Raw genomic sequence first — 57,671 nt, forward strand, 5'->3', positions numbered from 1 at the left:
CTTGCTTCAAGGCGCGCGCCACTTGATCAACACCATAACCTTTGGCAATAGATGATAAATCCACATACACATCACGGGATTTAGTCAGCTCATTACCGTCCAGTTTTACGTAATGGTATCCCACCAGCTCTTTGGCTACTGCGATATCAGCATCTGATGGCACATGGTCGTTGTGCTTACCTGGGCCAAAGCCCCATAAATTAACCAGTGGTCCTACCGTGACATCGTATTTACCACTTGTTAGTTCACTGATTTTCAGCGCCTCACCTACTACATACACCATATCGTCTGACACAGTGACACTGGTACCGGCAGGCTGCTTATTGAATTCTGATAGTTCTGAAGTTGAATCGTAGGTCGACATTAACTTATTAACCCGCAGCAACACATTGTCAACTTCAGATTTTAGCTGCTCAAGCTTTGGCGCATCCGCCGTTGTGGTGTACTTAACAGTATAAGTCGTGCCCATCGTCGGGCCAGAAAAGCTGACTAGTTCAGGAGAAAATGAAACTGCTTTATATAGGATAGTGACCAAAACAATCGCCACTAAAGCCAGCAATAATTTGTTTTTCATAGGTACCCAACAGATTTTTAAGGAAAGAAAAACAAAGACCCACCGAGCAGGTGGGTCTGTGTTTCATTCAGTGCTAGCCACCAAAGTCGTCAAGAAGAATATTCTCTTTCTCAACGCCTAAGTCTTCTAGCATTTTGATGACAGACGCGTTCATCATCGGAGGTCCACACATGTAGAACTCACAATCTTCTGGCGCTGGGTGATCTTTCAAGTAGTTTTCATACAGCACGTTGTGAATGAACCCTGTCTTACCATCCCAGTTATCTTCTGGCTGCGGATCAGACAATGCAAGATGCCACTCGAAGTTGTCATTCTCAGCTTGAAGTTGATCGTACTCTTCTGTGTAGAAAGCTTCGCGCAAACTACGAGCGCCGTACCAGAAAGACATCTTGCGCTTAGAGTGCAAACGTTTTAGCTGGTCGAAAATGTGCGAGCGCATTGGTGCCATACCCGCACCACCACCGATGAACACCATCTCAGCATCGGTATCTTTAGCGAAGAATTCACCAAATGGACCGTATACTTTGATCTTATCGCCTGGCTTCAAGCTAAATACGTAAGAAGACATTTGACCTGGCGGCACATCATCTTTACCCGGTGGCGGAGAAGCGATACGGATATTGAATTTTACAACACCCTTCTCTTCTGGGTAGTTTGCCATTGAGTAAGCACGAATAATCGGCTCATCAACTTTAGAAACGAATTTCCAAAGATTAAAGTGATCCCAGTCGCCACGGTATTCAGGTTGAATATCAAAATCTTTGTAGTGAACAGTGTGTGCTGGCGCTTCAAGCTGAACATAACCACCGGCACGGAAGTTCACATGTTCACCTTCAGGCAGACGCAAAGTTAGTTCTTTAATGAAGGTCGCAACGTTAGGGTTAGATTCAACCGTACATTCCCAAGCCTTAACACCAAATACTTCTTCCGGCACTTCAACATCCATGTCTTGCTTCACAGCAACCTGACATGAAAGACGGTAACCTTCTTTTTCTTCACGACGCGTAAAGTGCGATTGCTCAGTCGATAACATAGAGCCGCCACCAGACATCACTTTACACTTACACTGTGCACAGGTACCGCCGCCACCACACGCAGATGATAGGAAGATACCGCTGTTTGCTAGGGTTTGCAGAAGCTTGCCACCCGCTGGTGCCGTCACTTCCTTTTCCCCATTAATACGGATTGTTACGTCACCACTACTTACTAGGCGGGCGCGAGCGAACAAAATGATCGCTACCAACGCCAACACAATAGCGGTAAACATCACAACACCTAGAATAATTGTATCTAAGTCCATGCTAGTTTAACCTTTTTTCTTGGTTGTCTAACTGTGCAGCGATTAAAGCTGCACACCAGAAAATGACATGAAGCCCAAGCTCATCAAACCAACGGTGATGAACGTAATACCTAGACCGCGAAGGCCAGCAGGTACGTCTGAGTACTTTAGCTTCTCACGGATACCTGCAAGGGCTGCAATCGCAAGCGCCCAACCGATACCAGCACCAACACCGTAAACCAAACTTTCAGAGAAGTTGTAATCACGTTCAACCATGAACAGTGACGCACCCATGATGGCACAGTTTACAGTGATCAGTGGCAAGAACACGCCCAGAGCGTTGTATAGCGCTGGCATGTACTTATCTAAGATCATTTCCAAAATTTGTACGATCGCTGCAATAACACCGATGTAGCTCAACAGACCCAAGAAACTAAGGTCAACATTTGGCAGACCTGCCCAATCCAAAGCACCTTCTTTTAGAAGGTTCTGGTACAGCAGGTTGTTCACAGGAACCGTTACCGCCAATACGATAACTACAGCAATACCTAGACCAATGGCAGTTTCCACTTTCTTAGACAACGCTAGGAAAGTACACATACCAAGGAAGAAGGCCAATGCCATGTTTTCGACGAAAACTGCCTTAATAAAAAGACTAATTAGGTGTTCCATTTATAGGGCCTCCTGCGAACGAGAGTTTTTAGCAATCTTGAACTCTGGTTCTTCAACTTGCTCTTTCTTGTAAGAACGTAGTCCCCAGATAACGAGACCGATTACGAAGAAAGCACTTGGCGGAAGAAGCATCAAACCGTTTGGCTGGTACCAACCACCGTTTTGAACTGTCTCGAATACAGGAACACCAAATAGTTTACCCGCACCTAGAAGCTCACGGAAGAAACCTACAACCATCAACATTGCGCTGTAGCCAAGACCGTTACCGATACCGTCAAGGAAGCTCATTGCTGGGCCATTTTTCATGGCGTAGGCTTCAGCACGACCCATTACGATACAGTTGGTGATGATCAAACCAACGAATACCGATAGCTGCTTACTGATTTCATAAGCAAATGCTTTCAACACTTGGTCTACCACAATTACCAACGAAGCAATGATGATCATCTGAACGATGATACGAATGCTATTTGGAATGTGTGAACGGATCACTGCGATAAACAAGTTTGAAAACGCCGTTACAAGCGTTAGGGCAATCGACATTACCAAACTTACGCTTAAGCTACTTGTTACCGCTAACGCAGAACAGATACCAAGGATCTGTAATGCAATTGGGTTGTTCGCGAGAATCGGTCCAAAGAGGACTTTTTTCACTTCAGACATGCTTACACTCCTTCACTACGCAGCTTGGCAAGGAAAGGACCGAAGCCATCTTCACCCAACCAGTAATGAACCAAGTTCGTTACACCGCGGCTTGTCAAAGTCGCACCAGAAAGACCATCTACTTTATGAGACGCTTGCGGATCGTTGGCATCAACAGACCCTTTAACTAGACCAAGAACGGCCTCGCCTTGCTCATTGTAAACTTCTTTACCTTCCCAAAGCGCCTTCCAAGCTGGGTTGTCAACTTCACCACCTAGCCCAGGAGTCTCAGCTTGCTGGTAGAAACCAAAGCCAACCACTGTCGAGAAATCACCTTCAAGTGCCATAAAGCCGTACATAGTTGACCATAGGCCGTAACCGTGAACCGGCAGGATAATACGTGCTTTAGCATTGTCGTCTTTCACAACGTAAACTGTTGCAAAATTTGCACGACGCTTAATGCTCGCAGGATCTTTATCACCGCTTAACGCGACAGAAAGAGCAGGATCTTTAGACGCAGCCTGTTGGTTGTAAGAGTCAACCGATACGCCCGCTGCCGCAAGCTCCTCATCTGTTGCAAAACGACCTTCGGACACATTCACTAGACGCTTCTCAACGTTTGCGAATACCGCATCCACATTTTCGCCTGGCTGAAGCATCTGCGCAGCAGCTAGAATGTTACGCTTACGGTCAAGGTCTTTGTTCGCTTGCTGAATTGGCTTAAGACCAACTGCTGCACCAGCAACAAAGATGGAACACACCAAACACAGTGCTACGGCAACAATGATGGTTTTTTTGATGCTATCGTTACTGCTAGCCATTGCGAGCGATCCTCCGTTTGATGTTTGCTTGCACTACGAAGTGGTCGATAAACGGCGCAAACAAGTTAGCAAACAAGATTGCCAACATCATACCTTCTGGGTAAGCAGGGTTAACGACACGAATCAACACTACCATTACACCGATTAGTGCACCGTAGAACAACTTACCGCGGTTAGTCATAGACGCTGAAACTGGATCAGTCGCCATGTACATCATACCGAAGGCAAAACCACCAATAACTAGGTGCCAGTACCAAGTTGTTGCAAACATTGGGTTGGTATCAGAACCGATGGCATTAAATAACAATGATGTTGCCACCATGCCTACCATGACACCCGCCACGATACGCCAAGAAGCGATCTTCATGACCAACAGCACACCACCGCCAATCAAGATCGCAAGGGTAGATGTCTCACCCATAGAACCTTGAATAAAGCCGAAGAACGCATCAGACCAAGAAACAGAAAGTGCCTCTATGCCACCTGCAGCCATTTGGCTCAATGCAGTCGCACCCGAGAAACCATCTACCGCTGTCCATACTGCATCACCAGACATCGAAGCAGGGTACGCAAAGAATAGGAACGCACGACCAGCAAGTGCTGGGTTAAGGAAGTTCTTACCCGTACCACCAAATACTTCTTTACCTAGAACCACACCGAAAGTGATACCTAGAGCAACTTGCCACAATGGGATCGTAGCCGGAAGCGTTAGCGCGAATAGGATAGAGGTCACGAAGAAACCTTCGTTGACTTCGTGTTTACGTACTGCAGCGAACAAAACTTCCCAGAAACCACCGACAACAAATGTCGTTAAGTAAACTGGCAAGAAGTACATTGCGCCGTAAATCATGTTATCCCACACACTGTCTACGTTGTACGCAGTCAATGCACCGATAACACCTTGACGCCAAGTATCGGCAGGAACCGCACCCATTGCATCCAAAGCAGTATTCGCTTGGAAACCAATGTTGTACATACCGAAGAACATGGCAGGGAATGTACACATCCAAACAAGGATCATGACACGCTTCATATCTACCGCATCACGAACATGAGAACCGCCTTTCGTGACACTACTAGGACGGTAGAAAATAGTGTCTACCGCTTCGTAAAGCGCGTACCACTTTTCATATTTGCCGCCTGAATGAAATTCAGGCTCCATTTTATCTAGAATATTTCTAAGACCCATGGATTAACCCTCTTTCTCAATCGTTGTGAGACAGTCACGCAGAATTGGGCCGTATTCAAACTTACCAGAACAAGCGTATGTCATTAACGCCAGATCTTCTTCATCAAGTTCAAGACAGCCTAGTTTCTGAGCCTGCTCAGTGTCGCCTACTACCAAAGCGCGCAATAATTGAGTTGGAAGAATATCCAACGGCATCAAACGCTCGAAGTTGCCCAAAGGCAGCATAGTACGATCACTACCGTTAGTCGTAGTTGTCATGTTGAACAAAGACTTACCCGTTAGTTTAGAGATAAACACGTTCAATACGGAGTGTTTCTCAAAACCAGCACGCAAATAGTGCATCATCTGACGCTCACGACCTTCAGCAAGTACAACGACTTGAGAGTGGTAACGACCTAGGAAAGCGTATGGACCAGTCGCTTTACGACCAGACAACACGGAGCCAGAGATAATACGGTTATCACCTTCTAGCAGTTCACCGGAAACCAATTGATTTAGGTCCGCACCAACAACTGTACGTAGCAAACGCGGTTTAGAGACCTGTGGACCACCAAGGGCGATAACACGAGTCATATCCAATTGACCGTTTACGAACAGTTCACCAATGGCAACAACGTCTTGGTAATCAACAGACCAAACCGTTTTCTTGTCGCTAACTGGATCTAGGAAATGAATATGCGTGCCAGCCAAACCTGCAGGGTGCTTACCAGAAAACTCTTCAACCACAACATCAGAAGTTGTCGGGATTTTGCTTTCAGGGGCTTTACACAGGAACACTTTACCTTCTGTCAAACGTGTTAGAACAGTCAAACCGTCAGCAAAGGCTTCCGCTTTATCTGCTAGCACCACAGCAGGATCTGCTGCTAGAGGGTTAGTATCGATGGCTGTAACGAAGATTGAGTGAGGAACTGAATCAACTGCAGGAACTTTAGAGAAAGGACGAGTACGAAACGCAGTCCATAAACCAGACTCAACAAGACTTTCAACCGCCTTGCTTCGCTCTAGAGACTTAAGCTCAGAACCCGAGTACTTTGGAAATTCAACGGCATCATTACCTTCAACTTTAATGACGACCGACTGTAGCATACGTCGTTCACCGCGATTAATCGCAGCGATAGTACCTGAGGCTGGGGCGGTATACTTTACTCCTTCCGTTTTTTTATCCGTAAAGATAACCTGCCCTTTTTTGACCTTATCACCTTCCGCAACCAGCATGGTCGGTTTCATACCATGATAGTCAGGTCCGATGATCGCAACCGATTTCGCGGCTGGAGCATCCTCAATCACCTGATTGGGAGCACCGCTGATCGGCAGATCTAGGCCTTTCGTAATTTTATACATATGTTCTGCCCAACAAAAATTGAACACCAAAGCGTACCTACGCTACTGGACCAAATCCCCTCCGGGAAAGCATTTTGATCCTCGCCACCTAAAAGGTAGTTTTATAACGTAATATCACTTCACCGAAAAAACCGTCGTATTATAAAGATCATTGCCGTCGTTGACTACTCTTGGACAGTTCCTTTACCTATGCGGAATGGTCAAAAACAAAGAAATACTAACTATAAGCGGCGTTTATTTTAGTGATTGCGACTGAACTTTCTGTATTTTTATTACATAAACACACTAATCCGAACTTTACTATTTTTTCCCCGCTTGTTTGCGCTTCAGTGGTTGCGACAACCCAGCTAACGCGACAGAATAGCATTTAGGCATTTACATACTTTTAGGGAAACGCGTTATGTCACATGCAGCACAGATACGTATCAAAAACTTGCGTTTGCGTACCTACATTGGCTTTAACGATGAAGAACAAAAGAATTTACAAGACGTCGTTATTAACGCCTTGATCGAATACCCAGCCGAGCAGGCCTGCCATAGCGATGACGTTACTCATGCGGTGAACTATAAAACCATCTGCAAACAGCTGATCGCACATGTTGAAAACCATCGCTTTTTACTGCTCGAGAGTCTCACCACGCAACTTTTAGACATCTGTCTAATGCCAGAGCAAGTGACCTATGCCGAGGTCGAAGTCGATAAACCTCATGCCTTGCGCTTTGCCGATTCAGTATCCTTTCGCTTAGCCAAACATAAATCATAATTAGCCTGACCAATGACCACACAACACTCACTAAACTTTGCTGCGGGTTTCAAGAACTTTCTCGATAGCCACAATCTTAGCCACAAAGCGAAGCACATCGTCGATTTAGCACTGACACAAAACAAACCGCTGCTTTACATTGCCGCCAGCGCCACAGAGCTAAACGAAATCGAGGATAATATTCGCTTTTTCCTTGGTGATAACACCTCCGTATTACGCTTTTCAGATTGGGAAACGCTACCCTACGACAGCTTTTCACCGCATCAAGACATCATCTCAGACCGCCTGAACACCTTGGCACAAATTCGTGACCTAAGCTCAGGCGTAATCCTAACCACAATCTCCTCTGCTCTGACGCGCATCTGCCCTGAAGAGCACATTGATGCCCAACGCTTTGAACTCAAACTGGGACAACGTTTAGCGCAAAAGCAGTTAATCGATCGCCTAAGCAACGGCGGCTATTTAAATGTTGAAACCGTTACCACTCATGGCGAATTCGCGGTACGCGGCGCCATCATGGACATTTACCCGATGGGGGTCATCAACCCTGTACGAGTGGAATGGTTTGACGATGAAATCGAGTCGATTCGCTGGTTTGATGTAGACACTCAGCGAACCATCGAAAAAGTCAATGAAATCAAGATTCTGCCAGCACGTGAAATCGCCACAACCCAACAAGGCATCACCGGATTTCGCAAACGCTTTCGTGAACGCTTTGATATCGATCCATTAAGTAGCCCCATTTACCAAGATGTCTCAGAAGGCATTATTCCTGGTGGTATTGAATACTACCTACCACTATTCTTTGAGCAAACTGGCACCCTATTTGATTATTTAACTGCGGATACTTTGATCTTGCGAAATGAGCAGATCAATGAATACGTTGGCGCCACACTACTTGATTACAAAACACGTCACGAATCTCTGGCCTACGATATTCAGAGACCGATTCTGAAGCCAAGCGAACTATGCCTGTTAGAAGGCGAATTCTTTTCCAAATTAAATGAATTCTCGGGGGTTGTCTTTCATACCGATAGCGCCCCCGAAGCAGCTCTTCCTGAGCTGACAGCCGAAAATCAAGGTCGAGCCAGTTTTACCAAGCTCTCAGATTTCTTGGCCAGCAACGGTCAAGCAACCTTGTTGGTTGCGGAGTCTGCCGGGCGACGCGAAGCACTTCTCGAATTACTGCAAGACGCTAAAATCAAACCAAAACAATGCCACAACTGGCAAGAGTTTGAACAACAAAGTAGCGGCATTTTCATTACCGAAGGCCTTTTATCTCACGGGTTCAAACTGCCCAAGCACATCGTCATTTCAGAGAGTGATTTACTGGGCGAGCGCGTCACTCAATCGCGCCGTCGTAAAGCGTCAAACATTGATGAAGACGCTATCATCCGCAACCTGACTGAGTTGCGCTTGGGCGCTCCTGTAGTTCATATCGATCACGGGGTTGGACGCTATTTGGGCCTAACCAATCTCTCCATTGATGGACAAGAAACCGAGCTGCTTACCCTTGGTTATGCCAACGAAGCCAAGCTTTACGTGCCTGTGTCTTCATTGCAGTTGATCTCACGTTACACCGGCGCAGACGAAGAACACGCCCCACTACATAAACTCGGAACTGACAAGTGGAGTACAGCGAAGCAAAAAGCCGCAGAAAAAGCCCGAGACACGGCCGCTGAGCTATTGGAAATCTACGCGAAACGTGAATCTAAAATTGGCCATGCTTTTGCCTCGCCCGATGAGTCATACAAACAATTTGCCGCTGGCTTTCCATTTGAAGAAACGCCTGACCAACAGCTCGCCATTGATGCGGTAATTCGCGATATGTCGTCAAAAAAAGCCATGGATCGTCTTGTCTGTGGTGATGTGGGGTTTGGTAAAACCGAAGTGGCCATGCGTGCCGCCTTTTTAGCCGTACAAGATGGCAAACAGGTCGCAGTGTTAGTACCAACCACCCTGCTTGCACAACAACATTACGATAACTTTTGTGACCGCTTTGCCGACTGGCCTGTTCAAGTCGAGTTACTATCTCGCTTCCGCTCTGGAAAACAAACCAACGCAGCGATTGAGCGTATTAAGGAAGGTAAAGCTGACATTATCGTTGGCACCCACAAGCTGATTCAAGGGGACATCGATTTTGCCAACCTTGGACTGGTTATTATCGATGAAGAGCACCGCTTTGGCGTAAAACAAAAAGATCAATTCAAAGCCTTACGAGCCGAAGTAGACATTTTAACCCTGACGGCAACACCGATTCCACGAACCTTAAACATGTCGCTTAGCGGCATTCGTGATTTGTCAATTATCGCCACACCACCTGCGAAACGCTTGTCTGTAAAAACATTTGTAAAACAGAAAGATACGCATCAAATTCGCGAAGCGATTTTGCGTGAACTCTATCGTGGCGGCCAGGTGTACTACCTTCATAACGAAGTAAAATCGATCGAGAAAGCGGCAGAAGACTTGAAAGACTTGATCCCAGAAGCACGCATTATCGTTGGCCATGGACAAATGCGCGAACGCGAGCTTGAGCAAGTGATGGCAGACTTCTATCACAAGCGCGCCAACGTTCTGGTATGTTCAACCATCATCGAAACCGGTATCGATGTACCTAACGCCAACACCATTATCATTGAACGAGCTGATAAGTTTGGTCTGGCCCAGCTACACCAATTACGCGGCCGTGTTGGTCGCTCACACCACCAAGCCTACGCGTACTTGTTAACCCCGAATGATCGCAAAGTGACACCTGATGCAGAAAAGCGCCTTGAAGCCATCAGTATGGCGGACACTCTTGGTGCAGGTTTCACTCTTGCCACCCATGACCTCGAGATTCGAGGCACAGGTGAGTTACTGGGCGAAGGACAGAGCGGGCATATTGAACACGTTGGCTTCTCTTTGTTTATGGACATGCTCAACCGAGCGGTAAAATCTTTGAAAAATGGTGAATCGCCAGACGTAGATATCAGCTCACCGCAGCAAACCGAAATCAATTTACGTATTCCTGCACTGATTCCAGAAGACTATCTGGGAGACGTTCATATGCGCTTGATGCTCTATAAACGTATCGCCAGTGCCAAAGACGAGGATCAACTGAAAGAACTGCAGGTAGAAATGATTGACCGTTTCGGCTTACTGCCGGACGCGACCAAAAATCTATTCCGTCAGACAGGATTGAAATTTAAGGCTGAAGCTCTTGGCATCAATAAAATTGAAGCCAACCAGCATGAAGGCAAGATCCACTTCAAGAGCAACACCCCGATTGATCCAATGAAGTTGATCAGCTTAATTCAAACCAAACCTGAGCAATTCAAACTGTCGGGCTCGGATACGCTCCGTTTTATTGCTAATATGCCAAATGCAGATGAGCGTTTCACACACACACTAAAAACATTGGAACAGTTACATTGAAAACATTTCCACTTTTTATCCTAGGACTTTTGACTAGCGCCTACGTGCAAGCCGCCAGCATTAATCTGGATAACATTGATCTAAATAAAGCACGTGCCTACCAAGCCTATGTAATGACGTTTGAATGGCCTAAAAATGCCAGCTCTGAAAACGTTGAATATCAGGATCTTTTCTCTTTAGAAGGCCTTAACCGCTTTGGTTCAAGCTCAAATTCTGCCGCGCCCAACGGCATACCGAACCCATTTGCTAAATTTCAACGCACACTCAATAGCCGTACACATGTGCTGAGTAATAACTCGTGGACGCTGATATTCCCAGATACAGGGGCATCAATCTCAGAGAGCTTCCAGAGTAGTGAGCAGGAGAATGGTTACGCGACATTCACTGGTCAAGTAACCTTCACATTAAATCGCTATTTAGAAAGCAACCTGAGATATCAGCACTATTTGTTTGGTCAGCCAGCACAAGCACCACAACAAATCGAGCAAACGCAGCCAACGCAGCCAACGCAAATATACGCTTCAGATAATGTGCCGCAGGCTTACCAGGAGACTTATCCCTTGCAGCAAGGCACTTGGGATGGCCCTACTCAGGTTTTGTCATTGCACTTTCACAACAAAACTGCGAGCCAAAAACTTAATTATGTAGACCACCCAATTATCGGCACCCTGATTTACTTTGAGCCGCTAGACTTAGAGCAAGCCATTGATTTAGCCACTCGACGTTGAGTTTTGAGCAAAAAAATCCCGCTTATGCCAGCGGGATTTTTTTTGGAGGGGAAAACTTAGTAACCTCGGTGATGCAGCACCTTAGATAACCAACCAGTAGCCTTATGCTCTATTGCCGACAATACACCCAAGCCAAGACGCTCTGTTAACGCTTTTGGTTCACGGAAAGCCACTTGCAGCACATCGAAATCATGGTAATACTGCTCAAGGTAGGTATCACTGGTCATCATCACATCGGCCAATTTATTCTCAATTGCTTCTGAGCCATACCAAGTCTCACCCGTAGCAATAGCTTCAATGTCCAATATTGGTCGATTTTGAGACACAAAACGCTTAAACAGATCATGAGTGTCTTCTAGATCTTGCTTAAACTTTTCTCGCCCTTCTTCGGTGTTTTCACCCAGCATGGTCAAGGTACGCTTGTATTTTCCAGCCGTGTGCAGCTCCACATCAATGGTGTTACGCTCTAACAATCGATGGATATTCGGAATCTGTGCCACTACACCGATAGAGCCCAGAATAGCAAACGGCGCCGCGACAATCTTATCTGCCACGCAGGCCATCATATAACCACCGCTCGCCGCCACTTTATCAACCGTCACTGTCAGTGGAATACCACGATCGCGAATACGCTGTAATTGCGAAGCAGCTAAGCCATAACCGTGCACCATACCACCAGGGCTTTCTAAGCGAACAACCACTTCATCATCGCGGGTTGCCACACTTAACACTGCCGTAATTTCCTCACGCAGCGACTGCACCGCAGACGCTTTGATGTCACCATCAAAATCTAATACATAGATGCGCTTCTTGGTTTCTCCCTCTTGGGCATTTTTCTGTAACGCTTTCTTATGTTTTTTCTCTTCTTTGTGCTGTTTTTTCAGAATCTTCTTATCGAACAACTGCTTGCTCAGCTCATTTTTCATGGACTGATAGCCATCGTTCAATTTGGTAATCGATAAGTGACCGCCTTTACGTTGCTTACTTTTGCCACTGGCGATCACAGAAAGGATCAACAGTATAATCAGTGCAATACTCAAAAGGCGTATTAAAAAACCTGCGTAATCCGCTATAAATTCCAATGCACTCTCCTAACGGTTCTAAAGTGATGAACATACCTGTGGCCAATGATAATAGAGCCAGTTATGTATATAACAACCTGTAATTGTCCGTTCGTTGACTTTTTATGTCGCTCTTTTGCATTCGTTTGCTTAGTATTTCCTTTTTAATATGTACCAGCGGCAATCATAAAGGAGCGCATTTGAATGAAAGCCTCATTATCACAAGCTTTCGGCAGTAATTTTTTAGGGTCCTCCCCACTCTGGTATAAGCAAACCATAATCGCGTTTCTCATCCTCAATCCGATTGTTTTAATGTCCATGGGGCCATTTGTCACTGGCTGGTTGTTGATTATTGAATTTATCTTCACCCTTGCCATGGCGCTTAAATGCTACCCATTACAGCCAGGTGGCCTGCTCGCCATTGAAGCGGTACTGCTCGGCTTAACAACCAGTGAAGGTGTTTACCACGAAGTGGAAGGCAACATTGAAGTCATCCTACTACTGATGTTTATGGTGGCGGGCATCTACTTTATGAAAGACATGTTGCTGTTCATCTTTAATAAGCTGCTCATTCGCATCCGCTCAAAAGTCGCCATTTCGCTGGTATTTAGCTTTGCTGCAGCCCTACTCTCAGCGTTTCTAGACGCCCTAACAGTGACTGCGGTACTTATTAGTGTCAGCGTGGGGTTCTACTCGGTGTACCACAAGGTCGCCTCTGGTCAGTCAAGCAACAGCGCACACGATCACAGTGGTGACGATTCAATCTTACCGGTTAACCAAGAGGATCTAGCACAGTTCCGCGCTTTCCTGCGTAGTCTACTTATGCACGGCGCCGTCGGCACAGCATTGGGCGGCGTTTGCACCCTCGTTGGCGAACCGCAAAACTTATTGATTGCACACGTAGCGGGCTGGGACTTTGTGGAGTTCTTTGTACGCATTGCACCTGTTTCTATGCCCGTTCTGGTAATGGGGCTGCTGACCGTAGTCGTTCTAGAGAAAACCAAATGGTTTGACTATGGTGCCAAGCTCCCTGAAAACGTACGCAATATTCTCAAAAGCTTTGCCGACGAAGAAGCAGAGAAAAGCAACAGCAAGTTTAAGGCTCAATTGGTCGTACAAGGGATTGTAGCCATTATCCTAGTGTTTTCTCTGGCTTTCCATGTGGCGGAAGTAGGCTTAGTTGGCTTGATGGTCATTGTCCTATTAACATCAATGAACGGCATTACCGAAGAACATCGCATTGGTCACGCATTTGAAGAGGCTTTGCCTTTTACTGCATTACTGGTGGTATTCTTTAGTGTGGTCTCAGTCATCCACACACAACATTTGTTCCAACCGTTTATCGACGCGGTATTGCAGTTACCAGAGGATATGCAGCCAATTATGTTCTTTATTGCCAATGGCTTGCTATCGGCCATTAGTGATAACGTCTTTGTGGCGACGGTGTACATTACTGAAATCAAAGCCGCCTTAGATGCTGGCATCATTAGCCGAGAACATTTTGATCTGTTAGCCATTGCCGTTAATACTGGCACCAACCTACCTAGTGTTGCGACCCCTAATGGTCAAGCAGCCTTTTTGTTCTTGCTGACTTCAGCCATTGCACCGCTGTTACGTTTATCTTACGGAAAAATGGTTTGGATGGCGCTGCCATACACTATCGTTTTATCAGTGGTGGGTGCTATTTCCGTCAGCTACCTAGCGATGTAACCTCTTATACAAATAATAAAAAACGCCAAGCAGTACTGCTTGGCGTTTTTTATTGTGTGCTTTTGGTAAAAAATTATTCCGTGGCTTCCGCCAGCTCCGGATTGTCCAGTTTTCGCCACAGTGACAAGCCCGATTTTTTATCAATCAAATCCAAGCGTTCATTATGACTGTCAAGCTCTGCCTGATTTGCTCTTAACACTTTCAAACGTGGACGATCTGACGAAATCCGGCGCACTGCCAAACGGTCTTCTTCACTCTCATCGCCATCACCACCAAAACCGCCCATAGTGATCTGACCACCTGTCATCAGCAGATAAACATCCGCTAGAATCTCGGAGTCAAGCAAGGCGCCGTGTAATTCACGGTGTGAGTTATCAATACCGTAGCGCTTACACAGAGCGTCTAGACTATTCTTTTGCCCCGGATGTTTGCGTCGCGCATACACTAAGCTATCAAACACAGTACAAATATCTGCCACTTTGGGGAACTGCCCCAACAGCGAGAATTCATGATCAATAAAGCCCACGTCGAAGGGAGCGTTATGGATGATCAGCTCAGCACCTTTGATAAACTCCAAAAACTCCTGCGCTACCGCCGCAAACTTTGGTTTGTCCGCCAGAAACTCATTGCTGATACCGTGGACTTTGAAGGCTTCTTCTTCCACTTCTCGCTCGGGATTGATGTATACGTGAAAATGTCGGTTAGTTAGTTTTCGCCCAACCATTTCCACACAACCGATCTCAATAATCCGATGGCCTTGTTTCGGGTCGATGCCCGTTGTTTCTGTATCTAGAACTACTTGTCTCATGCACGCGCTCTCAATTCATCAATGCCTTGGTTGGCCAACTCATCAGCGATTTCATTACCTTCAATTCCGGCATGGCCTTTTACCCAATGCCACTCTACCTGATGTTTTTGACACATTTCATCAAGTTGCTGCCAAAGGTCTTGGTTCTTAACAGGCTGCTTCGATGCTGTCTTCCACCCTTTACGCTTCCAACCGGCTAACCATTCGGTAATGCCTTTTTGCACATAAGAAGAGTCGGTGTATAACGCCACTTTGCAAGGTTCTTTTAGCGCTTTTAAACCTTCAATCGCACCCATCAATTCCATACGGTTGTTGGTGGTATCGTGCTCACCACCACATAATCGCTTTTCATGAGGACCAAAGGTTAACCAAGCTCCCCAACCGCCAATGCCAGGATTGCCTTTACAAGCACCGTCGGTATAGAGCGTCACTTCTTTCATTAAACTACTTAATCTCTTTGATGGTCGGTTTGGTTAATGGCGGCACACGAACTTTTGTCGCTTTCCAGCGCGGCTTAATCGGTATATAACGCCGAGTCTGCTTAGTGACGGTCATAATATAGACACCACCTAATGGCAGTTTTAGCGCTTTAACACCCCGGCCTAGCCAATCTGTACGCTGACGCCATTTACTGGATTTAAACGGCATATCGTAATCAATAAACTCAATATTTTCGAGGGTTAATCCCGCTACCTTTAGCCAATCCTCTAAACGTCGATGGGAAATAAAGCGTGCCGCCCAAGGAGCTCGAACGCGTTTTGAGAATGAACGTCGAATCCCCCAAAAGCTAAATGGATTAAAGCCGATAATAATCAGCTTCCCACTGGGTAACAAAGTACGAGCAACCTCATGCAGATCGCGGTGAGGATCTTCCGATAAATCCAAGGTGTGGTGCAAAACAATGGCATCTATACCGTCAGATTCCAATGGCAACTCACTCATGGAAGCCACCACAGTGGCGTGACTAGCGCCTAATTCCAACACCGGTGACAAAGCAATGGTTTCGCGAATACGATGATGATGAAACGCTATTTCTCTTAGCGGAGATTGCTGCACCAAATAGTAGCCCACCATATTATCAAGCTCTCGCTCAACATGATCATGCTCTTCATTCAACAAACGTTGACCCAATTCGGTGTCGTACCAATCTTGGAATAATTGTCTTGATTGGTTATCCAACATACAATGCTCTCTTTCATAATCTGACTGGCGATCTAAACAGCTGCCAATCTATTTATCAATATTTAAACATAACGTTGGGCATATGACATTTTTTCCGTTACCGGCATTTAATGACAACTACATCTGGATCACTAAAGACGATGCGCAAAAAACCATCTGGGCAGTAGACCCCGGTGATGCCCAAGTAGTGTTAGATCACTGCCGCAACCATGAAGTGACCCTAGCAGGCATTCTGATCACTCACCACCACAAAGATCACATTGGCGGCGTTGCAGAGTTGAAAGCACAGTTTAGTTGCCCCGTATATGGACCTGAATCGTTAAGCCCTGCATTAGTCACCCATCCTTTAAGACAAGGCGATTGCTTAACCGTTCAACAAACCGAGTTTATGGTGCTTGAGACACCTGGACACACCTTGGACCACCTCTGCTACTTTGCTGAGCCAGCCCAGCAAGATCCGATTTTGCTGTGTGGCGATACCCTATTTCGTGGTGGCTGCGGCCGACTGTTTGAAGGTACCCCAGCACAAATGCTAAACGCCATGGCTCGACTGCGTGAACTTCCGCAAAATACGCAGGTCTATGGCACCCACGAATACACGCTTGCTAATTACCGCTTCGCGTTAGCCATCGACGGCAACAACCAAGCGTTAATTCATGCAAATAACGAAGCACAAGAACTTCGTGATCAAAAACGCCCAACGCTACCCTCCAGTATCGCATTGGAAACCCAAACCAACCCTTTCATGCGTTTTGATTGGCAAGAAGTAGTCGCAGGTGCGGCCGCCCTTCTAAACGAACAACCCGCGCAAGATTTAATCAATGGATTTGCGCAGATCCGCCGTGCAAAGGATGGCTTTTAGTTGACCTCTAAAACCGAATCCTTAGAATGCTGGCAAAGAAAATTAAATATGTGACCAGAATGACTAAAAACTTACTCATCGCCCTACTTGCGAGCAGTATCTTGACGGGCTGTCAGTCTTTGACACAGCAGCCAGCTGATATTGCTGAAATCGACGCTGAGAACGAAGCCATCGGAGCACCCGAAGCCGATGTAAACGACCTTGACTTCATAGATACGGTCAAACCTGTTCGCTCAGATGACGCCAAATTAGTGGCTAAGAAAAACACAGAAAAGGCCGATGCAAATCTGCCACCAGAAGATTTATGGGATCGGATTCGAGCAGGCTACCAGCTTGACCTGAATATAGACCAACCACGCTTGAAATCTCAGTTGCGCTGGTTTAGCACCCACCAAACCTATCTTGATCGAGTATCGAAACGTGGCGAGCGCTACCTTCACTACATTGTTGAAGAGTTAGAAAAGGAAAACATGCCACTTGAGATCGCTTTATTACCGATTGTTGAAAGTGGCTTTGACCCGTTTGGTTATAGCCATGGTCGTGCCTCAGGCCCATGGCAGTTCATTCCATCAACAGGGCAAATGTATGGACTTGAGCAGAATTGGTGGTTAGACGGTCGTCGCGATATTAAGCTGTCGACTAAAGCGGCAATCACCTATCTAAAGCGTCTCAATAATATGTTTGATGGTGACTGGTTACACGCTTTGGCCGCCTATAACTCAGGTGAAGGAACGGTAATGCGTGCAATACGCCGCAATAAAAATGCCGGAAAGCCAACCGACTTTTGGAACTTAGATTTACCCGCAGAAACCCGCGCTTACGTACCGAAACTACTGGCCTTAGCAAAGATCATGAAAGATCCTGCTAAATACGACTACGAAACCTATTTCATTGCCAATCAACCATACTTCGAAGAAGTGAACATTGGCGGGCAAATCGACCTAGCTCAGGCTGCTGAAATGGCCGACGTCAGCATTGATGAGATCTACCTACTAAACCCTGCTTATAATCAATGGGCAACGGCTCCTGACGGGCCTCACAAGTTGTTAGTACCGGTCGACTCTGCGGCAGAGTTCCGTACCAAGCTGGCTCAACTGCCAGCGAAAGAGCGAGTCACTTGGATTCGCTACACAGTTCAAGCAGGCGATAACTTAGGCGGCGTAGCCCGCGACCACAACACTACCGTGGCAGTGCTACAGGACATCAACAAGATCTCAACTAGCTTTATTCGTGTTGGGCAGCAACTAATGATCCCTGTCGCTGGTCAAAACGCAGCCAATTATACCCTGAGTTCGCATCAGCGCTTATTAAAGAAGCAATCTCGCTCACCAAGCACCAACCGCATCAAAATCAATTACACAGTTGAAAGCGGTGACAGCTTATGGAGCATTGCACAAAAGTACAACACGGACTCTAAAACACTAGCGCGCTGGAACAATATGGGCCTTGGTGATCCTCTACTGCCGGGCAAGAAACTGTCGGTTTGGATGAAACCTGATACCAGCAAGAGCACTTCTCGTTCCGTGGTAAAGCGAGTGGTCTACACCATTCGTTCAGGTGATTCGCTAGCGATGGTTGCGGACAAGTTCAACGTTAGCGTGAACGAAATCCGCAAGTGGAATCCAAAAGTTGGCCGTAAGAAATACATCCAACCGGGTGACAAGGTAACGCTACTGGTGAATGTGGTGGGTGGTTAATCCATCGCTCCCAACCAGCAATAAAAAAAGAGGTCAATTTGACCTCTTTTTTTATTGCTTACGAGTTATCTTTCGATCATTCGTAACGGCACAAGTAAGCCGTCGTCTCTGTTACTTTTACGCCGAATTTCTGGTTTGCTTCAACGATAAAGGTTTCGCCTTTAGCAAACGTCTTCCATTCTGTTTCACCAGGTAGAAGAATGGTTAGAGAACCAGATACAACGGTCATGTATTCGCGCTGAGAGGTGCCGAATTCGTAGTCACCAATGCTCATTACACCAACGGTAGAAGTACCTTCTGCGTTTTCTAGCGCAATAGACTTCACAGCATCATCAAAATAGCTATTCACTTGTAGAGACATAAACACACTCACTGTGGTCAAACATGGCTAGCTTGCTAGCCAACTTTAAAATGGCCGATCTCTCAGCCGTCATTCATTTCTTCAATAATCCATTCTTTGAACGCCGCCATAGCAGGTGTTAAAGCGCGTTTCTTTTCAAAAACAAGGTAGAAGGAGCGATTGGTATCCAGTTGCTTATCAAACAGCACCTGCAATTGACCAGAATCGATCTCAGGTGTTACTAGGCTAATGTCTGCCAAGGCAATACCCAGCCCTTGAGCCGCCGCACCTGCAGTCAAAGAACCGCTGGAAAACATTAATCCTCGACGAAACATTTTCGGATCTAAGTCGTTTTGAACCAGCCAATCATGCCATTCATCACTGCGTTTACTAACGTGTAATAAAGGGTAGAAGCTCATATCTTCTGGCGCATTAATCGGTTGGTTCGGCTTAATTAATTTTGGCGAACACACCGGTGCTAAGCGGATGGGACGTAAGTAGTGAGCCTCAACATCTGGCCAATCGCCATTACCGAAATACACCGCCATATCGATTTCACCAAGGGAAAAATCGATCAACCCCATTGATGAACGAATTTCAATCTCGATGTCTGGGTAACGCTCTTGAAAACGTTCCATTCGTGGCATCAGCCAGCGTGTTAAGAAGGATGGCGCCACCGCCAGCTTAAGTGATCCAGCATGTTGAGCACTCTTAAGATCGGCCGTTGCCTGCTCTAATTGCTGAAAGATCAGCTTGATCGGCTTGATGTAATTCTCGCCAGCCTCGGTGAGCACCACCTTACGTTTCGTACGTCGGAACAGCTCAATGCCTAAAAAGCTCTCAAGTCCTTTGATCTGATGGCTGATCGCCGAAGGCGTAACATTGAGCTCTTGGGCAGCTTTATTAAAGCTTCCATGACGCGCTGCGGACTCAAAACACTTCAACGAATTTAAAGGCGGTAATCTGTTAATAGCTCACACTCCAACGCAATACAAACGCCCCACAGGGGCGCAGACATGATAACCAAAGCGATCACTCAGCGTCTTTCTAGGAATCCGACTGAGTTGATTTTTTTGGCAAACGAAACGGCTCAAAGCCTTGTTGCTCATTATCGTGAAAAACCACTTTCTTACGAGCCGCGGGTTTCTGTTGTGCTTTTGGCGCTTTGTTTTTTACCGGTGCTTTTTGTTTAGCTTTCTTCTGCGGCGCACGTTTCTGAGTGATGCCAGTAAAAGTAGGCTCTAACCCCTCTACAGTGGAGGTCGAAAAAGTACGCTTCAAATAATGTTCTACTTCTTTGAAGTTAAACCAGTCTTTCGGTCCAACGAACGAAATCGCATCACCTTGGAAACCAGCTCGCCCTGTACGACCTGTTCGATGCACAAATTCTTCAGCAGGTTTTGGAATATCAAAGTTAAACACATGGGAAACACTTGCAATATCAAGGCCACGAGACGCCAAATCGGTACTGACCAAAACATTAAATTTGCCACGGGCGAAATCGTCCATCACCTTAGATCGAGCACTTTGTGACATGTCACCATTTAAACTGCCAGTTGTCAGCCCCCAACCCGCTAATAGCTCCGCTAAGCGCACGGTATCTTGTTTAGTGGCGGTAAAGACAATAGCTTGCTTGATGGTTAGTGTGTCTAAAAAGTGCTGTAGTAAGGCTTGCTTGTGATCCAAGTGATCACACAAGTATACGTGCTGTTTGATGTCTTGGTGCTCATCTTGACTATGGCCAATCGCCACGCGCACTGGCTCATACAACAGCTCTTGCGCCAATTCGTTCACTTCAGTGTCGTCCAGCGTCGCTGAGAAAAACAGCGTTTGGCGGCGACGGTGATTTGCAGCGTTATTGATGGCACGCAAGTCTGCAGCAAAACCAAGATCTAGCATGCGGTCCGCTTCGTCTAAAATAAGCATCTCTAGACCTTCAAGAAACACGTGTCGCTGTTTCAAGTGATCCGCCATACGACCAGGTGTCGCTACCACAAAATGCGGCTCTTTTTGAAAGTTCTTATGCTGGTCGTTAAAATTCTCACCACCCAGCACCAAAATAGCGCTAAAACGAGTCCCTGTAATCAAGGTGCGCAGTGTTGCGTACACTTGCTTTGCCAGCTCTCGAGTCGGCACCAAGATCAGCACACGAGGGTCGCGTTTTGCCAAGGCTTTGCGAGTGTAAAGGCGATGCACCGCCGGCAGTAAATACGCCAAGGTTTTCCCTGAGCCCGTTTTCGATGACGCCAAAAGATCTTTACCAGCCATCGCCTCTGGAATCGCACGTGCCTGAATTTCAGTCGTGTGCTCAAAGCCAAAGTGGCCAAAAGACTTCATTAGTCGGCTGTCTAAATCAAACTCAGAAAATAACAATCGCTTCACCTTAATACATGTAATTTTTCGGAGACACATTATAGCGTAGCGGCTCTCAAATCGGACACCTAAAATACGCTACATTTCGTGAAAAGTACCAATTGTGTAAGCCTTACCAGCACTAATCAGCTGCACCAACATGCCATCTTCAGCCTCGACCACTACCGCTTGCTCGATCAATTGGTAGAAGACATTTCGATGAAAACTTGCCCACATCCCATGGCGCACAGAGGCGTAGGGCAATAGCGCATCAGCTCGTTCAAATAATTTAATATCACTGTCGACTCCTAAGTTAAGTACATCGTTAGTTTTGGTAAAGAAACGCCATACTTGGCGCCCTTGATCATCTAGACTTTGCTCATAACGAACAATTTGAAAAGGGGCGTCTTCTACTTGAATACGTACTTTTTCTCCTGGCGTCACCAAAAAATAGTCATCTCCTTCTCGCCAAAGAATGCGGCTAAATAAAGTGACCATTTTTTCCCGTTTAATCACTTCGCCTTCATGCACCCAATCACCATTGGCTTTGATGACCATATCCATGTCACCACAATGATCGGGATGCCATGTGTCTACCGGAGGGTAGCCATCTGTTTGAGCAATGGGCTCCAAATTGATACGAGACATGAAATATTCCTAATACAGCAAATTAACGTCGCTCAACTCAACTTCAATATTTTTCAAATGAGCATAGAAGATCTTGAATTAGATTCACTGGTACACTTGGCACCATAAACAAATTACATAAAGCTAAGCTTTACATAGAGAATAACGAGCCCCAAATGACTACCGAACTAGCACGCAAATTTAAAGACTCAAATCGCGGGGTTTACTTTATCGGTACAACCCCCCCAAGAAACACCATTAAAGACGATACACAGCTTAACGAAATCGGGCAGAAGCTGCTGGACCGTTTAGGACAGATTGAAGTCGACGGTTTAATCGTATACGACATCCAAGACGAAAGCAGTCGTATTTCAAAGCCACGTCCGTTTCCATACATGCAAACCCACGACCCACTGGATTGGTCAAAGCGCCTACAGACTCTAGCGATCAAGCCAGTGATTACCTACAAGAGCGTGTCCTCGCGTAGTGAAGCAGAATTTAATCAGTGGCTTAATACCGCATGGGAAGACTATGGCATTCGCGACATCGTGCTGGTGGGCTCACCGTCTTCCGAAGGTGATATCGCGTTGCCGTTAAACAAGGCTTATAAAGCATTACAGAACAATAAGCATGATTTTAATCTTGGTGGCGTAACCATCGCAGAACGCCATGCCGTGAAAGGCGACGAACACCTTCGTTTGGTTAATAAAACCCTAGCGGGCTGCGACTTCTTTGTTTCTCAAGCAGTCTACAATCCACAAGCGACGGCTGACATGCTAAGCCAATACGCACGTGCTTGCCGTGAAAATGGCGAAACACCGAAGCGCGTCATCTTAACGTTCACTCCATGTGGCAGCGAGCAGACATTGAGTTTTATGGAATGGTTGGGGATTTCAGTGCCTGATGCCACTAAATTCCGCATTTTGGATTCGGCTAACCCATTGGATGAATCCATTAAGATTTGTCGCTCAGCTCTAGAGCAAATCATTGAAGTGGCCCTGCCGCTAGGCATTCCACTAGGACTAAACATTGAAAGCTTAACTAACCGTAAGGAAGAGATCGACGCCTCGATCAATTTATACAAGCTACTTAAGGCCACTTTGGACCTTAAGCTTGCGGAACAAAACCTTATCTAATCAGTTAGATAATAATGCCAGCTGTGCAATCACCTGCTCAGCTGATATATGCTGCATAGCATCTGGGGCGTGCACACGACTGGCCCATGGCAAGTCATTAACGGGCTTGCCATACTCTTTTTCGGCAAGTTGCTCATAGACACTGACTACCTTATCAAGATCGCAGTATGGCCCTGTGCGCTTCGGATTGGAATGCGCATACAAGCCTACCACAGGTGTTCCAACCAAGGTCGCCATATGCGCTGGCCCGGTGTCAGGACTCAAGACCCATGTTGCCCTTTTCAACACCGTTAGCATTTCCGCCAAACGGGTTTGCCCTACTAGGTTAGTGACGTTGGCGGCTAGTAACTGCTCTGCGATGGCCTTTTCCGAAGCACTCGGACCACCCGTTAACACCACGTGCAACCCTTTATTACGGCACCAATCAACCACCGCTTGATAACCCTCAATGCTCCAGTTACGCTCCACTTTGGAAGCACAAGGATTGATCACGACATAGCGCTCTGGCAAGCCATAAGACTCGTCAGGCAATGTCAGTGATAAAGGCAGAGTTAGATCCGTAACGCCCAATTTTGCGGCAATGGCTAAAAAAGAGTCCAACACGTGAGGTGAACGCGGCTCATCACCAAACTCATTAACAAACCAGTGCTGTTTTTCTCGAGAGTAGGCTTTTTTAAAACCGATGCGACATTTCGCCCGCACCATTTTAGTCAGCAAGCTTGCCCGGAGTGACCATTGCAAATGTAGCAGTACATCAAATTGAATTCCTGCCAGCGCTTTACGCAATGCTAACATGCCACCCAACCCAGACTTTTTATCATAAACCTGTACTTTTACATTTGGCAGAAGTTGCACCAATTGCGCCTCCACTGGCCCTGTGATCCAGGTTATTTGCGCCGTCGGGTATCGCTTCTGCAAGGCAGCCACCACAACCATAGCGTGACAAACATCGCCTATGGCAGATAAGCGCACCACCGCAATGTTTTCGATAGTCTGATCCATTTAGTTCCCTTGGGGCTGTTTAAACATATACGAACTATTATAAAATACTGGCCGATCAAAATGGCCTCTAAATCGCGTCATCTCATTCATTTTTTAGATTATTTTCATGCCAAGCATTCACCCTACTGCAAGCAGCGACATTGTTTTCATCAGCCAAAATAACAAGGGGATAACCAAGGATTGGTTCCAGCCTGAGTACTGGCAATCACGGCACAAAATACTGCACACCGCCACCGGGCGCGGTACCGTGTGGTTTGTCGACACTCCCATCGGAGCTACAGTTTTGCGCCAATACCGACGCGGTGGCCTAATCAGTAAATTTAATAAGTTCTCATTTCTCATCCAACCACTGGAACAAACCCGAGCATTCAAAGAGTTAGCCCTATTAGAAACACTACAAAAGCTCAAATTGCCTGCACCGGTCCCTGTGTGCGGCTTAGTACGTCGTGAAGGCTTATCTTATCAGGCTTGGCTTATGACGCAGGTTATTCCAAATGCCAAGGATTTATTTCAAGTGCTGCAGGAAGGGACGCTAGATTACGACCTCTGGCGAAAAATTGGACAGACCATTCGCCGCTTTCACAATCATAATGTTTACCACAGCGATTTAAACTGCCACAACATCATGCTGGATGAGCAAAATCAAGTGTGGCTGATTGACTTCGATAAGTGTGCCATTAGGGACAATGGGGCGAGCTGGAAACAGAAAAACATAGAGCGCCTCCATCGCTCTTTTGAGAAAGAATCCAAGAAACTAAGCCGTTTTGAATACAATCCTCAGGCATGGCAATGGCTACTAAACGGCTATCAAGACATTTAGTGCACATCAATCTCACTTTCTAATACTGACTAATATTCAGCAATCTCAATCAAGACCAATATAGCTAAACTCGATACCATGCCTAAAGGTTTTCAGTGGTAGATTATCGACATGAAGAGCTTGCACAAAAAAATAGAGCACGTTTGCGAGTACATTGAGCACAACTTGGATAGCCCTCTGAATTTGGAATTACTCAGCGAAGTAGCCTGCTACTCCAAGTTCCATTTTCATAGGGTATTCAAGGCCATTACGGGCTTAAGTGTCCAGCAATACGTGCTTTACCTACGACTCCGACGAGCGTCATTTCGTATCAGTTTTGAGAAAAATGTAAATTTGTCAGATATCGGCTATGAGGCAGGCTTTGATAGCCCCGAGGCTTTCAGTCGTGCCTTTAAAAGAGAAGTTGGGCAGCTCCCGAGCGAATTCAGACAAAATGCTGATTGGGAAAATTGGAATCTACGACTGAAGAAAAAACAAGCAAGATTCCAAAAGAGGCATAACATGAAAATTGAAGTGGTAGAGTTTCCTGAAATACAAATCGCTTATTTATCCCACATCGGGTCACCAGACTCCGTGCTAAAAACGGCTGGTAAGTTTATCGAATGGAGAAAAGAGACGGGGCTATCACCCGTAAAGACAAGCCGAACATTTGGTATTGCCTATAGTGATCCTGAAACGACGCCCCCTGACGAGTTTCGTTGGGATGTTTGTGGGTCAGTTAAAAGCCCAGTCCCGGAAAATAGTTTCGGCGTTAAAAATGGAATACTACCCGCAGGAAAATGCGCTGTCATACGCCATCAAGGCAGTCACGAGGGTCTTAGCATTACAATATGGGATGCCATCAAAAACTGGTTACCCGAAAGCCAAGAGGAACTTAGAGATCATCCAATTTACTTCGAGTATCTGAATTTTATCTTCGAAGTTGATGAGTGTGATTTATTGACCGATATCTACTTACCCTTGAAGTAAATCTAAGCAGATATCATTCAAACCTGAACGCCACTTAGCAAAGACCAAGTGGCGTTCAACCGAAGCGCCTAGTGACTAAGACTACTTATTCAACGATTTTCCAAGCGGTTATAGTCCAGAACACCACTACTCAAGGGCTTCATTGCTTTATTCAAACGCGCTATTTCATCACTGCTAGCCCAAAACTCATCACTGGTACGACGGACACCATAAGTGTCTAGCAAAGCAGCATAATCTTCATCGGACTTGATCGCCTTCACCGCCGCCACAAACTCAGGCACCTGCGCTTCCGTCATTTTCAATAGAACATTCGGATAATCACCAACGATACCACGCACCACCATCAAGTTATCCTCTTGAGGCGCAACTGTTGACTCTTCGTCCAATAGACTAGTGATATTGTAATGGCCTCGATTGTGAATAATGGTAGCAAGCTCAGCATCATGTCCGTCTCGCTCAATCAGCATCATCGCTAGCTCAGGAAATGGTACAACGGTTTCACCCTTTAAGTTCTGTAAGCTTAATAGCGCATTTTGCGTCGCCGCACTTAACTTAGACTGTGCCAGCTCATGGTCACGCTGTAGCACAGGCTGCAAGCGCTCTGCTAACCGTTCAAACAATTCCTGTTTATGATTGGTCGTCTGGTAATCGATAGCCGATGCCACATCCACCTGCATAAGATCACTAAATATGTAGTCTTTAATCGTCTGGTTAGCATTGCGATACCAATATTCACGCATAGCCAAGCGTTCATCACGAGGCAAGAACATAAGGAAATTCGCCTCCCCTTCCATACGTAAAAAGTCCATATATAGGCGAGTCACAAGCTGATGACCGACATTACCAAACACATCAAAACCAGCCACTAATAGATAGTGAATGCGCTCTAACAATGGATAATCAATCACCCATGCTGTTTTGGGTTCTGGTCCGACCAGCCCCTTTTCTACCGTGGCATTATCGAAATGTCGCATTACGGTCAGCGCCGCATTGCTATTATGCCCTTCCCCGTCCCAGATCATATCAAGATTAAACTTCATACCATTCTTGCCCATATCAGCCAGCAAACCCGCTTTTGCTGATAGGTAGTCTTTCTGCTTTTCTGAATACAGCACCCAAGAAGTAAGCGGTAGCGCATTACTGCTCTGTGACGCTGGCAGCGCTAAAGAATCCGCATGATTCTCTAAAAATGAGCTACCAATGTTATGCAAGTCCAAATCAGGGTTAACGAAATACACCCAAAACTGCTCATCAATGACATTCACCGCCACTTGACCACGACATACTGGCCCTTTGATGAACGCCATAATGGTGTTTTGAGCATGGTCTAACAAAAATCGGTAACGACTATTAGCAGGAATCTGAGCAAATGATTGAAATGGATTGCTGGCGATTTCCGGCTCATAACTCGCCAACGATGTGACCGAATACTCATCCCCGTAGAACCATTCTGACCAGCGAGAATAACGCGCTTCATCCAATTTCATGGGAATAAAGGTTTTCTGCACTCGACTTTCTGGATCAAGCCAGAGGCGGTAGTAAACGCGGTCTACCTTAGGATTATCGTAAGGGCGACGGGTACTGATGCGCTCAATCGGTTCTCCTGGAGGCGTACTTGAACGCACCAATTTGTAGTTAAAACGCGCCTCATCATCAAAATAGAGGCTATACAGGTAAATATGCTCGTAGATATAGCGATTTACCAATTGAGCCTTTAGAGAATCACCATTAAAGCGCTGCTCCCACTTGGCAACCTGTGATGTCACTGCATCTGGCACGTGATCCGGCACCTGCATTCGAGCACCGTTGGCCAACCACTTAGTTAGGGTATTGTACTCTTGGTCAGTTAATTGCGGTAATCCGTAAGGCATTCCCCAAGTAGGATGAGATACTTCAAAACGGTCGTATTCTTCAACGGTGGGACACTGTTGCTCACGGTTTAGCGCAAAATCGTATTGCTCAGCAGGTAAGATGTCTGTATCAAACTGACCTTGCTGGCGTCGCAAAGCAATTGCGCGGTATAAGACACTGCCCTGCAAATTGGCGGCCGGACTTTGCGAGCGCTCATTTAAAATCGAGTAGAAACCTTTATCCCGCCACTCGTCAGCTGTGCGAGCATCTTCAAAAAGGCGCGTTGGCGCTAACGCTAGCAAACGATCACCTTCATATACTTTGTCTTTACTGCCTCCGCGTTCAATCCCATCAGGAGCGGTGAGTTTGATTTGGCAAGGAGCATCGTAGCAAGCATGACAATTGATACAGCGGCTTTCTAGAATGGGCTTCACTTGCTCCTGATAAAAATTATCTGGCAAGGTTGTGCCATGATTGACAATCGCTAGTTGGCGATTCTGACTATCGGCATGACCAAAGATGTCATCTAAATCATGGCTGGCGAACACTGCACAGCCGGATAACACTACCAACAGCAAGGCTAGCGTCCATCTAGAAAGCTTTTTCATCAATTTATCCAAAATTAACTTGTTTAACTTATACGCTTATAGTGTATCTGCTGGTTTATAAACGCAGGAAATAAAAAAGGGGGAAAAGTTTGCTTCCCCCCCTTACTTTCACATTTTGGTAACGAAGTTAGTTACTTTCTTCGTCTTCATCGTCGAATTCAACCAGTTCATAAGCGTCGTCGCCCATGTCTTCATTAGCCAACAAGAGTGCATCTTCATAAGCACTGCCGAATTCGATACGTGTGATGTCGTACAGGTCGTATTCGTAAGTCTCATCGAACCAACGAGCATCAGAGCCAATCTCTTCAAGTTCAAAAGTAGTGGCATCAGCACGAAGGACTCGGCCGATCTCACAACCATCCGCATCCACTTCTTCACGATGAATCGTGACCAAACCAAACTCTTCACTGATGTCCATTAGCAAGACCGCGAGATCTTCTAGATCAACTTCAGGATCTTCAATCTCTTCACCACGCAGCTCTAGAACACGTTTTTGAAAATCATTAAACGGTGCTGGGTGCATGAAATCGCTAATGTCTTCCAGAAACAGAATCTGATAACCATTCAAGTGAACACCGTCGTCCACCAATTGCATCAGCACCATTTCTTCGTTTGCCGCGATGATAAATCCATCTGTCCAGTTATCAGGTCCGTCGATTTCTTCGCGAAAGATACGTACGACATTCTTGCGCGTTCGGGCTTTTTCCAATTCGATGAGCATAATGGCTCCTAAAGGACATCATTTAAAAACAAGTGCTAGTGTAAACCTTGGCTACAGTAGGAACAACTCATTGCTGAAAATCGTGCCAATTTTCAATCAGATCAATGAGATCATCTAGACCACACTCAGCTTCCACACCATCATTTGAGGCTTGGAAGAAGCCACTTTGGGTATCAAACATGGCTTTGATTTCTTCTTCCGCTTGGCTCATATCAATGCGACGCTTCACCGCCACACCTTCTGGGCTAATCACCACTTGGAAAATACCGTGCTTGAACTCAGTCACTTCCTCTTCCTTTTCTGCCAAAGACGCAGCTTGCCAAACGCGCTGTACTGTTTCTTTGTCCGTCAAGTATTCGCTGACCCACTCAGCAATCGCAGCAAACTCTACCTCTGCAAAAACGCGGTATGCGCCTTCTTCTTGATCATATGCAATTTCATAATCCATAGAGCACTACCTCACTCTTTCTCATCACTAACTGAAGCTTTATTTTGATCTTGGCGGTAATCCATATTTTGTTTTTGCTGACGCTGGGGTACCGCTGCGGCTAAGCGCGCTTGTCGAGCAGCTTCTTTTTCCGCTTTTACCTGTTCAACTTTGACCCACTCATCGGCCACCATTTCAGGGGTTTCCATCACATAAGGACCAATGGCGCCACTGCGAACATCTGATAAAAACACCTCTGCCGCTTTGTGCATATCAATCTTACCGCCGGCGCGTAATGCACCACGTTTAGAACCAATCACTTTTAACGTCTCTACTGCATCCACAGGGGCTTCTTTCAGCTTGTAACGGGAAACCAGTGCATCGTTGTAGTCAGCAATAAAAAACTTCAATCCCATCAATGCCACATCTTCGTAATCAATGGCTGTATCTCGAACAGCTCCGGTTACCGCCAAACGATAGCTGGCATCGGGATTTTCAATTTTTGGCCACAAAATCCCAGGGGTATCTAATAGCTGAAAACCATCGTTGACACGTAATTTTTGCTGCGCTTTAGTGACAGCAGGTTCGTTGCCTACTTTCGCCACACGTTTACCTAACAAGGCATTCATCAAACTGGACTTACCTACGTTTGGAATACCGGCAATCATGGCGCGAATGGGCTTCTCGGCACTGCCTCGATGCGGCACCAGCTGCTGTACCCAGTTAGATAGCTTGGCTAAGTCGGCCTTATCTTGAGTACTAAATGGGTAAGCCGTGATTTGGTCTGCGTCACGCCAGTGCTCTAACCAGCGATTCATGCGATCTTTATCGGCTAAATCTTTTTTATTCAGCAATCGCAAAACAGGTACATCACCACGTAACGTCGTCAGCATTGGGTTCTGACTTGAGTCTGGAATACGGGCATCCAAAACCTCAATCACGAGGTCGACCTGAGTCATGACATTCTCGATTTCTCGTCGAGCTTTATTCATATGCCCGGGGAACCATTGAACGCTCACGTTTTCACCTCTTTCTTACCATTCAAAATTTGGCGCGCAGTCTAACACAAAGTTTAGTTCACTATGCTAAAAACTCCGTAGCTGTAACAAAAACGTACTGTCAATCAGCCTGTTAACACCAAAACCGACCTAAATCATCGCTCTGTTCTGAAAGCTGACCTGAGTCAACACAGAAAAATCCAACCACCCCTATACTGCAAAACATCCAGGAACTGCAGTGCATCAGGCACTTAGTTCTCTCTGGGTGTTCTCTCGATCGGGCTATTGCCCCTTAGGCCGCAGTGTGCCATCACTGCGGCTTTTCTTTTTTCTAACTCATCAGTTGGTTACCCTGATCTAACTCGATGTAACGCTTCCTCAATGACTTCGGGATACAAACGTAAAACGGCTCTTTGGACTGTTCAAATAACAGTGGCAACTCGATAATAAATGGCTCTAAATGATGCCCCAAAGGCCAGCGTCGCTGAATGGAACGAATGGCTCGCTCTACGCCCACTTCAGTTCCTAACTCCGCTAGCCAATTATCTTGTTCTAACGAGCTAATCATCCGTTGCAAACGCTCTGGGCACTGAGCTTTATCTTGCACTAAAGCCGCTACAGCACGCTCGGCAAACGCCGCGAAGGGCGCGAAGGGCGCGAAGGGCGCTTCATCAAATTGCTCCCATGTCTGAACCAACCAATAATCCATTAAAACATCTTGGATGATACCCGCAAATCGGCGCCGGCCGACTCGCGGTAACCCCTTAAAACGTTCTGATTCAGGGTGGGCATCCACAAAGGTGTCCACAGCCTGATGTAAACGCCAACCACGCCATAACTCGACTTGTTGAGGATCTGGTTGCCAAGGAAAGTCTCCTAGCAGATTCCCCGCATAGGAAGTCTGCGTTAACTTGGCGATGTGCAAATGGGCTATATAGTTCACAAAGGGCTCGCTTTTAAGCGTTTAAAGTGGCGCACTTACAAGTTTTTATCGGTTTCCTTGCAAGCTATAAATAGTGGCGGCCATTAAAATTTGCTAGACTGCGACAAATTTTTCTTAACTGGATATTCTTTTGAACGCATCGACACCTTTGCAGCTTGCTGACACGCTTCCTCCTAAAATGACGCAACTACTTGCGGACATGGGCATTACTTCCTTTACCCCTATTCAGCAACAAGCATTGCCTGATGTCTTAGCGGGTAAAGATCTGATTGCCCAAGCCCAAACCGGCAGTGGTAAAACTCTGGCGTTTGCCATCGGCTTAATCATGCAGCTAAATCCGCGCTACTTTGGTTGCCAAAGCCTGGTACTGTGCCCAACGCGTGAGCTTGCAGATCAAGTAGCAAAAGAAATCCGCAAAGTGGCACGCTACCTAGAAAACATTAAGGTTCTGACTTTGTGTGGTGGCATGCCATTCGGACCGCAAATCGCATCTTTAGAACACGGTGCGCACGTTGTTGTCGGTACTCCGGGGCGCATCATGGAGCACTTACGCAAAGGCCACTTAGATTTAAGTGGTATCAACACCTTGGTACTTGATGAAGCCGATCGTATGCTCGACATGGGCTTTATCGACAGTATCCGCGATATTGTGGCCTTAACTCCGAAACAACGTCAAACGTTACTGTTCTCCGCAACTTACGGCGACAACATTGCCAGCATCAGTGAAGAGTTCCAGCGTCAGCCTCGCTTTGTAAAAATCGAAGTGGAAGAAGCCACTCGTCCAAACATTGATCAATATTTCGTGCGCGCCAACAACAGTGAAAAACCGCAGCGTCTGTTAGACACTTTGGCACATTTTGAACCAAACCAAGCCATTGTATTTTGTAATACCAAAGCCGAGTGTGACGAAGTAGCCGAGTGGTTAACCGACCACAATGTCAGTGCCTTGGCGATCCACGGTGACTTTGAGCAAAAGCAACGAGACCAAGTACTGGTACGTTTCTCGAATAAGAGTTGCTCTGTATTGGTGGCAACGGACGTCGCGGCACGCGGCATTGATGTCAAAGAAATTGATTTGATCATCAACTATGACACCACTCGTGATATTGATGTGCACACGCACCGCATCGGTCGTACAGGTCGTGCTGGCGCAGAAGGTATCGCGGTGAGTTTCATTACCGACCGAGAAGATTACAAACTGTCAGACATTGCAGCACGCTTTGCGATTGAACCTGAGTTTCTGTCATTAGGCACTTGCCCGGGTAACTTCGAGCTAAAACCAGAAGTCGTTACCATCGCCTTTGATGCGGGTAAGAAAAACAAGCTGCGCGCGGGTGATATTCTAGGCGCGTTGACGGCAGGTTTAGGTCTTGAGAAAAGTGCCGTTGGCAAGATCGACATTTTCGATTTTCAAGCTTATGTAGCGATCGAAGAGCGCCACGCTCGACAAGTCGTTAAAGCCCTTTCGACTAAGAAAATCAAAGGCCGCACCATCCGCTCACGCATACTACGTTAATCATGATCTGGCGTCGTTGCTTATACAGTTCTAAAGCCCAGTTGCTCGGTTTTTTATTGGGTGCGGTAACCGTATCGTTGGCGACGCTTATGCCCGCCTCGACATTGGGCACACCACCGGGGTCCGATAAATTACACCATGTACTCGGCTTTGCTTTTTGGACCCTCTTATGCGCCTTTGGCCCCACTCGTCGCTTTATCCTATTGGCGCTGACCATTGTTCTGTGCGGTGGTTTAATTGAGCTTATTCAACCCTACGTTCATCGGCGCGGAGAATGGGACGACTTTTGGGCCGACTGCGCAGGTGTTGGCTTAGCAGCCTTGGTGCACTGTCTTGTTTATTTGATAAAAAAGCGTGGTACGGATACTGCATAACCCCTCTATGCATTCAGAGAGGGAAAACACGATGACTAGCTCGACGACAGCTCACACACAGCTACTGCATTCTTTATTCGAAGCCGCCATTGATGCAACGCAGCCCCATCGCTGTGTTCCCATACATATGCCTTGCCCGGTTGCAGGACGCACCATTGTCGTTGGGGCGGGCAAGGCTTCCGCCGCCATGGCACAGGCTTTTGAACAAAACTATAAAGGCGAGATATCAGGCCTCGTGGTGACTCGCTATGGTTACGCTGTGCCCTGCGAGAAGATTGACATTGTCGAAGCGGCTCATCCTGTACCGGATGAAAATGGCTTAAAAGCCGCACAACAAATTTTACAGCGAGTATCAGATCTCACTGAGCAAGATCAGGTAGTGGTTCTCCTCTCTGGTGGTGGCTCTGCTTTAATGCCCTTGCCCCATGACGAAATCAGTTTGCAGGAGAACCAAGTCATTCATAGCGCCTTGCTTAAAAGTGGTGCAAGCATCATCGAAGTCAATACCGTGCGCCGTCATTTATCACAACTCAAAGGTGGGGGCTTAGCCGCGGCGTGCTATCCCGCTAAAGTGACCACCCTTTTAATTTCCGATGTTCCAGGAAATGATCTTGCAACGATTGCCTCTGGCCCTACCGTAGGCGATCCAACCACTTGTGAAGATGCGTTACGAATCATCGATAAATACGCCATCGAAATTTCCAATGTGATACGTGAAAAGCTCGAACAGGGGCTTTACGAAAGTATCAAGCCAAGAGACTACCGCCTTGAACGATGTGTGACTAAATTAATTGCTACTCCCCAAATGGCACTGGAAGCTGCGGCAAAACGCGCCCAAGAGTTGGGAATCAAATGCTTAATTCTAGGCGATAGTATTGCAGGCGAAGCAAAAGAAGTTGCCAAAGTGATGGCGGGAATTACACGCCAGGTGCGCCATTTCGAACAGCCTATTAAGCCGCCTTGCATACTGTTGTCTGGAGGCGAAACCACTGTCACCTTGAAAGGCAATGGCGTCGGTGGTCGCAATGTGGAGTTTCTCTTATCACTGGCTATAGAGCTAGAGGGGCAACCAGGCATTTCAGCCATCGCCTGTGATACCGATGGTGTCGATGGAAGTGCCGACATAGCTGGCGCCATGATCACCGAATACTCATTATCAGATGCACTCGCTAAAGGCATGCAAGCCAAAGAGTATCTCGCGAATAATGACGCCCATACGTTTTTTAAGAAAATTGGCCAATCCGTCGTCACTGGTCCGACATTAACCAACGTAAATGACTTCCGCGCGATTTTTATTGATTCACCTACCTGATATTTCTGTCTACCATGGCAAAGTAACTTTGACCGATTGACTAAGCTTAAACATTCGGTCAAAGTCCTTGTCAAACAAAGTAACCATTCCATAGAACAAGTATAGAGAGCACATGTCTACAACCAAAGCTTGGCGTTCCGCCATCCTACATTGCATTGCAAATCCAAATGAAGTCGGTAACGACAAGGCATTTGAGTATTTTCAAGATGGCTTACTCGTCGTCAAAGATGGTTTGATTTCTGCACTAGGCGACGCGGCCTCCCTGCTCGCTTCATTGGATGCTGAAATTGAAGTTGAACACCATCCCGACGCACTGATCATACCGGGCTTTATCGACACTCATATTCATTACCCCCAAAGCGATATGATTGCTTCCTATGGGGTACAGCTGTTGGACTGGCTTAATACTTACACCTTCCCCGAAGAAAGTAAGTTCGCCGACAAAGACTACGCCAGTGACGTCGCAGAGCGTTTTTTAACGGAACTGCTACGCAATGGCACCACCACAGCACTGGTTTTTGGCACGGTGCACAAGCAATCTGTTGAGGCCTTTTTCGAAGCTGCTGAGCAACGGGATCTGCGCATGATATGCGGCAAAGTCATGATGGATCGACATGCGCCAGAGTATCTAACGGATACCCCTGAAAGCAGTTACCAAGACTCTAAAGCGCTGATTGAAACATGGCATGAAAAAGGCCGTTTGCATTACGCAGTCACACCACGTTTTGCGCCGACCTCCACCCCTGAGCAACTCAACCAAGCGGGAAAACTGCTGAGCGAATTTGACAATCTATATCTACACACTCACCTTTCAGAAAACGTTAACGAGTGCGAGTGGGTGCAGCAACTGTTTCCAGAAGCCAAAAATTACCTCGATGTGTACGACCAGCACCAACTACTGAGTGAACGTTCTGTATTTGCCCACGGTATTCATTTGTGTGACCAAGAATACCAACGCCTTAGCGATACTGGCTCAGCCATTGCTTTTTGCCCAACGTCTAACCTATTCCTTGGCAGTGGTTTGTTTAATTTACAGAAAGCCGAATTTCATAAGGTCAATGTGGGCATGGGAACCGATGTCGGCGGCGGCACCAGCTTTTCCATGTTCAGCACCTTAAATGAGGCTTACAAAGTCATCCAGATGCAAGGTCAAAACTTGGATCCGATCAAGGCGTTTTATTTAGCCACCTTGGGCGGCGCAAAAGCACTTCGACTAGAAGACAAAATAGGCAACTTAGCGGTGGGCTCGGAAGCCGACTTTGTGATTTTAGATAAAACGGCTACTCCGCTGTTAAAAACACGATTGGAGCGCTCAAGCACCATTCAGGACACCTTATTCGCATTGATGATTTTGGCGGACGACCGTGCCATCAAGTCCACTTTTGCCATGGGGCAATGTGTTCATCAGCGCGATTAAATAGCGCTCAACTTGGTGCTGAAGCGCATTCAGCACCAAGCCTTTCTATTACAACACTAATCTGGAATAAACCTTGCTTGATAAAAGCATGTTTTTATCCAGAGTTGTATCACCTTTATGAAACACACCCCCAGTACGGAAGACTTTTTGTTGGCGGCAAAACAGTCTGAAATCAATGCGTTAAAGCAACTGATGATCAACAGCAGTTTAGTCGTCAACGTATCAGAACTGATTCATGCACTACAAAAAGAACGCGGATTATCAAACTCTTATCTCGTCTCAGAAGGCAAACGTTTAAAACAAGAACGAGAGGCGGAGCTCCCTGCTACCGACCAAGCCATAAGCGACTTTGGCCTTGCGTTACAGGAACTGGATCTTAAACGCTGTGGCAGCGCCACTATTCGACTGTACAACAGCCTCGCCTACGTCATGCATTCTTTAGATGATCTGCCCGCAATGCGGCGACAGATCAGTCGCCAAGAAATCTCCGCAACCACTAACACCAAATTTTTTAATCACTTAATTGCAGGGCTGCTGGCGGTAATTTTTGAGGCCGCGGATGTGTCCAATGACCCAGACATCACGAAAGTGTTAGTGGCACTGTTCAATTTTATGCAAGGTAAGGAATACGCAGGACAAGAGCGCGCTTGGGGCGTGATCGGATTTACTAAAGGCAACTTTTCCAACAGTGCTAAGGAGCAAATTCGTGCCTTAAATGAGGCCCAGTTTGGCTGCTTTGATATCTTCAACGATTTCGCCTCCATTCTACCGTCAGCTCAATGGCGCCAATTAGAAAGCGCTGATGCGGCGGTTGAAATGGAACGCATGCGCCAAATGATTGTGCGCTTTCGCCCAGATGACTCATTACCAAGTGCCATTGGAGAGGTCTGGTATCAGGCCGCCACCGCGCGCATTGACGGCATGCAAGAGATCGCTTACTTGATCACTCAGGAACTATCGAAGCTGTGCCAAGATAAAGTCCAGCAAGCCAGTGAAGAGCTGCGCCTACACCAAGAACATCTGGTCACCTTAGGCGAATACGAGGCTCCGCCCATGTCAGCCCTCACGGCGATGGATGCCAAAAGCTCACAGACCACGGTTGCCATTGGCCCGGGCGTCAATATCAATCTTGCTCACTCCCTCTATGAACTCGTGCAACGCCAAGCCGAGCATCTGCGCAAAGTCAGTGACGAGTTAAACAACGCTAAACAAACCTTGAATGAACGCAAACTGATTGAAAAAGCCAAAGGCATTTTGATGACGACCCAAAAAGTCAGCGAGGAAGCCGCTTATAAGCAGCTACGTCAAGCGGCTATGGACGGAAACAAGCGCATCATCGATATTGCGGAGAACATCATTAGTGTTTCCAGCATGCTGAAGGCTCATTAAAATGACAAAAAAGGTGCAAAATAACCCACCTTGCACTATTTTTGCTCAAGTTAATGCTGATCAAACAAGATCAACCTTAAGAAATCCGGTGTTTTCCTAGCATTATAAAGTTGGCATCTTGATTGCTTTGTATTTAAGTAAGTGAAGCTAATGTCGGCTTTGCCGACGATTTGGACAATGGCGTCCACAGATCTCGACTCAGTCGTTCTTCTGTGGGCGCTTTTTTTTGCTTGAGACCTGCTTTGCTTGAATAAGAATAACCGTGGTTAAGCAGTCTCCCCTTACCCCATTTGAGGAGAAACAGAATGTCGTATTTAATGCCTTCTGAATTTGTTAGCAAAATGGTTGATGCAGGTGAAGAAAAAATCTACATGTCGACCAAAGACACCTTGATACGCGCGTTTATGGCCGGTGCCATTTTGGCCCTAGCGGCGGTCTTTGCCATCACCGTCGCCATCAAAAGTGGTTCGCCTATTTTAGGTGCGTGTCTGTTCCCAGTTGGCTTTATCATGCTCTACTTGATGAAGTTCGACCTGCTGACCGGAGTGTTCACTTTGGTGCCACTGGCCTTGATCGATAAACGTCCTGGCTGCGATATGAAACAGCTACTGCGCAACTGGGGCTTGGTGTTCATTGGTAACTTTGCAGGGGCTCTGACGGTCGCTTTTCTGATCTCCTTCATTCTCACCTATGGTTACCACACCGATGGCGGTGTGATCGCTGAAAAAGTCAGCAGCATTGGCGAATCCCGTACGCTTGGCTACGCCGAATACGGTGTTGCTGGCTGGTTCACCATCTTCATCCGCGGCATGCTATGCAACTGGATGGTATCGATGGGTGTGGTTGGCGCTATGATTTCAACATCTGCCACCGGCAAAATGGCGGCCATGTGGATGCCGATTATGCTGTTCTTCTTTATGGGGTTTGAGCACTCCATCGTGAACATGTTCCTGTTCCCATTTTCAATGATCATGGGCGGTGACTTTACCTTCACGCAATACATTATTTGGAATGAAATCCCTACCGCTCTGGGCAACCTCGCGGGTGGTCTCTGTTTTGTGGCACTGCCGCTTTACTACACACACGTAAAGCAAAGTGCAAAACGCAAGGTCGCTCAACCGGCGGACATGAGTACCGAAGTCAAAGCATCCTTCTAATCTGTAAACATTGCGCTCTTACTGGTTTACCTGTGTTCGGTGCTCAGTTCTCTGGGCATCTTTTTTTATCTGAGGTTTTAGCACCATGAGTTCTAATCTAAGTGTTCGCATCGGTCAATGCTCGAGTGCTGGCCGTAAGCCAGTCAATCAGGACTGCCATGGCGCGCACATACCTACAGATAACTCGTTACAGAGTAAAGGCATCGCTATCGCCATTGCTGACGGCATTAGCTCTAGCGATGTGAGCCAATTTGCGAGTGCAGCCGCTGTACAAAGTTTTCTGTCTGATTACTACAGCACGTCAGAAGCTTGGTCTGTGAAAACCTCTGCCCAACGGGTCCTCACAGCACTCAATGCTTGGCTGTACTCGCAAACCCAACACAGTCATTTTGCTGGTGACATGAATCGAGGTTACATCTGCACCTTCAGCGCATTGGTGCTGAAATCCACCACTGGCTACGTGTTTCACAGTGGTGATAGTCGAATCTACAAGCTCTATCCAGACCGCTGGGAGCAGCTCACCAAGGATCACCGTTTTCAAGTCAACGCTCAGAAAAGCTATCTCACTCGCGCCTTAGGTATGGAACAGCAGCTAGAGTTTGACCATCGCAGTTTTTCATTGCGCCAAGGCGATGTCTTTGTATTAGCCACGGATGGGGTTTATGAGTTCATCAACCATCAAGATGTGCATCAGGCTTTTATGGATCATAAAGAAGACCTTAACCAAGCTGCCAAACACCTCGTACAACGGGCATTAGAGCGTGGCAGCCATGACAACCTGAGCATCCAATTGGTAGAAGTTCTACAGCTTGCCACAATGGATGAGCAGGAGGTATTAGGTCAGCTCACATCACTGCCCTTCCCTCCCGAGCTGGAAGCGCGAATGATGTTTGATGGTTATGAGATTGTACGCAAGATTCATATCAGCCCACGAAGCCATATTTTTATTGCGAAAGACAAGACTTCTGGCCAAAAACTAGTATTAAAAATACCCTCCATGGCGCTAAGAAATAACTTAAGTTACTTAGAGCGTTTTCTATTAGAAGAATGGATTGCTAGACGCCTCAACAGCGCTCATGTTTTGAAACCGATCACGTCTCAAAGAAAAGCCAATTACCTCTACACCGCTATGGAATATGTGGATGGCATTACCCTAAGGCAATGGATGGGAGATCATCCGACACCCGCCTTAGAGGACGTCCGTAATATCATCGAGCAAATTGCCCGTGGCCTGCGGGCGTTTCATCGCCATGAAATGCTGCACCAAGATCTGAAACCAGAAAACATAATGATTGACCAAAATGGCACCGTTAAAATCATTGATTTTGGTTCCGTGAGTGTGGCTGGCTTATCCGAAATCGACAACGCTATCGAGCATTTTCATATTTTGGGGACTGCGCAATATACCGCCCCAGAGTATTTTCTTGGACACAGCCCGAATGCTGCGGCCGATGTCTTTTCCCTTGGGGTCATTGCCTATGAAATGCTGACAGGAAAACTACCTTATGGCGTAGAACTGATCAAAACCCGAACGGAAAAACAACAAACAAGGCTGGGCGCCATACCGATCAACCTATTTGAAAAGCATCCCGCCGTGCCAAAATGGGTAGACGAAGCCATTCTAAAAGCCATTAATATTTCTCCATCCAAACGCTACCAAGAAGCGGATGAGTTTGCCTACGACTTACGCCATCCCAATAAGGCCTTTTTAAAAAAGACCAAGCCACCACTGATGGCTAGAAATCCGGTTAAATTTTGGCAAGGCCTGAGTGCACTACTCACCCTGTGTTGCGTTCTGTTGTTGTACCTTCTATCGAGCCAATAAGCCGATGACGATCAATGTCTAGGGGTACAAGCGCACAATACCTGATTTCCCTTCCATGTCGCCCACTATCCAAATTTTCTCGAAGGGATGATTGTCCGGCACGGTAATATGACCAATCAGTCCCTTAATATCTTCTTTGGTCCATTGTGGGTGAGCATTGCGGATAACTAACCAAACACGCTTAGAGTGATAAGTCTTACCGGCTTTATTGATCAGGATTCTATTCAACGCTTTCAGCATCCGCTCATCAACTTCCTGATCAAGGGAATGCAATTCTTGCTTCGTCTGCTCCGTCAAATAGCGCCCCAAAATCGCCATAGCTTCTGCTTCTGAGCCATATAAGTGAGCGATTTCAAGGTCTAAGCGCTCACCCTCAAACAGACAAGACACATCTGGACGCTGGGGCTGATTATGCCAAATATGGCGAATTCTCTTGCCCGTATTGGTTTCATACCATCGCATAAACAGCTTGGCAGCTTCATGCTCTAGCTGAATTTTCTCATGTTCACTTCGCTGACCATCAGCCACACCCGACATGACAACTCCTAATCAAGGTCATTTCGATACCATTGATACTAAATCAAAACGCCCCGCTCTTCACTTTCTTACGATATACAACAATAACTTGGCGCTGATTGGGGGAATTCTTTTATAATCCCGAGCCTTAAATCACGGTAGCAACAGGGTTCATCAGCATGCGTAAAACGGATAAAAAACTAGAAAACCAAATTCGCGTAACCCTTACCGAGCTATGTGACGAGTTGTTGGATTTAGAATTGGGCTTTGCATGGCTTACCCATTTGGTTGATTACGATCGCTTTCCACACAGTCTAAAGATCGTCTGTGTATTCGACTCCACCCAAGCCCAACAGGACTTTGCACAGAGTCCCCACTGCGCACAGCTACAAAGCGCTCTTCAAGCTCGCCTAAAATCTCTGAACATCAGCCTTAAAGACATCAGCAAACACCTTTTTCTAGATAACGAGGAGGCCTGTGAACGCACGCACCAAGGTCGGTGGGCTGATCGTCTACGCCAGCACTAGTGAGCATTTGAGGCGGTCTTAGCCTAAATGATGACGCTCTATTGACGGGCTGAGGCGTTTCACACAAACACCCGCTTTCGCTTAAACATTCTTTACATTAGCCAGTTCGTCTCCCAATTCATCACACTTTTTTTGCACTTAATCTCGGCGTTTCTACTCTAGTATAAAACCTGTTCACAAAATCAAACTGGCTTTATAGGAGATAATACTATGTTGGGTTGGACGCTAATGTTTTTGATTGTAGCGCTTATTGCAGGTGCTTTAGGTTTTACTGGTATCGCTGGTGCAAGTGTGGGAATTGCTAAGGTTCTATTCTTTATCTTCCTGATCCTGATGATACTGTCTGCTGTGATTCATGTTTTGCGCGGAAAAAAACCGCTATAAATTAGCAGAATATCTAAGCCCGCTGAAAAGCTTTTCAGCGGGCTTTTTGCGTGAAAAGTTTCCAATATTTGACACTTTCCGTTTACAAAGCTCACGTATGATAAAGGACTCTTCAAGCTAACCTAGGAAAAGGACATGAAAAATCTCATGAGTTGCAAAGTACTGCTTCCCTCCCTTTTAGGAATGTCTCTAACAGGCCTGACTCAGGCAGCTGAATTCGATGCTACCTTGGGCGCGACTGGCTTATGGCTTCAGAATCATGTGGTGGGAGAAGATGATGCCAAAGAGATATGGCCGTATATCAACCTATCCTACGGCGCAGCGCGCTTCAATACTCATGGCCTAGGCCTTCAGACTGATCTTGACGCAACCAATACTGTAGGCGCTTTTGTAACGCTACGCCGTTCCCCTATCGATGTAGATGACAACAACATTTTGCGCAACTTTCGTGACCGTAAAGACGCTGCAGAACTGGCCTTGAACTGGTCAACCAAATTAGCAACCATGGACATTAGCACCACCCTAGCCACCGATATCAGCGATCGCCACGATGGCTATGAGGCAAAAGTTAAAGCCGCTAAATCTTATAAGACCCAAGCGGGCGTCTTTATTCCAGCGCTAACCCTTGCCTATCTGTCAGAAGACCTCGTTGACTATTACTATGGCGTCAGTGCTGCAGAAGCAAGCAGCTCTAGCTTTGCCGCTTATCAAGGCGATGACACTTTGGTTAGTCGCGCTCAATTAACTCATGTGTTCCCGATAGGCGAGCATTGGCAAACCATCACCAATGTTAGTTACATCAATCTTGGTAGCGGTATTAAGGACAGCTCCATCGTTGAACGTTCCGATGTATGGGGTGGCAGCCTAACGGTGGCCTATAAGTTTTAAGAGAAAACGATGATTGCCTGAAAAGGCGGTGTTGCTGGGGCGCTTTTTGCTCTAGACTGCAAAGACCAACCTAACGGAGGCGCTTATGAAAAAACTCAAGAATGAAGCTCAGCTCGTTAAGAAAGCTCTGCAAGTCGGTGAGTCTTACGCCCAGAAACGCGGTTATGCTGCCTTTTCAGCCGACACCTCAGCCAATCAAAAAGTAGAGTCTCTGTACCGTTTATTAGTGCTTGATAAGCTCGTGGTCGCCCTACCGCCCGATAAAGAAGACCTCCCAGGCATGAAACACAAATTGGCAATTTGGATCGACCGTACCCTGCCGGCAGATCACCCTTTAAAGCTTGCCAGCTAACCACCACAAGCAACCAAAAATGGGCTCAATTAGAGCCCATTTTTATGATGCAATGTAAATAGCACTAAACGTCGAGCTGATCTAATAGCACAGCCGTTTGCTGCAGGGCAGCGATACCTTGCACTGGCGTTGGCAGCAATGGTATTGCATGTTGCAGCGTATGCAGCGCTTGCACCGGATGACTCTCAGGCGATACCTGATTGACCAGCAAGGTATGCACCGGCAGTGCTTTTGCTTGCCATGCCAGCAATAGCGCCTGAGCTTGGCCAACTGAATCAGATTCTGGAGTTAATACCAGCATAAACGCTGTATTGTCTGCATCTTGGAAGCGCTGGTAACAGCGATCAAACAGCGCCCGCTGCTCCGCAGAAGCGGAATCTAGTGTATTGGCTTGGGCATACGGCGATGAGTCGAAAATCACTAGATCGTAATAATCTTCTGCGTCTTCAATTAAGCTACAGAGACGGTCAAATAGAGTCGCTTGATCAGTCGTATTCACTTCTAAAGCATGAACCCCAGCACAGACCGCTGCGCCTTGCTCGCCAATTTCCCAAGCAAACGCGGCACTTAAACTGTTGTCGCCATCCGTTGACACCACCAACACACGTTTACCACGGCGCGAGGCTAACAACGCCAACGCCGCTGCAATAGTCGTCTTGCCCGCACCGCTACAACCGCCGACAAAAAATAAACGTTTATCTGTTATCAAAGACATGCACACCTCGATCGGAATATTTTTGTTTTACGACATCATAAACGGATCGACGGCAATTGGGTTACCTTGTGAGAGCAAGGTGCCGTCATTTCGATACGAATAACGACACCTCTTTGCATCAAGACTGGCTTGAGTTGCTACTTGAGCGAGTACGTTTACGTGGTGTGCGAGTCGAATTGGATGCGCTATCCGCTGATTTACTCGATGCCGGTTTATTATCTGTGCCTTGACGAGGCTGACGCGGTTTTGGCGCACGGTTTTGTGGTGCATTACCCTTTGCGCCGTCACTTTGCGGCTTTCTCGGTGCAGGCTTGCGATTCGAAGGTTTCTTCGTATTGGCTGACGCCTCTGAAGTCACGTTACCCTGCCCAGTTTGATCTGTCTTGGGTGTCTTTGGTTTTTTTGGCTTCTTAGGTTTAATCGGTCGTGTATCCAATTTAGAAGCTTGTAAGCGATTCGTTGGCGGGAACGTCGCATCTACATGACGTTCAATCAGTTCACCAATCACACGCTCAATGGCAAACAGCTCGGTAATGTCTTCTTCAGTAACAAAAGACACGGCGTGGCCGGTTTCACCCGCACGCCCCGTACGACCAATACGATGAACGTAATCTTCCGGTACTTTTGGCAGATCAAAGTTCACTACGTACGGCAGCTGGCTGATATCGATACCGCGGGCAGCGATATCGGTCGCCACTAATACTTGCACGGCACCAGATTTAAAATCTGCCAAGGCTTTGGTGCGCGCATTCTGGCTCTTATCTCCATGGATCGCAGCGGCCGTGATGTCTTTGGCATTTAACATACGTGCAATGCGGTTAGCACCGTGTTTGGTCTTTGAAAATACCAACACCTGACGCCAGCCTTCTTGCTTGATCAAATGAATCAGCAGCTTAGTTTTATCAGACTTATCAACCTCAAATACCTGATGGCTGATGGTCGCCGCCTTAGTATTCGCCGGAGAAACTGATACTTCTTCAGGATCATTAACAAAGCGCTCAGCCAACTCTTTGATAGGATCAGAAAAAGTCGCTGAAAACAGTAGCGTCTGGCGCTTTTTGGGAACCAAGGCAACAATCTTTTTCAGGTCATTAATAAAGCCCATGTCCAACATACGGTCGGCTTCATCCAACACTAAGATTTCCAAGCGATCCAGCTTAAGAGCATTCTGCTGGTGCAAATCCAGTAAACGCCCTGGCGTTGCCACCAACACATCCACACCACCACGCAGCTTTAGCATCTGCGGATTGATCTTCACACCACCGTACACCACCGCACTTTTCAGCGGCAAATGCTTACTGTACAAGGCCACGTTATCCGCCACCTGTTGCGCCAACTCACGAGTCGGAGTTAACACCAACGCACGCACTTGGTTATTTCGCGCCCCTTGACCAGTTAACAAATTTTGCAGCATCGGCAAAGTAAAACCCGCCGTTTTACCCGTCCCCGTCTGCGCCGCCGCCATCAAATCCTGACCAGACAACACCACCGGAATGGCCTGCTGCTGAATCGGGCTAGGAGTCGTGTACCCCTTCTCTTTTAAGGCTTTTAAAATACGTGCGTCTAATCCGAGGGACTCAAAATTCATTAGGTTACTCAATCAATGATAGGAAGGCGCGAAGCTTACCCTTTGTGGGTGGGATTTGCGAAGGGTTTTGTTTTTTAAAACGCACTACGGATTGCAACAATCGCTTTGTTTTTTTTCAGTCTATAAAAAAGCATGTAGCACGCAGCCCCATAATATCTTGGACAAAGTCGATTTTCTTAACCTTTTCTGACGGTTTCATCAATAACAATGATTGGTTTAAGACGCTAAATTAAGGGACATGTAACGAATGCTTTTTATTGGAGAAAAATGAATTCCTCACAGATTAAACAGTGTGCATCAGGGATAGTGGCGTTACTTTCGCTCAGTGCGTGTGCACAAACACCCTCTTATTCAACATATCAATATAATGGTAAAGAGTACTTTCATGTGCCCTATACACTCACCGTCGATAACATGGTTGATGTTGAGTCAATCTCAACGGAGCAATTAATCACTGATGGCGGGCAATTTGAAATCTTGATAAAAAAAGAGGCTTTTCCGATTAGGGCACCAAACCGTCAAGCAAACATTATTGCTCGCATGCCATGGACCGATCAAAAAGAGAAGCTAAACAGCCGTATCGCAGCATACAACGACATTAAATCTGTACTGACTGGCGAAGCAACTGGCACTGACGTTGTGCTGGAGCTTAACCCTTATGTTGATCAAGATGAAAATGGCCCCTATCTAACCCAATGCAATGTTTTTTTTAGAGTACATCAAGGACAATACATCAATCATTTGGGCGAGCCTACCGAATAAAGCCTCAGAGACTCTGGAAACAGATCGCTTGGATATCAAGGGATCTGTCCTTTTAAGCTGTTGCTATTTCATGGTTATCCAGTCATTCCACATCGCTGCTTGTCAGGGTACACTCATCCACTATATCAATGACACAGTGGAAAAGGATTTTACGGCAGTATGGCAGCGCCTCAATCGAACTTTGCTTTTCTAAAAGGCCACAACGATTTTCTTTTCTCTATTGCGCAAGCGGCAGAGAAGAACTATCCCGATGATCCAAATACCACGTTAGTAAAACTACGAATATTCGGTGAATATGTAGCGAATCATCTGGGCAAACTGCTGAATATTGAGCCACAAGAAACCCAGTTCAAATTACTCGAAGCCATCCAGCGTAAAACCAACGTCGATCAAACCATCCTCGATGTGTTCCATAATCTGCGTCGTATCGGTAACGATGCCGTGCACAAGTATCACGACGATCTAAGCGATGCGGAAATGTGCTTGCGCTTAGCGTTTCGCCTAGCGATTTGGTACTACCGCCTGATTAGCCAAGATAAGGATTTCGCTGCACCGCTGTTTCGACTGCCCAGCAAGCGAACGGAACAAGACACGCAAGCGTACGAGCAAGAACTCGCACAGCTAAAGCAGGCACTTGCCGAAGCAGAACAGACAGCTAAGCAAAACGATCAAGCCAGCCAAGCCGAGATCGACGCACAGCAGGCTGAACTAGCACAGTTAAAAGGTCGTTTATCCGTCTTTGAAAGCAAAGAGCAAGAGACTCAAGCACAAAGCGACGCCCGTATTGCCGCCCTTGAAGCACAGCTAAATGCGAAGGAAGCAGAACTCGCGAAGTTAAGCGAAACAGATCGCCAAGTCTTCCATAAAACCGCCCTAACTCAAGCCAATCGCAACAAACTGGATTTAAGCGAAGCAGAGACGCGCTACTTAATTGATGAACAACTACGACTTGCTGGCTGGGAAGCTGACACGCAAAAGCTCACCTACAGTCAAGGTACGCGCCCACAAGTGGGCCGCAACATGGCGATTGCCGAATGGCCGACTGCTATCGACGAAACCGGCAACATCGGCTTCGCGGACTATGTATTATTTATCGGATTACGGCCTGTAGGCGTCGTAGAAGCCAAGCGCTACAACATCGATGTGGAAAGCAAACTCAACGAAGCCTACCGCTACAGCCGCACCTTTGACGCACTGGCTTACCAAGCAGAGCTTGAACAACGAGCAGCCAACGACGTAGACTTGCTGGCGCACGTTAGCGAGCTGAAAATCAATCAGTATCAAGCAAACGGCTTTCAGATTCCGTTTTGTTTCTCGGCCAATGGTCGCAGCTACAGCGCCGCCATGAAAAGCAAAAGTGGCATTTGGTATCGCGATACCCGCATTGACACCAACCAGCCAGACGCACTGCCCCAGTGGTTCACGCCTGAGGAATTACAGAGCAAGCTGGCGCAAGCCATTGGTCAACGTAATCAGTGGTTCTCTAGTCACCCTGACATGAGTGATCTTGGCTTACGCTATTACCAAGAAGATGCTGTACGAGCAGTGGAACAAGCCGTTGTATCCGGTCAACGCAGCGCTCTTTTAGCCATGGCGACCGGCACGGGCAAAACCCGAACTGCCATCGCCATCATGTATCGCATGATCCAATCCCAACGCTTCAAACGCGTCTTATTTTTGGTGGATCGTCGCTCTTTAGGCAATCAAGCGGTGGGCTCGTTTGACGACACACGTATTCAGAGTCAGTCTTTTAACAGCATCTTTAATATTAAAGGGCTGACGGATCGCTTCCCCGAAGACAGTACCAAAATCCATGTGGCCACGGTGCAATCCTTGGTGAAACGCGTTTTGCAAAGCGATGAATTTATCCCCGTTGGTTTATACGATGCCATTATCGTCGATGAAGCCCATCGTGGTTATATTCTCGATAAAGAGCAAACGGAAGGCGAGTTAGAATTCCGTGACCAGCGCGAGTATATGTCCGCCTATCGCCGTGTGATCGATCAGTTTGATGCGTTCAAACTCGCGCTAACCGCCACACCAGCGTTGCATACGACTCAGATTTTTGGCATTCCGATTTATAAGTATTCCTACCGGACTGCGGTGATCGATGGTTACCTAAATGACTACCAGCCACCAATTAAGATCAACACCGAGCTGAATTCACAAGACGTGGTGTTTGCCAAAGGTGAGCAAGTGGAGCGTTTGGAGGTATCCGGGCAATTAGTGCTCGATACCCTAGAAGACGAGCAACATTTCGACGTCGAACAGTTCAATAAAACCATCATCTTGCCCAACTTCACCAACGCCATTTGTGGCGAGTTGACCAACTGGCTCGATCCCACTAGCCAGCAGAAGACCTTGATCTTTTGTGTCAACAACGAACACGCAGACGCGGTGGTCGCTGCCCTACGGGACGCATTTTTAAACTCAGGTAATCCTAAATATGCTCAGCTTGAATACGACGCGATCATGAAGATCACCGGTAATGCAGATAAAGACGCCAACAAGGTACAAAGTCTGATTACCCGCTTTGAGAAAGAGCGCCTGCCCAATATCGTCGTCACCGTGGACCTATTAACCACCGGCATCGACATTCCGAGCATCTGTAACTTGGTCTTTATGCGCAAAGTACGCAGCCGGATTTTGTATGAGCAAATGAAAGGCCGTGCCACACGTCTGTGTCCAGAAGTGGGTAAAACCAGCTTCCGCATTTTTGACGCGGTGGATGTGTTTTCGACGCTGGAAACCGTCGATACCATGAAGGCCGTCGTCGTGCGCCCTAATGTCACCTTGCCCACCTTGGTCGCTGAAATCAGCGATGACAAGACCTACGATGTGATAGAAAGCAACGGTCAATCGTTTGCAGACAACAGCCATGAACAACTGGTGTCGAAATTACAGCGGGTGATCACCCAAGCGACCTACCAAAAAGATCGTAGCCGCGAGGTGGAGCAACACGTCCAACATTTGGACGAGCGTCTAAAAAATATCGCCGGCTGCACCTTTGCGCAGTTTGCTAACACGATCAAAAACCAAGGCCCACGCCAAGCGGCCCAATACTTCGCGCAATTGCCCAACTTTATTGAGCAAATCGACGACCTCAAGCGCACCTTAAACAGCCTACGCGACCGCCCTATTTTTAGCGATATGGAAGACAAGGTGATCGGCGTGGAAACCCTCTACGGGGACTACAACCAACCCGACGACTTTCTCAATGCCTTCGACCAGTTGGTCACCGACAATGTAAACCGATTGGCGGCGCTCGATGCGGTGGTCAATCGCCCGCGGGATCTGACCCGTAAAGGGTTGGTCGAGCTGCAAGAATGGTTCGATGCCAAGCACTTTGACGAATCGGCGCTACAAACCGCATGGAAGCAGAAAACCAACCAAGATATTGCTGCTAAGCTGGTCGGACATATTCGCCGCGCCAGTATGAAAAACCCACAATTGCTGCCCTTTGATGAACGTGTCGATCATGCGCTCGATAAAATCAAAACGGAGCAAGATTGGAATACCGTGCAGATCAAATGGCTTGACCGCCTTGCCAGCTCCATTAAAGACAAAGTCGTGCTCGACGACGATGTTTATAAAATCGGAAACTACCGACGCGATGGCGGCAAACGCAAGCTACAAGAAGCCCTGAATAACGAGCTGGATGAGATTTTGCAAAAATTTAACGAGTACATCTGGGACGACCTCGCCTAGCTCGGTATCATACGCCCCAAATTTCCCTAACGCGGCTTAGCCAATCATTGGCTAAGCCCAATGGATCTAATTCAATCGCTGTATTAATAGAGACGTTTTATGAACAACAATGAGCTGGTCGCCAAACTCTGGAAACTGTGCGACAACCTACGTGATGGTGGTGTGTCCTACCAAAACTACGTCAACGAACTGGCTTCTTTACTGTTTATAAAAATGTGTGAGCAAACCGGCCAAGAAGACGACCTCTTACCTGAAGGCTACCGCTGGAAAGACCTCAAAGGCAAAGTGGGTATTGAACAGCATCGCTTTTATAAATCCCTATTAAACAAGCTCGACGGTGATCATCATGCCATCGTGCAGGCGATCTTCTTGAACGCGACCACCACCATTACCCAGCCCGCCCAGCTCACCGAGTTGATCGACAGCATGGACAAGCTCGACTGGTACGACAACGACGGTACGGGCAAAGCCCGTGATGACTTCGGTGATATGTACGAGGGCTTACTGCAGCGCAACGCCAATGAAACCAAGTCTGGCGCAGGGCAATCTATACCCCACGCCCGTTGATCAGCGCCATTGTTGAACTCATGAAGCCACAACCGCGCGAGATTATCCAAGACCCAGCGGCAGGCACCGCAGGCTTCTTAATCGAAGCGGACAAGTACATCAAAGCCCATACAGATAACTTAGATGGATTGAGTGACGACGATGCAGAATTCCAGCGCAGTCGTGCTTTTGTAGGCTTAGAACTGGTGCCAGAAACCCGCCGCTTGGCCCTTATGAACTGTCTATTGCACGACATTGATGGCGACAGCGAACACGGCGCGATTCGCCTTGGCAACACGCTTGGTGCCGATGGCAGCAGCATTCCAAAGGCCAATGTGGTGCTATCCAACCCACCGTTTGGCAGCGCCGCCAGCACCAATATCACCCGTAAATTTGTCCATCAGACGGGCAATAAACAGCTGTGCTTTATGCAGCATATTATCGAGACTCTAGAGCCCGGTGGTCGCGCCGCGGTGGTGATCCCCGATAACGTATTGTTTGAAGGGGGCAAAGGCACCGATATTCGCCGCGATCTGATGAACAAGTGCAACCTGCATACGATTTTGCGTTTGCCCACTGGTATTTTCTACGCCGCGGGCGTGAAAACCAATGTGCTGTTTTTCCAAAAAGGCACCCCAGACAACCCACATCAAGACACGAATTGCACTCAAGCCACATGGGTCTACGATATGCGTACCAATATGCAAACCTTTGGTAAGCGCCGCATGCTGACCGATGATCATTTTAAGGGCTTTATCGCTGCCTATGGCGAAGACGCCAACGGCCAGTCTCCTCGGGTCGAGGGCGTCTATACACAACTAGGGGAAATCGACGGGCTATCTACCGACGAAGGTGACGACACCGCCCGCTGGCGCGTGTTTAGCCGCGACTACATTCGCGAACAAAAAGGCGACAGCCTAGACATCTCATGGATCAAAGACCTCGAAGCCAGCAGCGCCGAAAACCTACCCGAGCCCGATATATTAGCTGGCGAAGCTATGGTAGAGCTCACCGAAGCCATGAGCGAACTTTACCAACTGATGCAAGCCCTCGGTGCCGACGATGAAGCCGAAGCGCAAAAGCAACTGCTTGAACAAGCCTTTGGTTTAGAGGAAAAAGCGGTAGAAGACACGCCAGAGCATAGCGAACCCAAAGACCAAGCTGAGTTATTGGGAGGCCAAGCGTGAGCGAATTACCAAAGGGGTGGATGAAAACTACGCTGGGGAAGATAGTTGACTATGGCCGCACAGAAAAAGCCAACATAGGCGATATATCAAACGATACGTGGGTGCTTGAACTAGAAGATATAGAGAAAAACTCATCAAAACTTTTAAATAAGATTAGCTTTTCGGAGCGACAACCTAAGAGCTCTAAAAACTTGTTTAAGGCTGGTGATGTCCTATATGGAAAACTCCGCCCATATTTGAATAAAGTTATTATTGCTTCTGAAGATGGAATTTGTACCTCTGAAATCGTTCCACTAAGAGCGGAAAAAGGCTTAGTTGAAGGGCGCTTCTTATTCTATTGGTTGAAAGGCATAGAGTTCAGGAATTATGTGAATGCAGTTAGTTATGGTGTAAATATGCCTAGACTAGGTACAAAAGATGGTAAGCAAGCCCCTTTTGTTCTTGCTCCTCTAGCCGAGCAAAAACGCATCGTTGAAAAGCTGGATCAAGCCTTAGCGCAGGTAGACACCATTAAAGCCCGCCTCGACGGCATCCCTGCCATCCTGAAACGCTTCCGCCAATCCGTCCTCGCCGCCGCCGTGAGTGGGAAATTGACGGAGAAGTGGAGAGAAGAAAATAAGACGGCCAAAGTTAACTTTAATGAAATTAAGTTAATAAAAGAAAACTTAATTAACAACAAAGCAATTAAAAAAGATCTAGTAGCTAAAAAAGGACACTTGTCATATTCAGCACCTAAAGAATGGTTATGTGTAAAGCTAAGTAGTGTCGCTCTGAAAATAACTGATGGTGAGCACAAAACACCAAAACGAGAAGAATCTGGACACTATTTATTATCTGCTAGAAATGTAAGAGACGGTTATATAGCCTTGGATAATGTCGATTACGTCGGCAATGATGAGTTTTTAAAACTAAGAAAACGTTGTGATCCGAACAAAGGTGATATTTTAATTTCTTGCTCAGGTTCTGTTGGAAGAGTCTGCTTAGTGGATGAAGATGATAAATATGTGATGGTAAGAAGTGCTGCTCTTGTAAGAGGTATTGACGAAATTATTTTTAATAAGTATTTGATGTTAGCTTTACAATCGCCACTGCTTCAAAAAAACATTGAAGATAGTTCAAGATCCACTGCTCAATCTAATCTGTTTCTAGGGCCCATAAAAGAGTTAGATATTCCACTGCCATCTATTACAGAACAAACCGAAATCGTTCGCCTTGTGGATCAATACTTTGCCTTTGCCAATACCATCGAAGCCCAAGTGCAAAAAGCCCAACAGCGAGTCGATAAACTGACCCAATCCATCTTAGCCAAGGCATTTCGTGGCGAGTTGGTGCCACAAGATCCAAGCGACGAACCCGCCGACGAACTACTGAAACGCATCGCCACCGCCCGCGCCGAGGCGGAAGCGCTGGCAAAAGCGGCAAAGAAAGCAGGCAAGAAAACTACTGGTCGCGCCGCTAAGACGTTACAATGATGGCTCTCTTTTTTTCTTTAACCCATATTCTCGGCTGGAGTTGTGAAACATGAAAATAGAATCCCTTCGTTTAGAGCATTTTAGACGATTTGATGATTTTACCATTTCATTTGATAAGCAACTTACAGTGTTGGTTGCCAAAAATGGTGCAGGGAAAACCAGTATTTTAGATGGTTTAGCCACCGCGTTGGGGCCATTTTTAACTCGCCTCCCCGGTGTCAATGGCATCAATCCGAAAGAGACGGATTTTCAGATTTATCCTGATGGAAGCAAACCGGCGTATATGCGCATCACGGCGGAGTCGTTTGAGGGGGTTAAGTGGGATCGAACCGAAAAAAGAGACAAGGCAAAAGGCACCGCCAAGCAAATCCCTGAGGCGTTGGGGGTTAAACCCATCAATGAATACGCTGATGGGTTTATTGAACAGTTTAACAATCGTATAGCATTTGAGTTACCTATCTTTGCCTATTACGGTGCTGGTCGCGGTGTATTTGATGTGCCTGCTCGCAAGCGAGGTTTTGGCAAAAACTTTACGCGATTCGATGCGCTGAAAGGCTGCCTTGAGAGCCGAACCAACTTTCGTGGTTTCGTTGAGTATTTTTATTCTTTGGAAGAGATTGAAAATAACAAGCAAAAGGAAGCTCGCTCTTTTGATATCGAGATCGCGGAGCTTCGAGCGATTCGTGAAGCAGTGAATAAAATGATCCCTGCATTTTCTAACCCTAGAGGCGCTTATCCTGCTGGTATTTACGTGGATTGGCAGCAAGATGGGATCAAAAAGCAATTACGTATTGAGCAACTTAGCGATGGCTACCGCACCACATTGGCGATGGTCATGGATATCGCCGCGCGCATGGCGGAAGCCAATCCAGATAATCCAGATATGAACTCACCGTTAGACAGCCATGGTGTAGTGATGATTGACGAAGTGGATTTACATCTGCACCCAGGGTGGCAGCAAACCATTCTCTTGGATCTAATGCGCACCTTTCCTAATGTGCAATTCATTGTCTCCACCCATAGTCCTCAAGTGATCTCATCTGTTAAACCGCAATCACTTCGCGTCATCGACTGGAAAAAAGGCGCACCCGAATTAGTCCCGATTGCTTTTTCTGAAGGGGCTGAGGCACAACAGGTTTTACTGGATGTATTAGGACTTGAGTCGCCTCGGGTCGAAGCTTTGAATATCGTAAAAACGTTGGAGCAATATCAAGCACTGGTAGCCGCGGATAAATGGGACTCGAAAGAAGCACTCGAAATGCGCCAAACCCTAGACGAATGGGGAGCCGAGCATGAGCCTGAACTGGCCCGCTTAGACATGGATATTCGCATAAAAGAGTGGGAGCGTGAGCAATAATGAAAAAGGTATCAAAAGGAATTGAACCGGCTCGTTTAAGGCATTATCGGACTCAGCAACCTGCCAATACTTGGGAGCAGTTTAGAAGCACTCAAGATCGGCGCATCGAAACACAGCAACGTCTGATCGTGGATCAAGGGGGATTGTGTGCTTATTGCGAAATTGATCTTTTGCAGAGTACAGGCCATGACGAGTCCGATTTTCGTGTTGAGCATTTCCACCCCAAGTCAGGCCAGTCAACGCCTCATAATTGGCATTTAGATTGGCAAAACCTCTTAGGCTGTTGTCACGGTGGTAGTCAGCGTAACGTTGTTGATGCGGGCAATCGCTTTACCAGCCCAGATAGCTCTTGCGATGTTCCCAAAGGGGACAAGAATTTAGATGGCGTTATTTTAAACCCCCTTCTCATTCCTGCTTTTCCAAGACTGTTTTCTTGCGATAGAGCCAGCGGCCACTTTAGCGTTGATGCTAATAATTGTCTTTTGGCAAATATTAATGCCCAAACAGCACAAAACACAATTGACGAACTTCATTTAGATGCTGAGCGATTAAAACGACTGCGCAGTGCGGTGTTAAATGACTTAAATGCTCAGCTTCAAACACTAGTTACTCAAGGTATGTCTATTGGCATAGCACGTGAAAGACTTGCCAAAGCAATACTAAGGAAGAACGCGAGTGGCCACTGGCCAAAGTTTTTTACCAGCATTCGTAGCTATTTGGGTGACGCAGCGGAAACGCATCTGAGCGCCATAAACTACAATGGTTGATTGGGCTTATAGGGCGTTTTTCTATTGCTTAATAAAAACTTGCGTAAGTCGCGTTCTGCGCGCATTACAAAGAGTATCAACACTTGATCAGCTTCAAGCTTGTAAAACACTCGACAAGGTGGCACGACGACTTCGCGGTAGGATAAATGCTCTAATTCAGGCGGAATACGACCGGATTCAGGAAAGTCTGCGAGGCGCTCTACTTTAGCAAAGACGCGCTGAACTAGAGCTTTAGCGGCTGACTCATTTTGCAGTGCGATGTACTCTGAGACATCATTTAGGTCTGAAAGCGCTGGATCCGTCCAAACTATTTGAGCCATTTCGCCATCTTTTCCTTGGCCTGTTCATGGGTCGAAGTCTTTCCTTCCGCAAACGCTCGCTCGCCACGGGCAATGCCTTCTAAAATGGCGAGGCGGTTTTGCATAAACTCGTAGTCTTCCACATCGACTAGGTAAGCAGAGGGTTTACCGTGCTCTGTGATCAAAACGGGTTCTTTTGACTCGTGAAGATCTGCAAGAATTTTAGTCGCTTGGCGTTTTAAAGAAGTCACTAACTCGACTTTCATCTGATCTGCTCCAAAGAAATAGTCAAAAGTAGCACTATTGTATCACTTTGACGGCTAATAAATAGACATAACAAGGAGCTCTAATTATCTCGGCGCACTTATTAGCAGAATCCCATGCGTTTAATTGGCGCTGACGCGTCGGTGGTGAGGCACGAACCGAGACATGCGCAAGCCAATTGAATTGCATGGGAGGATGCCTCAAACCAAGGTTGAGAGCCCCAATACTGATCAACCATTTTCCAGTTATGCTAGTCAGAATCGGGGAAAGATTCCCCTCGTACAAGGTATTAGCTTCAAGAATTACTGTTGGTATTCGGAGCTTTAACCCCATCCCCATCCCCATCCTAGCCTTCCCCTTAAAGAAACAAGGGGAAGGAACACTAGATATCTCAGTGTCTAATGATATTGCTTACTCGCGACGTCACCCCAAAGCTCCTCAATACGGCTATCGCGACCACAGTTATAGCGGTAGAACTTATAACGTAGTGGGTTCTTGGTGTAGTAGTTCTGGTGGTAGTCTTCCGCTAGGTAGAATTCTTTGGCGGGTAGGATTTCGGTGACGATATCAGCGCCGAAAGGTTTACTTTGCAGCACTTGTGCTTTAGAGGCTTCAAACACTTCCTTCTGCTGTTCGTTTTGATAGAACAAGCCTGTACGGTAGGGTTCGCCTTTATCACAGAATTGGCCTTTGGCATCGGTTGGGTCGATGGTGCGCCAGTAGTAGTCCGTTAGCTCTTTTAAGCTAACGATTTCATCATCAAAGGTAATCTTGACGGCTTCATAGTGACCGGTTTTCTTGCTGGAAACCTGTTGGTAAGAAGGGTTCGCCACATGTCCACCGGTGTAGCCTGAGACTACATCAATCACGCCATCGAGGTTTTCAAAGTCGGATTCCACACACCAGAAACAGCCACCTGCAGCAATCATGGTTTGCTGCTCGGCGGAGACTTGCGGTGTGACGACTAGGGTACTGATTGCTAGCACGCTGGTTAGGGTTAAAGCTTTCATAATCTGTCCTCCAATATTTTTCTGCGCTTTGGAGGACAGATTGGCCGCCCTCTAAAGCGTTATAGCGACTTTGGTGCCCTGCTCAATGGCACGTTTGGCGTCCAGTTCTTTGGCAACGTCTGCGCCGCCAATCAATGTAAACGGCTTATTTAATCCTTCGACTAGGGTACGCTCTGGCTCTTGTCCAGCACAGATAATCACGTTGTCTACATTGAGGCATCGGCTTTGACCTTCTTGCTCGATCCATAAACCGTCATCATCAATTCGCTGGTACTGACAACCCGATAGCATGGTAACGCCTTGCTGTTTCAAGTGAGTACGATGAATCCAGCCGGTGGTTTTGCCTAAGCCAGCCCCCACTTTGCTGGCCTTACGTTGTAACAAATACACAGTACGCTTGGGCTGGGCACTGGGTTCAGGCTGACACACGGCACCACGATGCTGCCAGGTTTGGTCGATTCCCCATTGTCGGGCAAAGCTGTCTACATCCGTTTGATGCTCATTAGCCAACAGATATTCTGCGGTATCAAAGCCAATTCCCCCTGCGCCAATAATGGCAACGCGCTTACCAACGGCTTTGCCATGCTTGAGCACGTCTAAGTATGTCAGCACTTTCTCGTGCTCTATGCCTTTGATATCAGGTGTTCTAGGACGAATGCCAGTGGCCAATAACACATGATCTACGTCCAGCTCATTGAGCAGGTTTGCATCCACTTTAGTATTTAGACGCAGGCTGACCCGATAATCTTTCAGTTGCTGAGCAAAATATCTGAGGGTTTCGTAGAACTCTTCTTTGCCGGGG

The 57,671-nt window shown here is 46.9% G+C and carries 55 protein-coding genes (2 of these 55 cut by a window edge); 27 read left to right on the forward strand and 28 right to left on the reverse strand.

Going from position 1 to position 57,671, the window contains the following annotated elements; all coding sequences use genetic code 11:
- From ASC49_RS00265 to ASC49_RS00295, 7 genes are all read right to left on the reverse strand, one after another.
- On the reverse strand, positions 1-574 hold the 5' portion of the coding sequence (locus ASC49_RS00265; protein WP_055461209.1) for an FAD:protein FMN transferase. 443 nt of this gene lie to the left of the window's left edge; 574 of the gene's 1,017 nt are visible here — the first part of the coding sequence; it begins with the start codon at positions 572-574; the stop codon falls past the left edge of the window.
- A 73-nt stretch (positions 575-647) separates the two neighbouring features.
- The gene (nqrF, locus tag ASC49_RS00270; RefSeq protein ID WP_055461210.1) at positions 648-1,874 is read right to left on the reverse strand and encodes an NADH:ubiquinone reductase (Na(+)-transporting) subunit F; all 1,227 of its coding nucleotides are present in this window, start codon (positions 1,872-1,874) and stop codon (positions 648-650) included.
- Between the two features lie 42 nt (positions 1,875-1,916).
- The gene (gene nqrE / locus ASC49_RS00275) at positions 1,917-2,525 is read right to left on the reverse strand and encodes an NADH:ubiquinone reductase (Na(+)-transporting) subunit E (protein ID WP_055461211.1); all 609 of its coding nucleotides are present in this window, start codon (positions 2,523-2,525) and stop codon (positions 1,917-1,919) included.
- Entirely contained in the window at positions 2,526-3,188 is a 663-nt protein-coding gene (locus ASC49_RS00280; RefSeq protein ID WP_055461212.1) for an NADH:ubiquinone reductase (Na(+)-transporting) subunit D, read from the reverse strand.
- Positions 3,189-3,190: 2 nt separating this feature from the next.
- Entirely contained in the window at positions 3,191-3,988 is a 798-nt protein-coding gene (locus tag ASC49_RS00285) for a Na(+)-translocating NADH-quinone reductase subunit C (RefSeq protein WP_055461213.1), read from the reverse strand.
- Positions 3,981-5,177, reverse strand: coding sequence for an NADH:ubiquinone reductase (Na(+)-transporting) subunit B (locus ASC49_RS00290; RefSeq protein ID WP_055461214.1), 1,197 nt, complete (start codon positions 5,175-5,177; stop codon positions 3,981-3,983). The genes ASC49_RS00285 and ASC49_RS00290 overlap by 8 nt, the downstream gene beginning before the upstream one ends.
- Positions 5,178-5,180: 3 nt before the next feature.
- The gene (locus ASC49_RS00295; RefSeq protein WP_055461215.1) at positions 5,181-6,518 is read right to left on the reverse strand and encodes a Na(+)-translocating NADH-quinone reductase subunit A; all 1,338 of its coding nucleotides are present in this window, start codon (positions 6,516-6,518) and stop codon (positions 5,181-5,183) included.
- Between the two features lie 400 nt (positions 6,519-6,918).
- On the opposite strand from ASC49_RS00295, the gene folX reads away from it, so the two are divergent.
- The 3 genes from folX to ASC49_RS00310 are packed head-to-tail and all read left to right on the forward strand — an operon-like array spanning position 6,919 to position 11,423.
- Complete coding sequence (gene folX, locus ASC49_RS00300; protein WP_055461216.1) at positions 6,919-7,281, forward strand: dihydroneopterin triphosphate 2'-epimerase; 363 nt, start codon at positions 6,919-6,921, stop codon at positions 7,279-7,281.
- 12 nt (positions 7,282-7,293) lie between these two features.
- On the forward strand, positions 7,294-10,695 hold the full coding sequence (gene mfd / locus ASC49_RS00305) for a transcription-repair coupling factor (RefSeq protein WP_055461217.1): 3,402 nt from the start codon (positions 7,294-7,296) through the stop codon (positions 10,693-10,695).
- Positions 10,692-11,423, forward strand: coding sequence for a hypothetical protein (locus ASC49_RS00310; RefSeq protein ID WP_055461218.1), 732 nt, complete (start codon positions 10,692-10,694; stop codon positions 11,421-11,423). The genes mfd and ASC49_RS00310 overlap by 4 nt, the downstream gene beginning before the upstream one ends.
- Before the next feature lie 56 nt (positions 11,424-11,479).
- Here the strand turns inward: ASC49_RS00310 and sohB are convergent, their stop codons facing one another.
- Complete coding sequence (gene sohB / locus ASC49_RS00315; RefSeq protein ID WP_055461219.1) at positions 11,480-12,505, reverse strand: protease SohB; 1,026 nt, start codon at positions 12,503-12,505, stop codon at positions 11,480-11,482.
- A gap of 183 nt (positions 12,506-12,688) precedes the next feature.
- Between sohB and nhaB the strand changes: the two genes are divergently transcribed.
- Positions 12,689-14,194, forward strand: a complete 1,506-nt coding sequence (gene nhaB / locus ASC49_RS00320) for a sodium/proton antiporter NhaB (RefSeq protein WP_055461220.1) — start codon at positions 12,689-12,691, stop codon at positions 14,192-14,194.
- A gap of 73 nt (positions 14,195-14,267) precedes the next feature.
- On the opposite strand, the gene dnaQ is transcribed toward nhaB, so the two are convergent.
- From dnaQ to ASC49_RS00335, 3 genes are read right to left on the reverse strand one after another with little or no spacing between them, the layout of a single operon-like run.
- Positions 14,268-15,002, reverse strand: a complete 735-nt coding sequence (dnaQ, locus tag ASC49_RS00325; RefSeq protein WP_055461221.1) for a DNA polymerase III subunit epsilon — start codon at positions 15,000-15,002, stop codon at positions 14,268-14,270.
- Complete coding sequence (rnhA, locus tag ASC49_RS00330; protein ID WP_055461222.1) at positions 14,999-15,442, reverse strand: ribonuclease HI; 444 nt, start codon at positions 15,440-15,442, stop codon at positions 14,999-15,001. The genes dnaQ and rnhA overlap by 4 nt, the downstream gene beginning before the upstream one ends.
- 4 nt (positions 15,443-15,446) lie before the next feature.
- Entirely contained in the window at positions 15,447-16,184 is a 738-nt protein-coding gene (locus ASC49_RS00335; protein ID WP_055461223.1) for a methyltransferase domain-containing protein, read from the reverse strand.
- A gap of 82 nt (positions 16,185-16,266) precedes the next feature.
- Here ASC49_RS00335 and gloB point away from each other — a divergent pair, with 82 nt between their 5' ends.
- A complete protein-coding gene (gloB, locus tag ASC49_RS00340) occupies positions 16,267-17,046 on the forward strand; it encodes a hydroxyacylglutathione hydrolase (RefSeq protein WP_055461224.1) in 780 nt (259 codons plus the stop codon).
- Positions 17,047-17,105: 59 nt separating this feature from the next.
- Positions 17,106-18,743 (forward strand): LysM peptidoglycan-binding domain-containing protein, encoded by a 1,638-nt coding sequence (locus ASC49_RS00345; RefSeq protein ID WP_055461225.1) that lies wholly within the window; start codon positions 17,106-17,108, stop codon positions 18,741-18,743.
- A gap of 76 nt (positions 18,744-18,819) precedes the next feature.
- Here ASC49_RS00345 and ppnP read toward each other — a convergent pair whose 3' ends face one another.
- The 4 genes from ppnP to ASC49_RS00365 form a co-directional block, all read right to left on the reverse strand.
- The gene (ppnP, locus tag ASC49_RS00350) at positions 18,820-19,104 is read right to left on the reverse strand and encodes a pyrimidine/purine nucleoside phosphorylase (protein WP_055461226.1); all 285 of its coding nucleotides are present in this window, start codon (positions 19,102-19,104) and stop codon (positions 18,820-18,822) included.
- Between the two features lie 62 nt (positions 19,105-19,166).
- Positions 19,167-20,054, reverse strand: a complete 888-nt coding sequence (gene gcvA, locus ASC49_RS00355) for a transcriptional regulator GcvA (protein ID WP_055461227.1) — start codon at positions 20,052-20,054, stop codon at positions 19,167-19,169.
- 76 nt (positions 20,055-20,130) lie between these two features.
- On the reverse strand, positions 20,131-21,465 hold the full coding sequence (locus ASC49_RS00360; RefSeq protein WP_245624594.1) for a DEAD/DEAH box helicase: 1,335 nt from the start codon (positions 21,463-21,465) through the stop codon (positions 20,131-20,133).
- Positions 21,466-21,534: 69 nt separating this feature from the next.
- On the reverse strand, positions 21,535-22,083 hold the full coding sequence (locus tag ASC49_RS00365) for a DUF1285 domain-containing protein (protein WP_055461229.1): 549 nt from the start codon (positions 22,081-22,083) through the stop codon (positions 21,535-21,537).
- A gap of 155 nt (positions 22,084-22,238) precedes the next feature.
- Between ASC49_RS00365 and ASC49_RS00370 the strand changes: the two genes are divergently transcribed.
- The gene (locus ASC49_RS00370) at positions 22,239-23,198 is read left to right on the forward strand and encodes a methylenetetrahydrofolate reductase (protein WP_055461230.1); all 960 of its coding nucleotides are present in this window, start codon (positions 22,239-22,241) and stop codon (positions 23,196-23,198) included.
- On the opposite strand, the gene ASC49_RS00375 is transcribed toward ASC49_RS00370, so the two are convergent.
- On the reverse strand, positions 23,199-24,200 hold the full coding sequence (locus ASC49_RS00375; protein ID WP_055461231.1) for a glycosyltransferase family 9 protein: 1,002 nt from the start codon (positions 24,198-24,200) through the stop codon (positions 23,199-23,201).
- Between the two features lie 106 nt (positions 24,201-24,306).
- Between ASC49_RS00375 and ASC49_RS00380 the strand changes: the two genes are divergently transcribed.
- Positions 24,307-25,020 (forward strand): 3-deoxy-D-manno-octulosonic acid kinase, encoded by a 714-nt coding sequence (locus ASC49_RS00380; protein WP_055461232.1) that lies wholly within the window; start codon positions 24,307-24,309, stop codon positions 25,018-25,020.
- A gap of 111 nt (positions 25,021-25,131) precedes the next feature.
- A complete protein-coding gene (locus ASC49_RS00385) occupies positions 25,132-25,989 on the forward strand; it encodes an AraC family transcriptional regulator (protein ID WP_055461233.1) in 858 nt (285 codons plus the stop codon).
- 89 nt (positions 25,990-26,078) lie between these two features.
- Here the strand turns inward: ASC49_RS00385 and ASC49_RS00390 are convergent, their stop codons facing one another.
- The 5 genes from ASC49_RS00390 to ASC49_RS00410 all read right to left on the reverse strand — a co-directional run bounded on the left by ASC49_RS00390 (position 26,079) and on the right by ASC49_RS00410 (position 31,537).
- Positions 26,079-28,448 carry a fatty acid cis/trans isomerase gene (locus tag ASC49_RS00390; protein WP_055461234.1) on the reverse strand — a complete coding sequence of 790 codons (2,370 nt, stop codon included), beginning with the start codon at positions 28,446-28,448 and terminating at the stop codon, positions 26,079-26,081.
- Positions 28,449-28,575: 127 nt separating this feature from the next.
- Entirely contained in the window at positions 28,576-29,169 is a 594-nt protein-coding gene (locus ASC49_RS00395; RefSeq protein WP_055461235.1) for a hypothetical protein, read from the reverse strand.
- Between the two features lie 67 nt (positions 29,170-29,236).
- Complete coding sequence (locus ASC49_RS00400; RefSeq protein ID WP_055461236.1) at positions 29,237-29,617, reverse strand: YacL family protein; 381 nt, start codon at positions 29,615-29,617, stop codon at positions 29,237-29,239.
- Between the two features lie 11 nt (positions 29,618-29,628).
- On the reverse strand, positions 29,629-30,615 hold the full coding sequence (ylqF, locus tag ASC49_RS00405) for a ribosome biogenesis GTPase YlqF (RefSeq protein WP_055461237.1): 987 nt from the start codon (positions 30,613-30,615) through the stop codon (positions 29,629-29,631).
- Positions 30,616-30,925: 310 nt separating this feature from the next.
- On the reverse strand, positions 30,926-31,537 hold the full coding sequence (locus ASC49_RS00410) for an ACP phosphodiesterase (RefSeq protein WP_055461238.1): 612 nt from the start codon (positions 31,535-31,537) through the stop codon (positions 30,926-30,928).
- Positions 31,538-31,667: 130 nt separating this feature from the next.
- Between ASC49_RS00410 and dbpA the strand changes: the two genes are divergently transcribed.
- The 7 genes from dbpA (at position 31,668) to ASC49_RS00445 (ending at position 40,527) form a co-directional block, all read left to right on the forward strand.
- A complete protein-coding gene (gene dbpA / locus ASC49_RS00415) occupies positions 31,668-33,053 on the forward strand; it encodes an ATP-dependent RNA helicase DbpA (RefSeq protein WP_281175750.1) in 1,386 nt (461 codons plus the stop codon).
- Between the two features lie 2 nt (positions 33,054-33,055).
- Entirely contained in the window at positions 33,056-33,427 is a 372-nt protein-coding gene (locus tag ASC49_RS00420) for a VanZ family protein (RefSeq protein WP_055461239.1), read from the forward strand.
- Between the two features lie 31 nt (positions 33,428-33,458).
- Positions 33,459-34,739 carry a glycerate kinase type-2 family protein gene (locus ASC49_RS00425; protein ID WP_055461240.1) on the forward strand — a complete coding sequence of 427 codons (1,281 nt, stop codon included), beginning with the start codon at positions 33,459-33,461 and terminating at the stop codon, positions 34,737-34,739.
- Positions 34,740-34,851: 112 nt separating this feature from the next.
- Positions 34,852-36,156, forward strand: coding sequence for a guanine deaminase (guaD, locus tag ASC49_RS00430; RefSeq protein WP_055461241.1), 1,305 nt, complete (start codon positions 34,852-34,854; stop codon positions 36,154-36,156).
- A gap of 117 nt (positions 36,157-36,273) precedes the next feature.
- Positions 36,274-37,545 (forward strand): nitrate regulatory protein, encoded by a 1,272-nt coding sequence (locus ASC49_RS00435; RefSeq protein WP_055461242.1) that lies wholly within the window; start codon positions 36,274-36,276, stop codon positions 37,543-37,545.
- A 305-nt stretch (positions 37,546-37,850) separates the two neighbouring features.
- The gene (locus tag ASC49_RS00440) at positions 37,851-38,702 is read left to right on the forward strand and encodes a formate/nitrite transporter family protein (protein WP_055461243.1); all 852 of its coding nucleotides are present in this window, start codon (positions 37,851-37,853) and stop codon (positions 38,700-38,702) included.
- 85 nt (positions 38,703-38,787) lie between these two features.
- Complete coding sequence (locus tag ASC49_RS00445; protein WP_055461244.1) at positions 38,788-40,527, forward strand: bifunctional protein-serine/threonine kinase/phosphatase; 1,740 nt, start codon at positions 38,788-38,790, stop codon at positions 40,525-40,527.
- Between the two features lie 18 nt (positions 40,528-40,545).
- Here ASC49_RS00445 and ASC49_RS00450 read toward each other — a convergent pair whose 3' ends face one another.
- Positions 40,546-41,064 (reverse strand): hypothetical protein, encoded by a 519-nt coding sequence (locus tag ASC49_RS00450; RefSeq protein ID WP_211261996.1) that lies wholly within the window; start codon positions 41,062-41,064, stop codon positions 40,546-40,548.
- Positions 41,065-41,222: 158 nt separating this feature from the next.
- Between ASC49_RS00450 and ASC49_RS00455 the strand changes: the two genes are divergently transcribed.
- The 4 genes from ASC49_RS00455 (at position 41,223) to ASC49_RS00465 (ending at position 43,194) form a co-directional block, all read left to right on the forward strand.
- Positions 41,223-41,570, forward strand: coding sequence for a hypothetical protein (locus ASC49_RS00455; RefSeq protein WP_055461245.1), 348 nt, complete (start codon positions 41,223-41,225; stop codon positions 41,568-41,570).
- Positions 41,571-41,780: 210 nt separating this feature from the next.
- Positions 41,781-41,954: a DUF1328 domain-containing protein gene (locus tag ASC49_RS19540; RefSeq protein ID WP_072242006.1), complete on the forward strand. Its 174-nt coding sequence runs from the start codon at positions 41,781-41,783 to the stop codon at positions 41,952-41,954.
- A gap of 135 nt (positions 41,955-42,089) precedes the next feature.
- Positions 42,090-42,842, forward strand: coding sequence for a MipA/OmpV family protein (locus ASC49_RS00460; RefSeq protein ID WP_055461246.1), 753 nt, complete (start codon positions 42,090-42,092; stop codon positions 42,840-42,842).
- Positions 42,843-42,927: 85 nt separating this feature from the next.
- A complete protein-coding gene (locus tag ASC49_RS00465; protein ID WP_055461247.1) occupies positions 42,928-43,194 on the forward strand; it encodes a DUF5062 family protein in 267 nt (88 codons plus the stop codon).
- A gap of 64 nt (positions 43,195-43,258) precedes the next feature.
- Here ASC49_RS00465 and ASC49_RS00470 read toward each other — a convergent pair whose 3' ends face one another.
- Both ASC49_RS00470 and ASC49_RS00475 read right to left on the reverse strand, forming a co-directional pair.
- Positions 43,259-43,909, reverse strand: coding sequence for an ArsA family ATPase (locus ASC49_RS00470; protein WP_055461248.1), 651 nt, complete (start codon positions 43,907-43,909; stop codon positions 43,259-43,261).
- Positions 43,910-44,027: 118 nt separating this feature from the next.
- Positions 44,028-45,497, reverse strand: coding sequence for a DEAD/DEAH box helicase (locus ASC49_RS00475; protein WP_055461249.1), 1,470 nt, complete (start codon positions 45,495-45,497; stop codon positions 44,028-44,030).
- A gap of 267 nt (positions 45,498-45,764) precedes the next feature.
- Between ASC49_RS00475 and ASC49_RS00480 the strand changes: the two genes are divergently transcribed.
- The 7 genes from ASC49_RS00480 (at position 45,765) to ASC49_RS00505 (ending at position 55,296) form a co-directional block, all read left to right on the forward strand.
- On the forward strand, positions 45,765-46,259 hold the full coding sequence (locus ASC49_RS00480; protein ID WP_055461250.1) for a hypothetical protein: 495 nt from the start codon (positions 45,765-45,767) through the stop codon (positions 46,257-46,259).
- A gap of 159 nt (positions 46,260-46,418) precedes the next feature.
- Positions 46,419-49,967 carry a type I restriction-modification system endonuclease gene (gene hsdR, locus ASC49_RS00485; RefSeq protein ID WP_055461251.1) on the forward strand — a complete coding sequence of 1,183 codons (3,549 nt, stop codon included), beginning with the start codon at positions 46,419-46,421 and terminating at the stop codon, positions 49,965-49,967.
- A 99-nt stretch (positions 49,968-50,066) separates the two neighbouring features.
- A complete protein-coding gene (locus tag ASC49_RS20150; protein WP_281175751.1) occupies positions 50,067-50,534 on the forward strand; it encodes a type I restriction-modification system subunit M N-terminal domain-containing protein in 468 nt (155 codons plus the stop codon).
- A 20-nt stretch (positions 50,535-50,554) separates the two neighbouring features.
- Positions 50,555-51,700, forward strand: coding sequence for an N-6 DNA methylase (locus tag ASC49_RS00490; RefSeq protein WP_281175752.1), 1,146 nt, complete (start codon positions 50,555-50,557; stop codon positions 51,698-51,700).
- A complete protein-coding gene (locus tag ASC49_RS00495) occupies positions 51,697-53,172 on the forward strand; it encodes a restriction endonuclease subunit S (RefSeq protein WP_072242007.1) in 1,476 nt (491 codons plus the stop codon). The genes ASC49_RS00490 and ASC49_RS00495 overlap by 4 nt, the downstream gene beginning before the upstream one ends.
- 49 nt (positions 53,173-53,221) lie before the next feature.
- Entirely contained in the window at positions 53,222-54,529 is a 1,308-nt protein-coding gene (locus ASC49_RS00500) for an AAA family ATPase (protein WP_055461253.1), read from the forward strand.
- Positions 54,529-55,296 carry a retron system putative HNH endonuclease gene (locus tag ASC49_RS00505; protein ID WP_055461254.1) on the forward strand — a complete coding sequence of 256 codons (768 nt, stop codon included), beginning with the start codon at positions 54,529-54,531 and terminating at the stop codon, positions 55,294-55,296. The genes ASC49_RS00500 and ASC49_RS00505 overlap by 1 nt, the downstream gene beginning before the upstream one ends.
- Here the strand turns inward: ASC49_RS00505 and ASC49_RS00510 are convergent.
- The 4 genes from ASC49_RS00510 to ASC49_RS00530 all read right to left on the reverse strand — a co-directional run.
- Positions 55,284-55,616 (reverse strand): type II toxin-antitoxin system RelE/ParE family toxin, encoded by a 333-nt coding sequence (locus tag ASC49_RS00510; protein ID WP_055461255.1) that lies wholly within the window; start codon positions 55,614-55,616, stop codon positions 55,284-55,286. The genes ASC49_RS00505 and ASC49_RS00510 overlap by 13 nt on opposite strands.
- On the reverse strand, positions 55,604-55,861 hold the full coding sequence (locus tag ASC49_RS00515) for a type II toxin-antitoxin system Phd/YefM family antitoxin (RefSeq protein ID WP_055461256.1): 258 nt from the start codon (positions 55,859-55,861) through the stop codon (positions 55,604-55,606). The genes ASC49_RS00510 and ASC49_RS00515 overlap by 13 nt, the downstream gene beginning before the upstream one ends.
- A gap of 396 nt (positions 55,862-56,257) precedes the next feature.
- Positions 56,258-56,869 carry a peptide-methionine (S)-S-oxide reductase MsrA gene (gene msrA / locus ASC49_RS00525; RefSeq protein ID WP_055461258.1) on the reverse strand — a complete coding sequence of 204 codons (612 nt, stop codon included), beginning with the start codon at positions 56,867-56,869 and terminating at the stop codon, positions 56,258-56,260.
- A 51-nt stretch (positions 56,870-56,920) separates the two neighbouring features.
- Positions 56,921-57,671, reverse strand: the 3' end of a protein-coding gene (locus tag ASC49_RS00530) for an NADPH-dependent 2,4-dienoyl-CoA reductase (RefSeq protein WP_055461259.1). Its footprint extends 1,271 nt past the window's final position; 751 of the gene's 2,022 nt are visible here — the last part of the coding sequence; its start codon lies beyond the right edge, outside the window — the gene reads right to left on this strand; the stop codon is at positions 56,921-56,923.

This window comes from Marinomonas fungiae (assembly GCF_001418205.1).
Classification (GTDB): Bacteria; Pseudomonadota; Gammaproteobacteria; order Pseudomonadales; family Marinomonadaceae; genus Marinomonas; species Marinomonas fungiae.

Coding starts and splice junctions, on each gene's coding strand:
- nqrF (WP_055461210.1), bottom strand. CDS start 1,874: ATGGACTTAGATACAATTATTCTAGGTGTTGTGATGTTTACCGCTATT.
- nqrE (WP_055461211.1), bottom strand. CDS start 2,525: ATGGAACACCTAATTAGTCTTTTTATTAAGGCAGTTTTCGTCGAAAAC.
- ASC49_RS00280 (WP_055461212.1), bottom strand. CDS start 3,188: ATGTCTGAAGTGAAAAAAGTCCTCTTTGGACCGATTCTCGCGAACAAC.
- ASC49_RS00285 (WP_055461213.1), bottom strand. CDS start 3,988: ATGGCTAGCAGTAACGATAGCATCAAAAAAACCATCATTGTTGCCGTA.
- ASC49_RS00290 (WP_055461214.1), bottom strand. CDS start 5,177: ATGGGTCTTAGAAATATTCTAGATAAAATGGAGCCTGAATTTCATTCA.
- ASC49_RS00295 (WP_055461215.1), bottom strand. CDS start 6,518: ATGTATAAAATTACGAAAGGCCTAGATCTGCCGATCAGCGGTGCTCCC.
- folX (WP_055461216.1), top strand. CDS start 6,919: ATGTCACATGCAGCACAGATACGTATCAAAAACTTGCGTTTGCGTACC.
- mfd (WP_055461217.1), top strand. CDS start 7,294: ATGACCACACAACACTCACTAAACTTTGCTGCGGGTTTCAAGAACTTT.
- nhaB (WP_055461220.1), top strand. CDS start 12,689: ATGAAAGCCTCATTATCACAAGCTTTCGGCAGTAATTTTTTAGGGTCC.
- dnaQ (WP_055461221.1), bottom strand. CDS start 15,002: ATGAGACAAGTAGTTCTAGATACAGAAACAACGGGCATCGACCCGAAA.
- rnhA (WP_055461222.1), bottom strand. CDS start 15,442: ATGAAAGAAGTGACGCTCTATACCGACGGTGCTTGTAAAGGCAATCCT.
- ASC49_RS00335 (WP_055461223.1), bottom strand. CDS start 16,184: ATGTTGGATAACCAATCAAGACAATTATTCCAAGATTGGTACGACACC.
- gloB (WP_055461224.1), top strand. CDS start 16,267: ATGACATTTTTTCCGTTACCGGCATTTAATGACAACTACATCTGGATC.
- ASC49_RS00345 (WP_055461225.1), top strand. CDS start 17,106: ATGACTAAAAACTTACTCATCGCCCTACTTGCGAGCAGTATCTTGACG.
- ppnP (WP_055461226.1), bottom strand. CDS start 19,104: ATGTCTCTACAAGTGAATAGCTATTTTGATGATGCTGTGAAGTCTATT.
- ASC49_RS00365 (WP_055461229.1), bottom strand. CDS start 22,083: ATGTCTCGTATCAATTTGGAGCCCATTGCTCAAACAGATGGCTACCCT.
- ASC49_RS00370 (WP_055461230.1), top strand. CDS start 22,239: ATGACTACCGAACTAGCACGCAAATTTAAAGACTCAAATCGCGGGGTT.
- ASC49_RS00375 (WP_055461231.1), bottom strand. CDS start 24,200: ATGGATCAGACTATCGAAAACATTGCGGTGGTGCGCTTATCTGCCATA.
- ASC49_RS00380 (WP_055461232.1), top strand. CDS start 24,307: ATGCCAAGCATTCACCCTACTGCAAGCAGCGACATTGTTTTCATCAGC.
- ASC49_RS00385 (WP_055461233.1), top strand. CDS start 25,132: ATGAAGAGCTTGCACAAAAAAATAGAGCACGTTTGCGAGTACATTGAG.
- ASC49_RS00390 (WP_055461234.1), bottom strand. CDS start 28,448: ATGAAAAAGCTTTCTAGATGGACGCTAGCCTTGCTGTTGGTAGTGTTA.
- ASC49_RS00395 (WP_055461235.1), bottom strand. CDS start 29,169: ATGCTCATCGAATTGGAAAAAGCCCGAACGCGCAAGAATGTCGTACGT.
- ASC49_RS00400 (WP_055461236.1), bottom strand. CDS start 29,617: ATGGATTATGAAATTGCATATGATCAAGAAGAAGGCGCATACCGCGTT.
- ASC49_RS00420 (WP_055461239.1), top strand. CDS start 33,056: ATGATCTGGCGTCGTTGCTTATACAGTTCTAAAGCCCAGTTGCTCGGT.
- ASC49_RS00425 (WP_055461240.1), top strand. CDS start 33,459: ATGACTAGCTCGACGACAGCTCACACACAGCTACTGCATTCTTTATTC.
- guaD (WP_055461241.1), top strand. CDS start 34,852: ATGTCTACAACCAAAGCTTGGCGTTCCGCCATCCTACATTGCATTGCA.
- ASC49_RS00435 (WP_055461242.1), top strand. CDS start 36,274: ATGAAACACACCCCCAGTACGGAAGACTTTTTGTTGGCGGCAAAACAG.
- ASC49_RS00440 (WP_055461243.1), top strand. CDS start 37,851: ATGTCGTATTTAATGCCTTCTGAATTTGTTAGCAAAATGGTTGATGCA.
- ASC49_RS00445 (WP_055461244.1), top strand. CDS start 38,788: ATGAGTTCTAATCTAAGTGTTCGCATCGGTCAATGCTCGAGTGCTGGC.
- ASC49_RS00450 (WP_211261996.1), bottom strand. CDS start 41,064: ATGTCGGGTGTGGCTGATGGTCAGCGAAGTGAACATGAGAAAATTCAG.
- ASC49_RS00455 (WP_055461245.1), top strand. CDS start 41,223: ATGCGTAAAACGGATAAAAAACTAGAAAACCAAATTCGCGTAACCCTT.
- ASC49_RS19540 (WP_072242006.1), top strand. CDS start 41,781: ATGTTGGGTTGGACGCTAATGTTTTTGATTGTAGCGCTTATTGCAGGT.
- ASC49_RS00460 (WP_055461246.1), top strand. CDS start 42,090: ATGAAAAATCTCATGAGTTGCAAAGTACTGCTTCCCTCCCTTTTAGGA.
- ASC49_RS00465 (WP_055461247.1), top strand. CDS start 42,928: ATGAAAAAACTCAAGAATGAAGCTCAGCTCGTTAAGAAAGCTCTGCAA.
- ASC49_RS00470 (WP_055461248.1), bottom strand. CDS start 43,909: ATGTCTTTGATAACAGATAAACGTTTATTTTTTGTCGGCGGTTGTAGC.
- ASC49_RS00475 (WP_055461249.1), bottom strand. CDS start 45,497: ATGAATTTTGAGTCCCTCGGATTAGACGCACGTATTTTAAAAGCCTTA.
- ASC49_RS00480 (WP_055461250.1), top strand. CDS start 45,765: ATGAATTCCTCACAGATTAAACAGTGTGCATCAGGGATAGTGGCGTTA.
- hsdR (WP_055461251.1), top strand. CDS start 46,419: ATGGCAGCGCCTCAATCGAACTTTGCTTTTCTAAAAGGCCACAACGAT.
- ASC49_RS20150 (WP_281175751.1), top strand. CDS start 50,067: ATGAACAACAATGAGCTGGTCGCCAAACTCTGGAAACTGTGCGACAAC.
- ASC49_RS00490 (WP_281175752.1), top strand. CDS start 50,555: ATGAAGCCACAACCGCGCGAGATTATCCAAGACCCAGCGGCAGGCACC.
- ASC49_RS00500 (WP_055461253.1), top strand. CDS start 53,222: ATGAAAATAGAATCCCTTCGTTTAGAGCATTTTAGACGATTTGATGAT.
- ASC49_RS00505 (WP_055461254.1), top strand. CDS start 54,529: ATGAAAAAGGTATCAAAAGGAATTGAACCGGCTCGTTTAAGGCATTAT.
- ASC49_RS00510 (WP_055461255.1), bottom strand. CDS start 55,616: ATGGCTCAAATAGTTTGGACGGATCCAGCGCTTTCAGACCTAAATGAT.
- ASC49_RS00515 (WP_055461256.1), bottom strand. CDS start 55,861: ATGAAAGTCGAGTTAGTGACTTCTTTAAAACGCCAAGCGACTAAAATT.
- msrA (WP_055461258.1), bottom strand. CDS start 56,869: ATGAAAGCTTTAACCCTAACCAGCGTGCTAGCAATCAGTACCCTAGTC.